General features: G+C 70.7%; 57 protein-coding genes and 3 tRNA genes (1 of these 60 running past the window's edge). 30 read left to right on the top strand and 30 right to left on the bottom strand.

Features of this window, described 5'->3' with window-relative positions; genetic code table 11:
• Positions 1-731, top strand: the 3' portion of a protein-coding gene (locus DJ75_RS17270; RefSeq protein WP_094525745.1) for a right-handed parallel beta-helix repeat-containing protein. Its footprint begins 511 nt before the window's first position; the window shows 731 of its 1,242 coding nt (coding positions 512-1,242); its start codon lies off the left edge, out of view; it ends in the stop codon at positions 729-731.
• 51 nt (positions 732-782) lie between these two features.
• Here DJ75_RS17270 and DJ75_RS17265 read toward each other — a convergent pair whose 3' ends face one another.
• Positions 783-1,784 (bottom strand): cytochrome d ubiquinol oxidase subunit II, encoded by a 1,002-nt coding sequence (locus tag DJ75_RS17265; protein ID WP_094525744.1) that lies wholly within the window; start codon positions 1,782-1,784, stop codon positions 783-785.
• On the bottom strand, positions 1,777-3,225 hold the full coding sequence (locus DJ75_RS17260; RefSeq protein WP_094525743.1) for a cytochrome ubiquinol oxidase subunit I: 1,449 nt from the start codon (positions 3,223-3,225) through the stop codon (positions 1,777-1,779). The genes DJ75_RS17265 and DJ75_RS17260 overlap by 8 nt, the downstream gene beginning before the upstream one ends.
• Positions 3,226-4,058: 833 nt before the next feature.
• Here DJ75_RS17260 and DJ75_RS17255 point away from each other — a divergent pair.
• On the top strand, positions 4,059-4,484 hold the full coding sequence (locus DJ75_RS17255) for a universal stress protein (RefSeq protein WP_094525742.1): 426 nt from the start codon (positions 4,059-4,061) through the stop codon (positions 4,482-4,484).
• Positions 4,485-4,540: 56 nt separating this feature from the next.
• Here DJ75_RS17255 and DJ75_RS17250 read toward each other — a convergent pair whose 3' ends face one another.
• Positions 4,541-5,944 carry an NAD(P)/FAD-dependent oxidoreductase gene (locus DJ75_RS17250; RefSeq protein ID WP_094525741.1) on the bottom strand — a complete coding sequence of 468 codons (1,404 nt, stop codon included), beginning with the start codon at positions 5,942-5,944 and terminating at the stop codon, positions 4,541-4,543.
• A 301-nt stretch (positions 5,945-6,245) separates the two neighbouring features.
• Here DJ75_RS17250 and DJ75_RS17245 point away from each other — a divergent pair, with 301 nt between their 5' ends.
• Both DJ75_RS17245 and moaA read left to right on the top strand, forming a co-directional pair.
• Entirely contained in the window at positions 6,246-7,013 is a 768-nt protein-coding gene (locus tag DJ75_RS17245) for an MBL fold metallo-hydrolase (protein ID WP_094525785.1), read from the top strand.
• A gap of 123 nt (positions 7,014-7,136) precedes the next feature.
• Positions 7,137-8,141, top strand: a complete 1,005-nt coding sequence (gene moaA, locus DJ75_RS17240) for a GTP 3',8-cyclase MoaA (protein ID WP_094525740.1) — start codon at positions 7,137-7,139, stop codon at positions 8,139-8,141.
• A gap of 57 nt (positions 8,142-8,198) precedes the next feature.
• Here the strand turns inward: moaA and DJ75_RS17235 are convergent, their stop codons facing one another.
• The 3 genes from DJ75_RS17235 to DJ75_RS17225 all read right to left on the bottom strand — a co-directional run bounded on the left by DJ75_RS17235 (position 8,199) and on the right by DJ75_RS17225 (position 11,836).
• Positions 8,199-10,169 carry a prolyl oligopeptidase family serine peptidase gene (locus tag DJ75_RS17235; RefSeq protein ID WP_094525739.1) on the bottom strand — a complete coding sequence of 657 codons (1,971 nt, stop codon included), beginning with the start codon at positions 10,167-10,169 and terminating at the stop codon, positions 8,199-8,201.
• Between the two features lie 154 nt (positions 10,170-10,323).
• Positions 10,324-11,238, bottom strand: coding sequence for a substrate-binding domain-containing protein (locus tag DJ75_RS17230; protein ID WP_094525738.1), 915 nt, complete (start codon positions 11,236-11,238; stop codon positions 10,324-10,326).
• 523 nt (positions 11,239-11,761) lie between these two features.
• Positions 11,762-11,836 (bottom strand) — tRNA-Arg (locus DJ75_RS17225).
• A gap of 102 nt (positions 11,837-11,938) precedes the next feature.
• Between DJ75_RS17225 and DJ75_RS17220 the strand changes: the two genes are divergently transcribed.
• Both DJ75_RS17220 and DJ75_RS17215 read left to right on the top strand, forming a co-directional pair.
• On the top strand, positions 11,939-12,553 hold the full coding sequence (locus DJ75_RS17220; protein WP_094525737.1) for an AAA family ATPase: 615 nt from the start codon (positions 11,939-11,941) through the stop codon (positions 12,551-12,553).
• Positions 12,550-13,002: an RNA-binding domain-containing protein gene (locus tag DJ75_RS17215; protein WP_094525736.1), complete on the top strand. Its 453-nt coding sequence runs from the start codon at positions 12,550-12,552 to the stop codon at positions 13,000-13,002. The genes DJ75_RS17220 and DJ75_RS17215 overlap by 4 nt, the downstream gene beginning before the upstream one ends.
• A 36-nt stretch (positions 13,003-13,038) precedes the next feature.
• On the opposite strand, the gene DJ75_RS17210 is transcribed toward DJ75_RS17215, so the two are convergent.
• The 4 genes from DJ75_RS17210 to DJ75_RS17195 all read right to left on the bottom strand — a co-directional run bounded on the left by DJ75_RS17210 (position 13,039) and on the right by DJ75_RS17195 (position 16,047).
• Positions 13,039-13,617, bottom strand: coding sequence for a transporter (locus DJ75_RS17210; RefSeq protein ID WP_094525735.1), 579 nt, complete (start codon positions 13,615-13,617; stop codon positions 13,039-13,041).
• A 93-nt stretch (positions 13,618-13,710) separates the two neighbouring features.
• A complete protein-coding gene (locus tag DJ75_RS17205) occupies positions 13,711-14,304 on the bottom strand; it encodes a GNAT family N-acetyltransferase (RefSeq protein ID WP_094525734.1) in 594 nt (197 codons plus the stop codon).
• Between the two features lie 72 nt (positions 14,305-14,376).
• Positions 14,377-15,297 (bottom strand): DMT family transporter, encoded by a 921-nt coding sequence (locus DJ75_RS17200; RefSeq protein ID WP_094525733.1) that lies wholly within the window; start codon positions 15,295-15,297, stop codon positions 14,377-14,379.
• A gap of 78 nt (positions 15,298-15,375) precedes the next feature.
• Complete coding sequence (locus DJ75_RS17195) at positions 15,376-16,047, bottom strand: ArsR family transcriptional regulator (RefSeq protein ID WP_094525732.1); 672 nt, start codon at positions 16,045-16,047, stop codon at positions 15,376-15,378.
• Between the two features lie 211 nt (positions 16,048-16,258).
• On the opposite strand from DJ75_RS17195, the gene gpmI reads away from it, so the two are divergent.
• Entirely contained in the window at positions 16,259-17,830 is a 1,572-nt protein-coding gene (gene gpmI / locus DJ75_RS17190) for a 2,3-bisphosphoglycerate-independent phosphoglycerate mutase (RefSeq protein WP_094525731.1), read from the top strand.
• Positions 17,831-17,851: 21 nt separating this feature from the next.
• On the opposite strand, the gene DJ75_RS17185 is transcribed toward gpmI, so the two are convergent.
• A complete protein-coding gene (locus DJ75_RS17185) occupies positions 17,852-19,324 on the bottom strand; it encodes an amidohydrolase (RefSeq protein ID WP_094525730.1) in 1,473 nt (490 codons plus the stop codon).
• 175 nt (positions 19,325-19,499) lie between these two features.
• Between DJ75_RS17185 and DJ75_RS17180 the strand changes: the two genes are divergently transcribed.
• From DJ75_RS17180 to DJ75_RS17160, 5 genes are read left to right on the top strand one after another with little or no spacing between them, the layout of a single operon-like run.
• Positions 19,500-20,642, top strand: coding sequence for a thiolase family protein (locus DJ75_RS17180; RefSeq protein ID WP_094525729.1), 1,143 nt, complete (start codon positions 19,500-19,502; stop codon positions 20,640-20,642).
• Between the two features lie 47 nt (positions 20,643-20,689).
• Complete coding sequence (locus tag DJ75_RS17175) at positions 20,690-21,277, top strand: DUF655 domain-containing protein (protein ID WP_094525728.1); 588 nt, start codon at positions 20,690-20,692, stop codon at positions 21,275-21,277.
• A 45-nt stretch (positions 21,278-21,322) separates the two neighbouring features.
• Positions 21,323-22,261 (top strand): 16S ribosomal RNA methyltransferase A, encoded by a 939-nt coding sequence (locus DJ75_RS17170; protein ID WP_094525727.1) that lies wholly within the window; start codon positions 21,323-21,325, stop codon positions 22,259-22,261.
• Between the two features lie 8 nt (positions 22,262-22,269).
• Positions 22,270-23,586 carry a mechanosensitive ion channel family protein gene (locus DJ75_RS17165; protein ID WP_094525726.1) on the top strand — a complete coding sequence of 439 codons (1,317 nt, stop codon included), beginning with the start codon at positions 22,270-22,272 and terminating at the stop codon, positions 23,584-23,586.
• A complete protein-coding gene (locus DJ75_RS17160) occupies positions 23,583-24,200 on the top strand; it encodes a HemK2/MTQ2 family protein methyltransferase (protein WP_094525725.1) in 618 nt (205 codons plus the stop codon). The genes DJ75_RS17165 and DJ75_RS17160 overlap by 4 nt, the downstream gene beginning before the upstream one ends.
• Positions 24,201-24,206: 6 nt before the next feature.
• Here DJ75_RS17160 and DJ75_RS17155 read toward each other — a convergent pair whose 3' ends face one another.
• Positions 24,207-25,157: an ABC transporter substrate-binding protein gene (locus tag DJ75_RS17155; protein WP_094525724.1), complete on the bottom strand. Its 951-nt coding sequence runs from the start codon at positions 25,155-25,157 to the stop codon at positions 24,207-24,209.
• A 111-nt stretch (positions 25,158-25,268) separates the two neighbouring features.
• On the opposite strand from DJ75_RS17155, the gene DJ75_RS17150 reads away from it, so the two are divergent.
• The 3 genes from DJ75_RS17150 (at position 25,269) to DJ75_RS17140 (ending at position 28,216) form a co-directional block, all read left to right on the top strand.
• The gene (locus tag DJ75_RS17150; RefSeq protein WP_094525723.1) at positions 25,269-26,270 is read left to right on the top strand and encodes a 5-methyltetrahydropteroyltriglutamate--homocysteine methyltransferase; all 1,002 of its coding nucleotides are present in this window, start codon (positions 25,269-25,271) and stop codon (positions 26,268-26,270) included.
• On the top strand, positions 26,270-27,340 hold the full coding sequence (locus DJ75_RS17145) for a methionine synthase (RefSeq protein WP_094525722.1): 1,071 nt from the start codon (positions 26,270-26,272) through the stop codon (positions 27,338-27,340). The genes DJ75_RS17150 and DJ75_RS17145 overlap by 1 nt, the downstream gene beginning before the upstream one ends.
• Before the next feature lie 126 nt (positions 27,341-27,466).
• Entirely contained in the window at positions 27,467-28,216 is a 750-nt protein-coding gene (locus tag DJ75_RS17140; protein WP_094525721.1) for a sugar phosphate isomerase/epimerase, read from the top strand.
• Positions 28,217-28,252: 36 nt separating this feature from the next.
• Here DJ75_RS17140 and DJ75_RS17135 read toward each other — a convergent pair whose 3' ends face one another.
• From DJ75_RS17135 to DJ75_RS17125, 3 genes are all read right to left on the bottom strand, one after another.
• Positions 28,253-29,143: a hypothetical protein gene (locus DJ75_RS17135; protein WP_094525719.1), complete on the bottom strand. Its 891-nt coding sequence runs from the start codon at positions 29,141-29,143 to the stop codon at positions 28,253-28,255.
• Between the two features lie 85 nt (positions 29,144-29,228).
• Positions 29,229-30,467 carry an enhanced intracellular survival protein Eis gene (eis, locus tag DJ75_RS17130; RefSeq protein ID WP_094525717.1) on the bottom strand — a complete coding sequence of 413 codons (1,239 nt, stop codon included), beginning with the start codon at positions 30,465-30,467 and terminating at the stop codon, positions 29,229-29,231.
• 104 nt (positions 30,468-30,571) lie between these two features.
• Complete coding sequence (locus DJ75_RS17125; protein WP_094525715.1) at positions 30,572-31,675, bottom strand: NADH:flavin oxidoreductase/NADH oxidase; 1,104 nt, start codon at positions 31,673-31,675, stop codon at positions 30,572-30,574.
• Positions 31,676-31,823: 148 nt separating this feature from the next.
• Between DJ75_RS17125 and DJ75_RS17120 the strand changes: the two genes are divergently transcribed.
• Positions 31,824-32,009 (top strand): hypothetical protein, encoded by a 186-nt coding sequence (locus DJ75_RS17120; RefSeq protein WP_094525714.1) that lies wholly within the window; start codon positions 31,824-31,826, stop codon positions 32,007-32,009.
• 168 nt (positions 32,010-32,177) lie between these two features.
• Here the strand turns inward: DJ75_RS17120 and DJ75_RS17115 are convergent, their stop codons facing one another.
• From DJ75_RS17115 to DJ75_RS17100, 4 genes are all read right to left on the bottom strand, one after another.
• Positions 32,178-32,723, bottom strand: coding sequence for a DUF1684 domain-containing protein (locus DJ75_RS17115; RefSeq protein WP_094525712.1), 546 nt, complete (start codon positions 32,721-32,723; stop codon positions 32,178-32,180).
• A gap of 85 nt (positions 32,724-32,808) precedes the next feature.
• Positions 32,809-33,510 (bottom strand): helix-turn-helix domain-containing protein, encoded by a 702-nt coding sequence (locus DJ75_RS17110; RefSeq protein WP_094525710.1) that lies wholly within the window; start codon positions 33,508-33,510, stop codon positions 32,809-32,811.
• Between the two features lie 157 nt (positions 33,511-33,667).
• Entirely contained in the window at positions 33,668-33,946 is a 279-nt protein-coding gene (locus DJ75_RS17105; RefSeq protein ID WP_094525708.1) for a hypothetical protein, read from the bottom strand.
• Entirely contained in the window at positions 33,943-34,341 is a 399-nt protein-coding gene (locus DJ75_RS17100) for a helix-turn-helix domain-containing protein (protein WP_094525706.1), read from the bottom strand. The genes DJ75_RS17105 and DJ75_RS17100 overlap by 4 nt, the downstream gene beginning before the upstream one ends.
• Before the next feature lie 130 nt (positions 34,342-34,471).
• Here DJ75_RS17100 and DJ75_RS17095 point away from each other — a divergent pair, with 130 nt between their 5' ends.
• The 3 genes from DJ75_RS17095 to DJ75_RS17085 all read left to right on the top strand — a co-directional run bounded on the left by DJ75_RS17095 (position 34,472) and on the right by DJ75_RS17085 (position 37,523).
• Positions 34,472-36,106, top strand: a complete 1,635-nt coding sequence (locus tag DJ75_RS17095) for a TrkA family potassium uptake protein (RefSeq protein ID WP_094525704.1) — start codon at positions 34,472-34,474, stop codon at positions 36,104-36,106.
• A gap of 212 nt (positions 36,107-36,318) precedes the next feature.
• Positions 36,319-36,690, top strand: a complete 372-nt coding sequence (locus DJ75_RS17090) for a 30S ribosomal protein S8e (protein WP_094525702.1) — start codon at positions 36,319-36,321, stop codon at positions 36,688-36,690.
• Between the two features lie 50 nt (positions 36,691-36,740).
• Positions 36,741-37,523, top strand: a complete 783-nt coding sequence (locus DJ75_RS17085; RefSeq protein WP_094525700.1) for a ribonuclease HII — start codon at positions 36,741-36,743, stop codon at positions 37,521-37,523.
• Here the strand turns inward: DJ75_RS17085 and DJ75_RS17080 are convergent.
• The 4 genes from DJ75_RS17080 to secF all read right to left on the bottom strand — a co-directional run bounded on the left by DJ75_RS17080 (position 37,520) and on the right by secF (position 40,996).
• Positions 37,520-38,272, bottom strand: coding sequence for a TMEM165/GDT1 family protein (locus DJ75_RS17080; RefSeq protein WP_094525784.1), 753 nt, complete (start codon positions 38,270-38,272; stop codon positions 37,520-37,522). The two genes, DJ75_RS17085 and DJ75_RS17080, sit on opposite strands and share 4 nt — an antisense overlap.
• The gene (locus DJ75_RS18800; protein ID WP_176451477.1) at positions 38,269-38,412 is read right to left on the bottom strand and encodes a hypothetical protein; all 144 of its coding nucleotides are present in this window, start codon (positions 38,410-38,412) and stop codon (positions 38,269-38,271) included. Before DJ75_RS18800 ends, DJ75_RS17080 begins: the two co-directional genes overlap by 4 nt.
• Positions 38,413-38,513: 101 nt before the next feature.
• Positions 38,514-40,115, bottom strand: coding sequence for a preprotein translocase subunit SecD (locus DJ75_RS17075; protein WP_094525698.1), 1,602 nt, complete (start codon positions 40,113-40,115; stop codon positions 38,514-38,516).
• Positions 40,115-40,996: a protein translocase subunit SecF gene (secF, locus tag DJ75_RS17070; protein WP_094525696.1), complete on the bottom strand. Its 882-nt coding sequence runs from the start codon at positions 40,994-40,996 to the stop codon at positions 40,115-40,117. Before secF ends, DJ75_RS17075 begins: the two co-directional genes overlap by 1 nt.
• A gap of 135 nt (positions 40,997-41,131) precedes the next feature.
• Here secF and DJ75_RS17065 point away from each other — a divergent pair, with 135 nt between their 5' ends.
• Positions 41,132-41,482 carry a hypothetical protein gene (locus DJ75_RS17065; RefSeq protein WP_094525694.1) on the top strand — a complete coding sequence of 117 codons (351 nt, stop codon included), beginning with the start codon at positions 41,132-41,134 and terminating at the stop codon, positions 41,480-41,482.
• A 1-nt stretch (position 41,483) separates the two neighbouring features.
• On the opposite strand, the gene DJ75_RS17060 is transcribed toward DJ75_RS17065, so the two are convergent.
• Positions 41,484-42,014, bottom strand: coding sequence for a DUF5812 family protein (locus DJ75_RS17060; protein WP_254922011.1), 531 nt, complete (start codon positions 42,012-42,014; stop codon positions 41,484-41,486).
• A gap of 45 nt (positions 42,015-42,059) precedes the next feature.
• Positions 42,060-42,644 (bottom strand): hypothetical protein, encoded by a 585-nt coding sequence (locus DJ75_RS17055; RefSeq protein ID WP_241881530.1) that lies wholly within the window; start codon positions 42,642-42,644, stop codon positions 42,060-42,062.
• 82 nt (positions 42,645-42,726) lie between these two features.
• On the opposite strand from DJ75_RS17055, the gene DJ75_RS17050 reads away from it, so the two are divergent.
• Positions 42,727-43,416 (top strand): undecaprenyl diphosphate synthase family protein, encoded by a 690-nt coding sequence (locus DJ75_RS17050; RefSeq protein WP_094525692.1) that lies wholly within the window; start codon positions 42,727-42,729, stop codon positions 43,414-43,416.
• A 30-nt stretch (positions 43,417-43,446) separates the two neighbouring features.
• Here the strand turns inward: DJ75_RS17050 and DJ75_RS17045 are convergent, their stop codons facing one another.
• The 3 genes from DJ75_RS17045 to DJ75_RS17035 form a co-directional block, all read right to left on the bottom strand.
• Complete coding sequence (locus tag DJ75_RS17045; RefSeq protein ID WP_094525690.1) at positions 43,447-44,613, bottom strand: inorganic phosphate transporter; 1,167 nt, start codon at positions 44,611-44,613, stop codon at positions 43,447-43,449.
• Positions 44,614-44,807: 194 nt separating this feature from the next.
• Positions 44,808-44,878: transfer RNA gene (locus DJ75_RS17040), tRNA-Gly, on the bottom strand.
• Positions 44,879-44,966: 88 nt separating this feature from the next.
• Positions 44,967-45,677, bottom strand: a complete 711-nt coding sequence (locus DJ75_RS17035) for an enoyl-CoA hydratase/isomerase family protein (protein ID WP_094525688.1) — start codon at positions 45,675-45,677, stop codon at positions 44,967-44,969.
• A gap of 59 nt (positions 45,678-45,736) precedes the next feature.
• On the opposite strand from DJ75_RS17035, the gene DJ75_RS17030 reads away from it, so the two are divergent.
• The 9 genes from DJ75_RS17030 (at position 45,737) to DJ75_RS16990 (ending at position 52,516) form a co-directional block, all read left to right on the top strand.
• Positions 45,737-46,402: a hypothetical protein gene (locus tag DJ75_RS17030; protein WP_094525686.1), complete on the top strand. Its 666-nt coding sequence runs from the start codon at positions 45,737-45,739 to the stop codon at positions 46,400-46,402.
• A gap of 161 nt (positions 46,403-46,563) precedes the next feature.
• A tRNA-Thr gene (locus DJ75_RS17025) sits at positions 46,564-46,635 on the top strand.
• A gap of 136 nt (positions 46,636-46,771) precedes the next feature.
• Complete coding sequence (locus DJ75_RS17020; RefSeq protein WP_094525684.1) at positions 46,772-47,470, top strand: haloacid dehalogenase type II; 699 nt, start codon at positions 46,772-46,774, stop codon at positions 47,468-47,470.
• 112 nt (positions 47,471-47,582) lie between these two features.
• Positions 47,583-48,242, top strand: coding sequence for a hypothetical protein (locus tag DJ75_RS17015; protein WP_094525682.1), 660 nt, complete (start codon positions 47,583-47,585; stop codon positions 48,240-48,242).
• Between the two features lie 25 nt (positions 48,243-48,267).
• Positions 48,268-49,236, top strand: coding sequence for an A/G-specific adenine glycosylase (locus tag DJ75_RS17010; protein ID WP_094525680.1), 969 nt, complete (start codon positions 48,268-48,270; stop codon positions 49,234-49,236).
• Between the two features lie 86 nt (positions 49,237-49,322).
• Positions 49,323-49,721 (top strand): DUF5778 family protein, encoded by a 399-nt coding sequence (locus tag DJ75_RS17005; RefSeq protein WP_094525678.1) that lies wholly within the window; start codon positions 49,323-49,325, stop codon positions 49,719-49,721.
• Between the two features lie 33 nt (positions 49,722-49,754).
• Entirely contained in the window at positions 49,755-50,384 is a 630-nt protein-coding gene (locus DJ75_RS17000; protein ID WP_094525676.1) for an alpha/beta hydrolase, read from the top strand.
• A 78-nt stretch (positions 50,385-50,462) separates the two neighbouring features.
• Positions 50,463-51,701, top strand: a complete 1,239-nt coding sequence (locus tag DJ75_RS16995; protein ID WP_094525674.1) for a cytochrome P450 — start codon at positions 50,463-50,465, stop codon at positions 51,699-51,701.
• A gap of 104 nt (positions 51,702-51,805) precedes the next feature.
• Positions 51,806-52,516, top strand: a complete 711-nt coding sequence (locus DJ75_RS16990) for a class I SAM-dependent methyltransferase (RefSeq protein WP_094525672.1) — start codon at positions 51,806-51,808, stop codon at positions 52,514-52,516.
• A gap of 45 nt (positions 52,517-52,561) precedes the next feature.
• On the opposite strand, the gene DJ75_RS16985 is transcribed toward DJ75_RS16990, so the two are convergent.
• Together DJ75_RS16985 and DJ75_RS16975 are read right to left on the bottom strand one after the other, a co-directional pair.
• Positions 52,562-52,891: a transcription factor S gene (locus DJ75_RS16985; protein WP_094525670.1), complete on the bottom strand. Its 330-nt coding sequence runs from the start codon at positions 52,889-52,891 to the stop codon at positions 52,562-52,564.
• A gap of 480 nt (positions 52,892-53,371) precedes the next feature.
• The coding region (locus tag DJ75_RS16975) for a putative sulfate/molybdate transporter (RefSeq protein ID WP_141212072.1) at positions 53,372-54,230 on the bottom strand (859 nt) is incomplete at its 5' end.

Here is a 54,230-nt window from a genome sequence, read left to right as displayed (position 1 = left end):
GTCACCCGGACTCCGGCACCTTCGGCACGAACTGGTACAACGTGCAAGCGTGGAACTGCGGCGGCGACGGGATCAGGACCGACCGCTCGGCGGCGCCGCACGGGACGACCCTCTGGGGGTGCCGGTTCACCGCGAACCGCGGGGCGGGGGTCCGGTTCCGCGGCGCCGCCTGTAAGATGGTCGGCGGCACGAGCCAGCTCAACTACGATTACGGCGTCGAGACGCGGGGCGGGAACGCGACCCTCGTCTCCGGCGCGTACGTCGAGGGGAACGCCCGCGGCAACGACTTCCCCGTCGAGGTGTACGCCAAGCGGGCCGACGGCCTCACGGTCGAGAACACGTACTTCCACGGGATCAACCCCCGCGGGGCCGAGCACGGTCACGACCGCGTCCAGCGCGCCGTCAACGTCCACGACTCGGAGAAGCTGACGGTCCGGGACTGCGTCGCGCGGCGCTACGGCGACGGCTTCGTCGCGACGTTCGGGTGCGTCGACGCCGACGTGTACGCCGCCTCGCACCATCTCGAGGAGACCGAGCTCTTCGCCCGCGACCCGACGCGAAACGGCAACGCCCGAGCGCGGTCTCACGGCGTCATCCTGCCGACGGACCTCACCGCCGTCGACGGCGCCTGCGAGTACGACCGGGGGTACCACGTCGGCGGCGACGGCGTCGAGGGCCACGCTATCTGGCGGAACGGCGGGTGGAAGGTGTCTGAGACGGTCTCGCTCTGAGGCGTTCCGCGCGCCGAAGCGAGCGGGATCCCGCGGTCGACGATTGACGGGTCAGCTCCCGTACCCCTCGGCGTCGACGGGGCCGCTGAACACGCCGTAGAGGAATTTGAAGTACCATAACACCAGTAGCAACACGGGGAACCCGAGGACGGTCACGAGGTTCAGCGCCAGCGGCGAGACGACCGCTCCCCTGACGCTCAGCCCGGTCGACGGGTAGAGCGTCGGGTACAGCAGGAGCGCGAGCAGCACGCTCAACAGCGCGGGAAGCGTCAGCGCGCTCGCCAGCCAGGCGCGGTACGCGCCGCGTCTGGCCAGAACGGTCCCGGCCAGCCCCGCGGCGATCGAAAGGGCGACGACCGCCACCGCGAGCGGCGAGCGGATCGCCTCGGCGGCGCCGCCCGCGTCGGTCGCGACGACGGAAGCCAGCAGCGCGACCGTCCCGCCGAGGTACGCCAGCGTCGCGGCGGTTCCGTACCCCCGCAGTTCCGACGCCACGTCCGGGTCGCTTTTCGCCGCGAGGAACGCCGCTCCCGTGACGATCGAGACCGCGACGAGGTCGACGCCGGTGAGCAGTGCCGGAAGCGACAGCGTCGCGACGTCGAACGCCCAACGACCCGCGAGCATCCCGAACAGCAGCGGTGCGGTGGCGCTGCCGCCGACGAACGCGTAGTCGCAGTACCGCTCCCACCGCTCGTCGTCGCGCTGTTCGCGTAGCTCCGGACCGAGTCCCCGGAACAGCAGCGCGAAGACGAGCCCGATCGCGAGCAGATTGTGGTCGGCCAACAGCGCGGAGTACACGCGCGGGAACGCCGCCAGCAGCATCGTCGCGAAGGCGATCAGCCACACCTCGTTGGCGTCCCAGACCGGACCGAACGCCGCCAGGAACGTCTCTCGCTCGTGTTCGGTCGTCCGCGTCGCGTACAGCATCCCGATGCCGAAGTCGAACCCGTCGAGGACGACGTACATCCCCAGCGCGAACATGACGGCGGCGAACCAGATCTCCGGCAGCGACGCGACGAGATAGGCGTCGACCGGCAGCAGCGACTCAGTCATCGTCGCTCACCTCCGGGAGCGGACCGCGCCAGCGGTCGCCGCTCGGCTCGTTCACGCCGAGCGCTCGGAGTTCGTCTTGGATCAGCCACTTCAGGACGTACAGCGCCGTCGTCACCAGCCCGACGTAGACGACGACGAACGCGGCCAGCGTGAGGGTCGCCTCCGCCCCGGTCAGCGTCGAGGAGACCGCCTCACCGGTTCTGAGTTCGCCCTGAATGACCCACGGCTGGCGGCCGATCTCGGTGACGTACCAGCCCGTGAGCAGGGCGGCGTATCCGAGCGGCGACGCCGCGACCATCGCCTTCAGGTAGCGGTCGCTGTCGAAGAGCCGCCCGCCGTACGTGAGGTAGCCGCCCCACAGCGCCAGCGCGATGAACAGGAAGCCGAGTCCGACCATCGCGCGGAACGACCAGAACACGAGCGCGACGGGCGGGTTCTCCTCGTACTCGTTCAACCCGGTCACCTCGGCGTCGAAGTCGCCCCCGCTGGCGAGGAACGAGCCGACTCTGGGCAGGCTCACCGTGACGAGGTTCTCGGCGCGGGGGTCGGTGAGCGCGTCGACCTCGCTCGGGAACGCCAGCAGGTGCAAGTCGGCCTCGTCCGTCTCGTAGTGGGCCTCCATGGCCGCGAACTTCTGCGGCTGCGTGTCCTCGACGTGACGGGCGTAGGCGTCGCCGTGGACGGCCTGCACCGGCGCAGTGACGAGCAGGATCACCACGGCGAGCTTCAGCGCGGTGTTCCACGCCGCCGACTCGCGGGTCTTCCAGACGATGTACGCCGAGACGCCCGCGACCAGTAGCGCGACCGCGATCAGCGACGCGTTGATCATGTGAACGTACATCCAAGGCATGCGCGGGGTGAGGAACGCGGCGCTCGGGTCCGTGAGCCTGGCGACCTCCATCCCGTTCCGGGAGACCATTTCGTATCCCCTCGGCGTCTGCATCCACGCGTTGACGATCAGGATCCAGAACCCCGACAGCCACGCGCCGACGCCGACGAGCACCGACGAGAGGACGTACGTCCCGTCCCGGACGCGCTCGCGGCCGTACAGCAGCACGCCGAGGAACACGGCCTCGAGGAAGAAGGCCATCTTCGCCTCGAAGGCCAGCGGACCGCCGATGAGCTCTCCGGCCACCGCCGAGAACTGCGGGAAGTTCGTCCCGAACTGAAAGCTCATCGGGATCCCGGTGACCGTCCCCATAACGAAGCCGACGGCGAACACCTTCACCCAGAACGAGCGCAGTCGCGCGAACCGCTCGTCGTCCGTCCGCACGTCCTTCCAAGTGAAATAGATCATAAACGGCGCGAGACCGATCGAGAGAGACGCGAAAATGATGTGAACGGAGATGGTCCAGCCGAACTGTGCGCGGCTCGCGAGCTCCGGGGAGAGGAGCGCCACCCACCCCGGATCGATGCCACTGAATAACGTGCTCGGCAGCATGCGGCCCGTCTTTGGCTCGAAGGCGTAAAGAAGATTGACCCGGCTCCCCGTTCGGAGTACCGTACTCCAACAACTTATCCGTGTCAGGCCGTAGCTCTGGACCGGCACCGTTCCGAGTGGGCGCGAGGAACGAAGCGGTACGGCTCCGTGTACGCGGACCCGGAACCGGCCGCCTCGCCGGAGATAGCGACCGGGTCGAACGAGACGTCGCTGAGCGAGAGGGTCCGTGCGCGCTGTCGGGGTCGGGAATCGCCGCTACACGACATCGTATCAGACTTATATACTATCATTACTTTTTATATTTCGTCGATCGGCCAGTCGGTCACCCGTTCGCGGTCGGCTCCGGAGCGCCGACCGGCAGCCCGCGGACCGAACGCGTCGAGAGCGTGTCGCGGCCGGTAGAAGCCAGAATCGCATCGACGGGCCGCTGGATCGGTCGGACGCCGCCGTCGATTCGAAGTCGGCGATGTATCGGTCCAATCGCGCGTTATGCGTCAATTACTCGAGTGACTGCCGAAACGGTCCGTTCCGAACTCCGCGGGAAACGTCGGGTGGAAGCCGCGGTCCGCCCCGGCGACTGGGTTCCGTGACCCCGCGTTGCACGTCGCCGTCACGGGCGCCGACTCCGACGCGAAGCGGGGCGGTCGGAACAGCGCTATATGTATTATATAATATCTAACTGATAAATTAACAGTCTGCTTAATTATTTCGGTGGCCCCGCTATCGGTGACGCGCGGCTCCGGACCGCGGCCACCGTCGAGGCCCGGTCGATATGACCGCCGCTCCGGATCCGAAACCCCATCGTTATTGTGGCGCCCGTCGAACCGTCGCGTATGTACGACGATATCCTGGTGCCGACCGACGGCAGCGAGGCGGTCGACCGCGCGCTCGATCACGCCCTGCGGCTGGCGAGCGACCACGACGCGACGGTCCACGCGTTGTACGTCGTCGACCGGCGGATCGCGACCGCGAACTCCGGCGACCTCCACGACGAGATCGTCGAGGACCTGGAAGCGCAGGGCGAGGACGCGGTCGCCGCGGTCGCCGAGCGCGCCGAGGGAGATGGACTCGCCGTCGAGACGAGCGTCCTCCGGGGAACGCCCGACACGGAGATCGTCTCCTACGCCGACGAGAACGGGATCGACGTGATCGTGATGAGCCCGGAGGGGAAGTCGCCGCGCGAGCGGATCCGGTCGCTCGGCAGCGTCTCCGACCGCGTCGCCGACGACGCGAGCGTCCCGGTGTTCCTGATCAAGTAGGCGGCGCGGGAGTCCGGCGGCGGCCGACGGCGCGGGACCGGGGAGCCTGGCGGCCGCTACTCCGCGAGCGTCGCCGCCGCCTCCCGGAGGAGGCCGTCGAGGATCTCCGGCGTGGTGGGGTGGTACGCGCGGTCGGGCACGTCTCGGACGTCCGTCCCGGTCTCGATTATCACCTGCATCGTCTTCGCCATCGCGTCGGCGTGGTAGTGCAGCCCCTGGTACCCGAGGACCGCCCCGTCGGCGCCGACGACGAGCCGGGCGAGGCCCTCCGGGACGTTCTTCGTCTTGAACACGCCGTCGTCCGCCGCCTCGCGGGTGACGACGCGGTGGTCGAGGCCGGCCGCCTCGGCCGACGCCGCCGAGTGCCCGACGCGGGCGAACGGGAGCACGCCGAGCCCGGAGAACACGACGTGGTGGTGGACGTTCTCGTAGTCGACGAGCGGGTCGCCGTCGCGGTGCCGCAGGACGTTCTCTGCCGCCGTCGCCCCCTGTTCCTTGGCGACGTGGAGGATCTGCTCTTTCCCGTTGGCGTCGCCGACGACGAAGACGCGGTCGTCGTCGCGGACCCGCATCGCGTCGTCGACCCACCCCCGCCCCGGGTCGAGGCGCGTCTCCTCCAGACCGAGCCGGTCGAGCGCCGGGCGGCGACCCGTGAACGCGAACAGCTGGTCGGCCTCGACCGCGGTCTCCTCGCCGTCGCGATCGACGCGGAGCCTGACGCCGCCGGAGTCGGTCGGCTCGACGCGCCGCTCCCTCGCGCGGGTGAGCACGTCGACGTCGAACGCGTCCCGGTAGTAGTCGAGCAGCGCGTCGCCGAATGGTGCGTCGGCCTCGTCGAGCGGGCGGGCGTCGTGCTCGATCACCGTGAGGTCCATCCCCGCCGCCTCGCTGAGGTATGGCACCAGCTCCATGCCGACGTAGCCGAACCCCATGACGACGCCGGAGTCGCCGAAGGCCGCCGCGTCGAGCACGTCCGCGCTCGTCGTCACCTCGACGTCGTCGATCCCGGGCAGCGACGGGAGGTTCACCGTCGAGCCGGTCGCGATCACGACGTAGTCGGGATCGATGGTCCGGTCGCCGACTGCGAGGCGGCGGTCGCCGACGAACCGCGCGGCCTCGCGATGGAACGCGACCTCGTCCCGCTCCGCGAGCTCCTCGACGGCGGCGCGGCGGTGAGCGGCGAAGCTCGACGTGTGCTCGTTCTTCCGCGCCACGACCGCTTCGAGATCGACGTCCGGGAGCGGGCCGGAGAGGCGGTCGTCGTGTCGCGCCGCGAACCGGTGTTCGGCCGCCGACAGCACCTCCTTCGAGGGCATACAGCCGCGGAGGATACAGAGCCCCCCGCCGGGGTCGCCGTCGTCGATCAGCGTCAGCTCGACGTCCGGGGCGTCCGCGAGCCGCTCGGCGGCGGCGACACCGGCGCTCCCGTACGCGCCGACGACCGCAACGTGCGTTGGCATACCCCGACCCTTTCGGTCGGCCCACATAACGGTTCCGCGGAATGGTGGCCGATCGACAGACGCGGTCGCCGTCCGGTCGGTGCCGAGCCGACCCGGAGTCGGTCGGAGACCGACGTCGCAACACAGTTAACCGTGCCTGTCACCGTCGGTTAGCCACGATGTGCCGCGAGAGACGCCGACACCGAACCGGGAGGCGACCGGCGCGCGGCTCCGAAACCGGGAGCGAATCGCCGCGCGGCTCCGGAACCGGGGGGCGACCGCCGCACGAACGCGGGGCCGACGGAGCGGGGGCGCTCGGGTGATGGAGCTCACCGTCCTCGGCTCCGGCAGCGCGATGCCGGTCCCCGACCGCGCGCAGGCGGGCTACCTCCTCGACGACGGCGACCGCTCCCTCCTCGTCGACTGCGGCAGCGGCGTCCTCCAGCGGCTCGCAGGCACCGAGACCGGCTACGAGGGGGTCTCGACCGTCCTCCTCACGCATCACCACCTCGACCACGTCTCCGCCCTCCTCCCCCTGCTGAAGGCCCGGTGGCTGGCGGGCGCCGAACACCTCGAAGTGGTCGGCCCGACAGGGACGAAGTCGCTCGTCGACGGACTCCTCGACGTCCACGACTACCTCGACGGACGGGTCGACCTCGCGGTCCAGGAGGTGTCGGCGGCGCGCCCGTTCGCGGCGGCCGGGTTCGACGTCGCCGCCCGCGAGACGCGCCACTCGATGGACGGGCTGGCCTATCGGTTCTCGCCGCCGAGTTCCGACACGGATCCCGCCGCCGGCCCGCTCGCGCTCTCCGGCGACACGGAGGCGTTCGCGGGGATGGCGGCGTTCGCCGACGGGAGCGACCTCCTCGTCCACGACTGCTCGTTCCCCGACGGCACCGACGTGTCGAACCACCCGAACCCCGCGGAGCTGGGCGCGTCGCTCGCGGGCGTCGACGTCGACACCCTGCTCCTGTCGCACCTCTACCCGCACACGGGCGGTCGAGAGCGCGAGATGGCTCGGAGCGTCCGCGAGGCGGGGTTCGACGGCGAGGTCGACGTCGCGAGCGACGGGCTGCGCGTCGAACTCTGATCGGCCCTCGGCCCGGATCCGGTCCCGATCGTCGGCGGTTCCGCCGAAAACGTAACCGTTGGTGATTACCTGAACCCGTGAACGACCCTGATATTTAAGCGATCATAGCCGCACGGTTCGGACATGACCGAGCCGCTCGCGGACGACTTCGGACGGGAGGTGACGGGGGTCCGGGTCTCGCTCACCGACCGGTGTAACTTCGACTGCGTCTACTGTCACAACGAGGGGTTGGGCGATACGCGGGGGCCGATGGAGCCGAGCGACGACGAGATGAGCACCGACGACGTGGTCCGCTTCCTGGAGGTCGCGGAGGGGTACGGCGTCGACTCCGTGAAGTTCACCGGCGGCGAGCCGATGCTCCGCCAGGACCTCGAGGAGATCGTCGAGCGCACGCCCGACTCGATGGAGGTGTCGATGACGACGAACGGCACCTTCCTGCCGGGCCGCGCCGAGGACCTGAAGGCGGCCGGGCTCAGCCGCGTGAACGTCTCGCAGGACGCGCTCGACCCCGACGACTTCGCGGAGGTGACGAAGTCCGGCGCCTACGAGCGGGTGCTGGAGGGCGTCAAGGCCGCCGTCGACGCGGGGCTCGACCCCGTGAAGCTGAACATGGTCGTGTTCACGCACACCGCGGGCTACGTCGAGGAGATGGTCGACCACGTCGCCGACAACGAGGGGCTCCAGCTCCAGCTCATCGAGTACATGCCGGAGCTCACCGGGAAGCCGGAGTGGAACATCGACATCGGGCGCGTCCACGACTGGCTCGCCGAGGAGGCGGACCGGATCGAGCACCGCGAGATGCACGACCGCAAGCGCTACTTCGTCGGCGAGGACGCGGACGGCGAGGGCGGCGGGATGGTCGAGATCGTCGACCCCGTGGAGAACGAGGAGTTCTGCGCCAACTGCGGCCGCGTCCGCGTCACCCACGAGGGGTATCTGAAGGGGTGTCTCAACCGCAACGACGACCTCCGGTCGATGGGCGAGATGACGCGCGAGGAGATCGCGGAGACGTTCGAAGCCGTCGTCGCCAACCGCGTCCCCTACTACGGCGAGTACTTGGTCGAGAACGAGGAGGGCGAGTACGAGATCAACGAGGAGTACCTCGGGACGCCGAGCATCGCGGACTGAGGCCGCGTCGCAGACTGAGGGACCGCGTCGCGAGCGGTAGCGGAGCCGCGCCGCGAGCTACTCCGGCGGCTCGTACGGCCGACTGCTCCCGTCGTCCGGGAGTTCTCGCAAGTACTTCGCGAACAGGTCCGCGACCCGCGTGTACGCGTCGAGGACGTGCGCTCGCTCTCCGAAGCCGTGCGGTTCGCCCTCGTACCGGCGGAGCTCGTGGCGGACGTCGTGCCGCTCCAGTTCCTCGACCAGCTGCTCCGACTGGCTGATCGGGACGCGGGCGTCTTCCTCGCCGTGGAGCACCATGAGCGGGTCGTCGATGTCGGGCACGGTCCGGATCGGGCTCGCGTCGCGGTAGGCGTCGAGGTCGGAGACGAAGTCGCCGAGCTCCCGCTTGAGGAGCTGCCAGCCCACGTCGTCGGTGTCGTCGACGAACGTCTCGTAGTCGTACACGCCGTAGAAGGCGGCGCCGGCGCGGAACCGGTCGCTGTTACCCAGCGCGTTCACGGTCATCAGCCCGCCGCCGGAGCCGCCGAAGATCCCGACGCGGTCGCCGTCGACGGCGTCGTACCGCGTCGCCGTCGCGTCCGCGGCCCGGACGACGTCGTCGAGGTCGCCGCCGCCCCAGTCGCCGTCGTTCGCCATCCGGAACGCCCGGCCGAAGCCGTCGGAGCCGCGGTAGTTCGGGCGGACGACCGCGTAGCCGAGCGCCGCGAAGTAGGCCGCGCGGTGGTCGAACCCGAAGCCGTCGAAGGCGGTGGGGCCGCCGTGCGGCTTCACGAGGAGCGGGACCGTGTCAGGCTCGGCGTCTGACCCGCTCTCGGCGTCTGACCCGCTCTCGGCGCCCGACTCCGGCGGGTGGACCACCGCGTGGACCTCGGTCCCGGCCGAGTCGTATGTGAACGCCTCCGGCTCGGGGAGCCGCGCCCCGAACCCCGCCGTCGCCGCCGGCGTGAGCCGCTTCCCGGTCGCCGCGTCGACGACGGCCGGGGGGTCGGTCGGCGTCTCTCGAACCGAGATCACCCGGTCGCCGTCCCACCGAGGCGCGCCGTGGATCGCGTCGCCCGTCGCGAGCGCGATCGCGTCCTCGGCGTCCGCGGGATCGACCTCGGTTCCGAGGCCGGCGTCCGCGAGCGGTCCGTCGACGTCGACCGCGTGCACGTGGGTTCGACCGCCGCTCGTGGCGGTCGCGGCGAGCCGGTCGCCCGCGTCGTTCCACTCGGGCGCCGCGACTTCCGTCTCCGAGACGCCGTAGATCGGGATCGGCGAGCCGCCCTCGGCGTCACCGCCGCCGTGGTCGCCTCCGGCGACGCCGTCGATTCCGTACACCGCGTCGTACCCGCTCCCGTCGTGGACGAACGCGACCGCCCCGTCGTCGCCGGGGCGCGGGCGCGGGCAGGCCGCCCGGACGCCCGGCTCGGCGAACAGCTCCGTGACCCCCTCCTCGTCGCCCTCACTCTCGCCGGCGGGGGAGAGGGGGACGCGGACGAGCGCGGCCTCGTAGTCGAACAGGTCGGCGTGTCGCGATCGGGTCGCGACGACGGTGTCGCCCTGCCAGTGGGGGTCGGCGTAGAGGTACTCGTCGTTCGCGATCGCCTCGACGCGGTCGCCGTCCGGCGAGACGACCGCGAGGCTCGCCCGCGAGAAGCCGTCCGTGACGACGGCGATGCCGGGCTCGCCCCACGCGAGGCCTGAAATGCCGCCCGACAGGTCCGTGAGCACGTCGACCGCGCCGGTGTCGGCGTCGACGGTCGCCAGTTCGGCGTCCGCGGTGACGAAGGCGATCCGGTCGCCGTCGGGGCTCCAGTCGAGCCACCGCGCGTCGGTCCGGCCATAGCGCATGGCGGAGACGCCCTCGCTGGTGAGTCGGACGTCGCCGCCGTCGGTCGCCAGCCAGAGGTCGGTGGTCAGTTCGCGGTTCTTCGCGTAGGCGATCCGGCCGTCCGGGCCGACAGCGGCCTGCACGACGCGGTCCGCGACGGCCATGTCGGCGAGGAGGCCGTCGTGGTCGGCGTCTCTGAGGTCTCGTCGGTACACGCGTGAGTCTCGGGCGAGCGGGTACTTGGGCGTGTGGCTCGCGGAACCGTCGGCCGGGGCCGCGCCGCGGCCAGTCGAGGGACGAGAGAGCCGAGAGACGAGGGAGGAGACAGACGAGAGAGCCGAGAGACGAGGGAGGAGACAGACGAGGGAGTCAGTCCGCTTCCATGTTCGACCAGTCGCTCGGCACGTACTGGTCGAACCGCGGCTCCCGCGACCGGGCGAGCGGTCTGAACGCCCGCTCGCCACCCACGCGGAATTCGTCTATCCGGGTCTGCCCGGGCCCGGTGACGTAGCCGAGGAAGGCCATCGCCAGCGGATACGCCGCGTCGTGCCGGGCCGGATTGACCGGGATGGCGGCGTACTCGTTCCGGAGCAGCGGCGGCGGGTCCTCGACGCCGCGCGCGACGTGAGCCGCCAGCCCGCCCGCGTCGACGTTGAGGAACGTCCCGCGGTCCGTGAGGGTGTACGAGCCGGACTGCGCGGCCATCACCAGCGTGTTCCCCATCCCCTGGCCGGACTCGCGGTACCAGGAGCCGGCGGGGTCGATCCCCGCCTCCCGCCACAGGCGGCGCTCTCGGAGGTGCGTCCCCGAGCGGTCGCCCCGCGACAGGAACGACGCCTCGCTCCCGGCGATCGCCGCGACAGCTTCGGCCGGGCCGGCGCCGGCGACGCCGGCGGGGTCGTCCGGGGGACCGACCAGCAGGAAGTCGTTCACCATGACCGCGCGCCGGTTGATCCCGTGTCCCGCGCGGACGAACTCGTCCTCCAGCGGCCGAGCGTGGACGAGAACCACGTCGCAGTCGCCGTTGCGGGCGGTCCGGAGCGCCCCGCCGGTGCCGCGGGCGATCGCGTCCACCGTCACGCCGAACGACTCCTCGAACCCGGGGACCAGTTCCGTGAGGAGCCCGCTGTCCCGGGTCGTCGTCGCCGTCGCGACCGTCAGCGTCTCCCCGTTCGTTCCGCAATCGGCCGTTTCGGAGGCCGACGCCGGCGTCCCGCCGAGACAACCCGAGAGCGAGAGGGCGCCGCCGACACCGACCAGTTCCACGTAGCGCCGCCGGTCCATTGTCGGAGTAAACGTCACCGGCCACAAAACTGTTTTTAGATACCGGTAGCGGTTACGTTACGACCGCGGAGCGGCGCGCGGTCGGCGACGGTGCGAGCGTCGATATCGACGTCCTACGCGTCTGCGTCGCCGGTCCGACCGCCTTCCGGCGGAGTACGCGTGAGCGCGACTCGAACGGGACCGCGGTCGCGCGCAGCGACACGCTTGATCGGAAACGCCGTTTTGGAGGCCCTCAGCGTGTCTCTCGTGGGGAGTAACGGCTGGCAGTTTCGCAGAACCGAGGAGCAGCGGTTCCGCTCCACGCTGTACGGGCACAGTGGGACTCCCGCGAGCGATCGACGGGAGCGAGGGGGCACAGTGGGATTCGAACCAGAATCAGACGTGCTCGCTCGCTGCTCGCGGCTCCGCCGCTCGCTTACCGAGGTGCTCACTCCGTTCGCACCTCGCATCGCTCGCTGCGCGCGACTCCCAGGGTTCGAATCCCCTGCGTGCCGGTTCGCTCGTCGCTCTGCTTCTCGCTGTACGGGCACAGTGGGATTCGAACCCACGACCGTCGGATTAGAAGTCCGACGCTCTATCCGAGCTGAGCTATGTGCCCTCACATCTTCCTCTACCGCCCGATATAAAAAACGCCGACGGTTCGCGCCGGCGGGCGGCGCCAACAGCAGACCTAAGTCCGGCACGAGACTACTCCGCGTCAATGAACGTTATCGGAACCGTCGGGCTCCCCGGGAGCGGGAAGGGGGAGGCGGCGAACGTGGCCGAGGCGGCCGGGATCCCGGTCGTCGTCATGGGCGACGTGATCCGGGCGGAGTGCCGCCGCCGCGGGCTTGACCCCGCCGAGCACCACGGCCGGATCGCGCGGGCGCTCCGCGAGGAGGAGGGCGACGACGCCATCGCCGCCCGCACGCTCCCGCTGATCCGCGAGGCCGCCGCCGAGAGCGACCGCGACGCCGTCCTCGTCGACGGGCTGCGCTCCACCGTCGAGCTGGAGCGCTTCCGCGAGGCGTTCGGCGACGACTTCACGCTCGTGGCGGTCCGGGCCCCCTTCGAGGTGCGCGCCGAGCGCCTCGACGACCGGGGACGAGACGACTCCGACTCCGACCTCGAGGCCCTCCGCGAGCGCGACGCGCGAGAGATCGAACTCGGCCTCGGCGAGACGCTCGACCGCGCCGACGTCGAGATCGACAACACGGGGACGCTCGACGAGTTCCGGAGTCGCGTCCGCGAGGCGCTCGGCGTCGCCGGCGAGTCGGGCGAGGAAGCGAGCGCGGAGTCGACGGCGACCGCGAACGCCGGAGGTGACGGCGCGTGATCTACAGCGTCGACGTGCGGATCGAGGTCCCGGTCCGCGACACGGAGGTGACCGACCGGGTCTTCGACGCGGTCCGGAACGTGTTCCCGGACGCGGAGCCGGTCCACGAGGACGGCAGTCTCGTCGCCGAGGCGCACACCCTCGACGCCTTCTCCGACGTGCTCCACGAGCAGGAGATCCTCGACACGGCCCGCCGGGTGTTCCTGCGCAACAGCACCGACGAGGGGTTCGCCTTCTCGCTGAAGAAGCAGGCCGCGTTCGAGGGGGTCGTCAACTTCGCCGTCGGCGAGCCGGACGAGCTCGGCGAGATCGACGTCGACGTCCGCGTCCGCGAGCCCGACGTCGAGTCGTTCATCGACTACGTCGCGCCGGAGACCGACGAGGGCCGGCCGGTCGATCCCGTCCGGGAGTACGGCGACCGCGTCGAGCCCGACGAGGGCGACTACTGAACTCCGAGAAAACGACCGACCGCTCTTTCGACTCTCTCAGTCGCTCAGCAGCGTCGCGCCCGCGCCGCCGATCGCGCCGAACGCCGCCGGGTACACCGCGCCCGCGAGCAGCACGGCCGTGACGAGGTCGGGGGCGATCGTCGCCTCTCGGACCGCATGCCGGAAGAGGAACGCGCCGATCACGGCCAGCGGGAGGTACCCGACGAGGACGGACGCGCCGGCCTGCGCGCCGTCGACCGGCTCCGTCGCCCCAGCGATCCGGCTCGCGACGAGTCCGGCGACGACCAGCAGGACGGGCGGAACGACGAACAGCAGCGTCAGCGAGCCGCCGTCGGCCTGCGAGATGATGTTCGTCATCTGCGAGCCGCCGACCAGCGACGGTACTCGGGTGTCGGCGAAGTGGCCGTTGTAGAACACCCACCCGACCGCCTTCCACGTCGGAATGGGATCGCCGCCGAACAGGTCGGCGAAGACGTTGAACCCCGCCAGCTGGTCCTCTATCGCGCTCCCCTGCGTGACGTACGCGAACAGGTAGCCGAGGACGTAGGCGGCGGCGCCCGCGGCCGCCCCGCCGACGATTCCGCTCGTCCCGCTCGTTCGGTCGGTGACTGACATGCACCCGCAGTCGTTTCGGCCGTGGTAAGTGTTTGTTGGCTCGCGATGAGCAAGTAAAAAACTCGTTTCAGGCGCCGAAACACCCGATGCGCGTCAGCTCGTCGCCTCGCGCCACTCCGCCTGTGAGATCGTGTAACGGACTTCGTCGTGGACGCTCCCGTCGAGGAAGGTGAGGGTGTTCCGCAGGCGGCCCTCGCGGCGGCCGCCGAGGCGCTCGATGTACTTTTCGATCGCCCGCCGCGAGTTGTCGTTGTCGGGGTGGTGGCCCACGGCGACGACCTCCAGGTCGAGGTCGTCGAAGGCGACCTCGACGAGCGCCGCGGCGCGCTCGCCCGAGTAGCCGCGCCCCCAGAACCGCTTGCGGAGCCACGTCCCGAGCTCGGCGGTTCGCCGCTCCCAGTCGACGGAGAAGCCGCCAAAGCCGGCGATATCGCCGGCGCCCTCCTCGCCCTCGCGGGGGCGGATGACGTAGCTCGCGGCCTCGTGGTCTTCCCAGCGCTCGCGGCCGCGTTCGAGGAACTCGCGGGTCTCCTTCTTCGTCTCGTGGGGGTCCCACGTGACGTGTTCGGTCACCTCGTCGATCGCGGGGTCAGACGAGCAGATCCGGTAACAGGCGTCGAGGTCGACGTTCTCGGGCCGTCGGGGCTCCAGTCGCAACCGGTCCGTTTCGATCGTCTCGGGGAACATGGCGGCCCGTCACGCGGACGGGTATAAAATCCTCGCGGGGTGTGGCGAGCGGTCACAACCGCGAGCGCGACCTCACGCGGCGATCCCGTACTCGCGGAGCGCCGACCGCAGCGCCGCCCGCTTCACGAGGGCGAACCCGACGCAGATGATCAGGAAGCCGGCGACCGTGTTGACCGTGATCCCCTCGCTCAGGAACACCCACCCGGCGAGCGCGGCGAAGATCGGGGCGACGTAGGAGACGAGGTTGATCTCGATCGGTCCGAGTCGGTCGAGCAGGTCGAAGTAGATGAGGAAGCCGAGCCCGCTGGCGGCGATCGACAGGTACGCCAGCGCCAGTACGCCCTCCCTCGTCCACGCGACGTCGGCGACCGACTCGCCGAGCCCGACCGACAGCAGGTGCATCAACAGCGCGCCCGCGAGCATCGACCACGCCTCCATCGTCTCGATCGGGAGGTCGGCGTCCGACGCCCGGGTGAGCACCGATCCGAGTGCGAACGAGGCCGCCGCGAGCAACACGAGGAACTTCGCGACCGTGCCGCCGCCGGTCAGGTTCGCGGGGTCGGGCGCGGCTAGCACGACCGCGCCGACGAGGCCGACGAGGAGGCCGATCACCCCGACGACGGTCAGCCGCTCGGACGGGAGGAAGGCGCGGGCGAAGACGGTCGTCAGCACGGGCGAGAGGCTGACGATCACGGCCGCGACGGCGCTCGTCACGGCGGGGTCGCTCTCGCCGACGAAGAGGAACGCGTGGTAGCCGGCGATGATCAGCGTCGCGCCGACAGCGACGACGGCCCACTCGTCTCGCCCGCGAGGGACCGGGTCGTCGACGGCGTACGCGGCGTACGCGAGCATGACGACGCCGGCGATGTCGTACCTGAGCGCGGCGAACAGCACCGGCGGGAAGTACGCCAATCCGGCCTTGATCGCCATGAACGCGGACCCCCAGACGGCGGCGAGGACGAGGAACAGCGCGAGGTCCCGTGCTCGGCTCACACGCCCCCTCCTCCGGGCGCGGTTCAAAAGGTTCCGGAAGCGGCCGGACGTGCAGGGAGAGCCCGAAACGCCGACCCGCTACCGGACTCGGTACCGGTCGTCGTCGCCGGCGGCCTCGCGGGCGAGGACCCCGACGTCGGCGAGGCGCCCGAGCGCGTCGTCGACGGTCTCCTCGCGGGCGCCGACCTCCTCGGCCACGGCCGCGGGCGTGCCGTCCGTCTCGATCACCGCGGCGAGGATCGCGGCGTAGAACCGGCTGTCGGCCTCGGTTCCGAGCCGCTCGTCGATCTTCGCGAGCGTGTCCTCGACCCGCCCCTGCACCCACCGCTGGGCCAGCGAGAGCTCGCGGTCGAGGTCCTGAAGGCGGGCGTACTCCCCCGCGAGGTCGCCGATGTCGTTCGACGCGCCAGACCCGTCGGGCGCCTCGATGGTGAGGTGGGGACACCGGCCGGACATGTCGAGGCTGTTCTTGGCGGGGTACGCGCTCTTCGCGCCGAACCCGTACGGGGAGACGCTCACCTCCAGTCTGAGGCTGCGGGTGATCCGGAAGTACTTCCGGCGTTGGTCGTCCGTCGTCGACTCGATCAGGCCCGCCTCCTCCAGCTTCCGCAGGTGGTCGATGACGGCCTTCGGGCTCACGTCGAGGTACTCCGAGATCTCCGTGACGTAGCAGGGCTTGGTCGCGAGCAGCCGGAGGATGCGCCGCCGGTTCTCGTTCCCGAGGAGATCGAGCAGTACCGCGGAGTCCATTAACGTATAGTTAGCGTCGAGAGCGTAAAAGGCTGACTTACGGAGGGCGACCCGACCGGGTCGCCTCCCGGGGGTCGTTCCCCGCGGCCACGTTGTCGCCGACGGGCGATCGCCACGGAACAGTCGCCGCCGAACCGTCGCCGCCGGCCGGTCGTCGCCGGGAGTTCGCCCGGAGCGAAGGGTAGTTACCCCGCGGAGCGGAACGGGGGGTATGGAGACGGCACTCATCGTCCTCGACGGCTGGGGACTCGGGAGCGGCGCGGGAGGCGGCGACGGCGAGGACGGCGAGACGGTCGATCCCTCGGGGCGACCGGCCGGCCGAGACGCGGTCGCGGCCGCCGACACCCCGGCGTTCGACGACGCGAGCGAGCGGGGCGCGGACGGGCGACTCGTCGTCCACGGGCGGCGCGTGGGGCTCCCCGAGGGGCAGATGGGGAACTCGGAGGTCGGCCACTTGAACATCGGCGCGGGGCGGGTCGTCAAGCAGGCGTACACCCGGATCACGGACGCGCTCGCCGAGGGGTCGCTCTCGGACAACGACGCCGTCGCGGGGGCGCTGGACCACGCGAAGTCGACCGGCGGGCGGGTGCATCTCATGGGCCTCGTCTCCGACGGCGGCGTCCACTCGGACGTCGAGCACCTGCTCGCGCTGATCGACGCGGCGGCCGACGCGGGAGTGCCGGCGACGACCCACGCGTTCACCGACGGCCGCGACACGGCCCCGGAGATCGCCGACCGCTTCCTCGCCGAGGTGGAGGCGAAGGCCGAGGAGCGGGGGACCGGCCGCGTCGCGACCGTCACGGGCCGGTACCACGCGATGGACCGCGACGAGAACTGGGAGCGGACGAAGAAGGCGTACGACGCGATCGTCGAGCGCGAGGCGCCCCACCGGGCCGAGACGGCGGTCGAGGCCGCGACCGAGGCGCACGCGCGCGGCGAGACCGACGAGTTCATCGAGCCGACGCTCGTCGACGAGGAGCCCGCGCTCGCCGACGGCGACGCCGTGATCTTCTTCAACTTCCGGGCGGACCGCGCCCGCCAGCTCGTCCGGCTGCTCACGGACACCCGGCCCGAGTGGGGGTTCGAGGTCGACCAGCCCGACGTCCGGATGACGACGGCGACCGAGTACGACGAGACGTTCGAGTTCCCGGTCGCGTTCCCGCCGGAGATCCCCGAGAACACGATCGGCGAGGTCGTCGCCGACGCGGGGCGCACGCAGCTCCGGATCGCCGAGTCGGAGAAGTACCCGCACGTCACCTACTTCCTCAACGGCGGGCGCGAGGTGGCGTTCGAGGGCGAACTCCGAGAGATCGTCGAGAGCCCGGACGTTCCAACGTACGACCTGCAGCCGGAGATGTCGGCGCCGGAGCTCACCGACGAGGCGATCGCGATCATCGACGAGGAAGACCCCGACCTGATGGTCCTCAACTACGCGAACCCGGACATGGTGGGCCACACCGGCGACTTCGACGCCGCCGTCGAGGCGGTCGAGGCGGTCGACGCGGGGCTCGACCGGCTCCTCGACGCGGTCGCCGACGCGGGCGGGCACGCAGTCGTGACGGCCGACCACGGCAACGCCGACGACATGGGGACGCCCGAAGACCCCCACACCGCCCACACGTTCAACCCGGTCCCGTTCGTCTACCTGACTCCCGACGGCGACGACGGCGGGCGCGCGGTCCGCGAGGGCGGGTCGCTGTGCGACATCGCCCCGACGCTCGTGGACCTGATCGGGCTCGACCGCCCCGCGGAGATGACCGGCGAGCCGCTCCTCTCGGAGTAACTCGGGGCCGCTGAACGCGGCTCAGTCGTCGTCGGCAGCCTCCGCGCCCGAGGAGTCGCCGGCGGAGCCGTCGCTCGGATCGAACGTCGGTCGATCGACGCCGAGCAGTTCGTACGGATCCGCGTCGTCCGGCATCGGCGACTCGTACTCGTCGGCGCCGCCCTGCCGCTCGAACTCGTCGACGACGTCGGCGAGGAGCTCGGGGTCCGTGAGCAGTCGGCCCAGCGTTCCGCCGATCGACTTCGCGGCGTACAGCATGCCGTCCACGCCGGTCGAGCCGCTGGCGGCGACCGCCTGCCACGAGTGCGCCGGCGTGCCGACCGGCCACGTCGCGGTGCGCATCCGACCGAGCGGCACGACTTGGCTCACGTCGCCGGAGTCCGTCGAGTAGGCCCCGACCTCCCCGGCGTCGGGCGCCTCGATCGGCTCGGTGAAGTACGACCGGTCCGCCGCGCGGTCCCGGACCTCCGGCGGGAGCTCCTCGAGCGCGTCGGAGACGTCCCCGAGCGAGTCGCGCAGGTCCGACGCGAGCGCCTCGTCCGAGACCGAGAAGGAGCCGATGTCGGCCATCGTCTCGTAGATGGCGTCGCCGAGCGTCTCGTTCGCTCGCACGCCGTACACCCCGCTCGTCTTCGTTATCTCGACGTCGACGTCGGCCATCAGGGCGGCGCCCTCGGCGGCGCGGCGGAACCGCTCGGTCACCGACTCGACGAGGTCGCGGCTCGGCGCGCGGACGAGGTACTCCGCGGTCGCGTCCGGCGGAACGACGTTGGGGGCGTCGCCGCCGTTGGTGATCACGTAGTGGAGCCGGACGGGGTCGGGGACGTGTTCGCGCATGTACTCGACGCCGGTGTTGAGCAGTTGGATCCCGTCGAGCGCGCTTCGCCCGGCCTCTGGCGCGGCGGCGGCGTGCGAGGAGGTCCCCTCCATGGTCACCTCGAAGGCGTCGACCGCGAGACACGACGCCTTCGTGGGCGCGTTGAACCACCCCGGGTGCCACGAGACGACCGCGTCGACGTCGTCGAACGCGCCCGCGCGGGTCAGGTACGTCTTTCCGGCGCCGGCCTCCTCCGCGGGGGTTCCGACGTACACCACGGTTCCGTCGACCCCCTCGTCGATCAGGTCGGCGACCCCGACGGCGGCCCCGAGCGATCCGACGCCGAAGAGGTTGTGTCCGCAGCCGTGGCCGTTCCCGCCCCGTTCGACCGGCTCGCGGGTCGCGCTCACGCGCTGGGAGAGCCCCGGGAGCGCGTCGTACTCGCCCATCGTTCCGACGACCGGGTCGCCGTCGCCGTACCGGGCGACGAAGGCGGTCTCGATGCCGCCGACGCCGACGTCGACGTCGAACCCTCGCTCTTCCAGCGCTTCGACGAGTCGACCGGCGGCGTACGTCTCCTCGAAGGCGGTTTGCGGGTGATCCCAGATGTCCAGCGCGAGGTCGGTGAGCCGGTCCCGGCGGCTTTCGACCGACTCGACGATCGCGTCAGTTACCATGGTAACTACTTGCGAACGTAAGTAAAAAAGGCTCTGTCGAGTTCGGTCGGCGGCGTTCGGTTATCGGTCGTGCTGAATGTGTTAAAATATCAACAGATGCGATAAACCGTAAACTTCGGGTATATTTCCGCCGGTTCCATGACCATTTAAGAGCGTTACCGGTCTGTGATCGTTCATGACAGACGAGACCACGCCGGTGATCGCCGCCGCATATCGGACGCCGCAGGGGAGAGACGGAGGCGTCTACGAAGACGTCCGGAGCGAGGACCTCTCGACGGCGCTCATCGACCACACGCTCGACGAGACGGGGTTAACGAGCGACCACGTCGACGACCTGATGTGGGGCGTCGCCCAGCAGCGCACCGAGCAGGACAACAACGTCGCCCGCGTCATCGCGCTCCTCTCGGAGCTCGGCGAGTCGGTGCCCGCCACCTCGATCAACCGCTGGTGCGCCTCCTCGATGCAGGCGATCATCTCGGCGTCGGACGCGATCGCCGCCGGGAATCGCGACTGCGTCGTCGCCGGCGGCGTCGAGAACATGAGCCGCGTCCCGATGGACGGCGACTCCTACCAGCACCTGCACCCCGAGCTGTCGGAGCAGTACAACGTCTTTCAGCTCCAGATGGGGATGACCGCCGAGAAGGTGGCCGAGGAGTACGGTGTGAGCCGCGAGGCGCAAGACGAGTACGCCGCCCGGAGCCACCAGCGGGCGGCCGAGGCGACCGACTCGGGCCGGTTCGACGACGAGATCGTTCCGGTCGAGACGGACGACGGACTCGTCGAGGCGGACGAGGGGATCCGCCCGGACACGACGGCCGAGAAGCTCGCCGACCTCTCGCCCGCGTTCACCGGCGACGGGACGGTGACCGCGGGGAACTCCTCGCAGATCTCCGACGGCGCGTCGCTGACGCTGGTGACGAGCAAGGCGTTCGCCGAGGACCACGGGCTCGACGTGCTCGCGGAGGTCGGCACGAACAACGTCGCCGGCGTCGACCCGACCGTGATGGGGATCGGTCCGGTGCCCGCGACGCGGGGCCTGCTCGACCGCGCCGGGACGACCATCGACGACTACGACCTGGTCGAGCTCAACGAGGCGTTCGCCTCGCAGTGCGAGTACTCCCGGCGCGAGCTCGGCGTCGACGAGGAGCGGTACAACGTCAACGGCGGCGCCATCGCCATCGGGCACCCGCTCGGCGCCTCCGGCGCACGGCTCCCCGTCACGCTGCTCCACGAGATGGAGAAGCGCGACGCCGACCGCGGACTCGCGACCCTCTGCGTCGGCTTCGGGCAGGGCGCCGCGATCGAGTTCTCGCGATAGCCCGACGCGGCAGCGGTTTTTTCACCGTTCGGCGCCGTAAAACGTGTATGAGCGATCCCGACGCCGACGCGCCCGACGCGGCGGACGCCGACGACGGTCCCGCCGCCGTCCTGCTGGACGTGTTGCCGAACGGGCGGCCGGACGACGACCGGCCCCCGTCGCGGAAGTCCCCTATCGCGTACGGCCTCGGGACCGACTCGTTCCGCCTGTACGAGCTCTCGGTCGACGACGACACCGACGTCTCCGTGAGCGACCGGGTCGCGCTCGACGGCCCGGCAGTCGGCCGGTACCGCGAGGTGTCGTACGACGACCTCACCAGGAACGCGGCCGCGGAGGTGGAGTACGCCGTCGAGGCGATCGTCGAGTCCGACGAGGAGCGCTTCGTCGACTTCTACAACGAGGCCGGACCGATCACGCTCCGGCTCCACCAGCTCAACCTCCTTCCGGGGGTGGGCAAGCAGCTCCGGAACAACGTCCTCGACGAGCGCAAGCGCGGTCCCTTCGAGAGCTTCGACGAGGTGTCCGAGCGCGTCTCGGGGCTCCACCGCCCGCGGGAGGTGATCGTCGAACGCGTCGTCGAGGAGGTCCGCGAGGACGACCTGAAGTACCGGACGTTCGCCGGCCGCGAGGAGTGAGCCTCGAAACGGGACTTTTACCCGGAGCGCCGGCCTATCGCGGCCATGACCGACCTATCGACGGGTGAGGGCGCGGCGTACGGGGACCGCGACCCCGACGCCCTCGCGCGGCGCGCCGGGGAGCGCGCGAACCCCGACCGCGACCAGCATTTCCTCGTCGACGACCGCGTCCTCGACCGGATCCCGGGGTACCTTCCGGACGACGCGGACGCGAGCCACCTGCTGGAGATCGGCGGAGGCGCCGGCGCGCTCACCGACCGACTGCTGGCGGCGGCGGTCGCGGCTGACGGTGACCGTGTCGGCGACGGCGACCGCGCCGACCGCGACGGCAACGCTCCCGGCCGCCTCTCCGTCGTCGAGCGCGACGGGACCTTCGCCGACTTCCTCCGCGAGGAGTTCGCGACCGCGGTCGACGAGGGCCGCCTCGACGTGATCGAGGGAGACGCGCTCGATGTCGATCTCCCGCCGTTCACCGCCTGCGTCGCCAACCTCCCGTACGGCGTCTCCTCCGAGATCGCCTTCCGACTGCTCCCCGAGGGGAAGCCGCTCGTGTTGATGTTCCAGGCCGAGTTTGCCGACCGGATGGTGGCGTCCGCGGGCGAGTCCGAGTACGGCCGGCTCTCCGTCTCGGCGCAGCACTACGCCGCCGTCGAGATCGTCGAGCGCGTCCCGAAGGAGGCGTTCGACCCGCAGCCCGCGGTCGAGAGCGCCGTGGTCCGGTGTACGCCCCGAGACCCCGACTACGCGGTCGGCGACGAGGCGTTCTTCCTCCGGTTCGTGAAGGCGCTGTTCACCCAGCGGCGCAAGACAGTGCGGAACGCGATCCGGAACACCGGCCACATCTCCGGGCTGGACGACCCGGACGCGGTCGTCGAGGCCGCAGACGAGGAGCTGCTCCGCCGGCGCCCCGGGACGCTGGAACCGAGCGCGTTCGCCGCGCTGGCGGAGCTGGCCCGCGAGCACGGCGCGCCGACCGAGGTGTGATCGCGGGGATGGCGCTCGTAGACGCCGTCCTGGCGGTCGGCTCGCTTCCCGTTGACCCGCTCTCCGTCAGCCCGCTCTCCGCCGCGACCCTCCCGGAACTGCTGACCGCCGGCGGCGACGCCGCCGGTCCGGCGGGGGGCGTGTACGACGCCCTGACCGAGAACGTCAAGCGCACTCTCGCCTCCGTCCTCATCATCGCGGCCGTCTTCGGCGTGCGGCTGCTCACCGCGTGGGCGAAGCGGCGCGACGGCGAGCTCACCTCGACCCAGCGCCTGCTGCTCTCGGCGTCGGTCGGCGCCGCCACCGCCGTCGGCGCGATCTCGCTGCTCGCGGTGTGGGACCGCAGCGGCGCGCTCCTCGACGCGTTCGAGGCGGCCGCGATCACGGACCAGCTGTCGAACGTCGTGATCGCGGTGGTGCTGCTGGCGAGCGCCTACGCCGTCACCGACTTCCTCGGCGGCGTCATCCGCGAGATCTCCGCCGACAGCACCGTCCTCACCGACCACCAAGAGGAGGTGGTCCGGCGGCTCACGCAGCTGACGGTGTACACCCTCGCGCTGCTCGTCGTGGTCGGCCTGTTCACGGACAACGTCGGCGGGCTCCTCGTCGGCGCGGGGTTTCTGGGGATCGTGGTCGGGATGGCCGCCCGCCAGACGCTCGGCGCGGTGCTCGCCGGGTTCGTGCTCATGTTCTCCCGCCCCTTCGAGGTCGGCGACTGGGTCGAGGTCGGGGACCACGAGGGGACGGTCACCGAGATCTCGATCATGAGCACGCGCCTCCGGTCCTTCGACGGCGAGATGGTCACGCTGCCGAACGACGACGTGCGGTCGGGCTCGATAATCGACCGGTCGCGCCGGAACCGCCTGCGGATCGAGGTCGAGGTCGGCGTCGACTACGCGACCGACCTCGAGCGCGCGGCGGCGGTGATCGAGGAGGCGATCGCCGGCGTCGACGACATCGCCGCGATGCCCGAGCCGGATGCCGTGACGAAGCGGTTCGACGACTCGGCGGTCGTCTTCGGCGCCCGGTACTGGATCCGGAACCCGAGCATGCGGAAGCGCTGGCGCACCCAGACGGCCGCGATGGGCGCGATCAAGTCCGCGCTGGAGGCCGAGGGGATCGTCATCCCGTTCCCGCAGCAGACGCTCTCCGCCCGGGAAGAGAGCGCGTCCGGCCCGCAGCTCGACGCGTCGGTCGAGGGGCGGGCGGCGACCCGAGGTGGCGGCAACCGAAGCGACGGCAGCGAGCCGGCCGACGGGTCGAGTGACGGAGGCGACGACGCGAGTGCCGGGTCCGGCAACGCCGCCGAGGGGGCAGACGAGTGAGCGACGGGAGCGTGCCGGACGGGGACTCCGATCCCGGGCCCGACCTCGCCGCGCGGCGCGGCGTCGACGACGCCGTCGTCTACCAGCCCGCCGAGGACTCCGGCCTCCTCGCCGAGGCCGCGGTCGAGGCCGCTCGCGGCCGCGTGCTGGAGGTCGGCACCGGCTCCGGCTGGGTCGCGGCGCGGATCGCCGCGGAGCGCGACCTGGACGTGGTCGGCACCGACCTCAACCCGCACGCGGCGCGTGAGGCCCGCAAACGCGGCGTCGAGGCCGTCGTCGCCGATCTCTGTGCCCCGTTCCGCGCGGACGGCTTCGACACCGTCTGTTTCAATCCCCCGTACCTCCCGACCGACCCCGACAACGAGTGGGGCGACTGGATGGAGCACGCGCTCTCCGGGGGCGAGTCGGGGCGGGAGCTGATCGAGCCGTTCCTCGACGACGTGGGGCGCGTCCTCGCGCCCGGCGGCGTCGTCCTGCTGCTCGTCTCCTCGCTGACCGGCTACGAGGAGGTGCTCGGGCTGATCGACGACGCCGGCTTCGACCACGAGGTCGCCGTCGAGGAGTCGTTCCCGTTCGAGACGCTCTCCGTGCTGCGGCTCGACCGACGGGAATAAGCCGCGCTAGCCGCTCGTCGAGTTCCCGACGGCACCCGAGCCGACGCGCCGCACCTTCTCGCCGTACTCCCCGAATCGGTCCGGGTGGATCACGGCCGCCAGCGCCTCCAGCGTGTCGACGACGCGGTGGCTGTGGCGGTTCAGGTAGGCGGTGCCGTCCATCGCGTACACCCGCCCGTCGCGCACCGCCGTCACGTCGCCGATCGACTCGCGCTCCAGCAGGTCGGCGGCCGCGCGCTGGGCCTCGCCGACGTCGGCGCTACAGGGACCGATCACGACGACCTCCGGGTCGAAGGCGCGCAGTTCGTCGAGCCCGATCTTCCGCGACCGTTCTCCGGCCGCGACGAGCCCGGCCTCCCCGCCGGCGATCCGTATCAGGTCGGGGACCCAGAGCCCGGCGTGGCGCAGCGGGTCGGTCCAGTCGAGGACGGCGACGCGGGGGCGGGAGGTGGTCGACGGGGTCGTGCTGGCCGAGGCGGTCGCGTCGGCCCGGGGGACCGCGCCGGCGACGGCGTCGATCCGGGCGTCGAGGTCGTCGCGGAGCGCGGCCGCGGCCGCCGGACGGCCGACGGCCTCGCCGACCCGCTCGACGTTCGCGAGGACGTCGGCGAGGTCGTCGGCGTGGACGTCGAGCACCGCCGCGTCGAGGTCGAGCCGCTCCACCGCGCGGCGCGCGAGCCCGGCGTCGAGCGCGCACACCGCGCAGACGCCCTGCGTGAGGACCGCGTCCGGGTCGGCCGCGGCGAGTCGGTCGCCGTCGAGGTAGTAGGTGTCGTCGTGGGCGGCGACTCGGTCGAGGTCGGCGGGGTCGGCGTCGAGGTCGCGGACGAGCCCGGTGAGCGTCGGCCGGTCCTCGACCGCGGGCGGGCGGTCGCACTGATGCGAGACCGCGGCGGGCGTCGCGCCGAGCGCGGCCGCCAGCTCGGTCGCGGAGGGGAACAGGGAGACGACGGTCATGGGTACCGATCCCCGACCGTCGGCTTAACCGTTCGGCCGACCGCCGCTAATAACTATCGGGCATAATACGTATTAGCAAATATTATACGGCGGCATATCGAACCACTGGTGATGACTGAACGTGTCGCGGCCACGCCGGGACTGTACCCGCTCCCGGACTGGGCGAAAGAGACGCTCTCGGACCTCAAGGGTCACCAGAAGGGCGACCTACTGAGCGGCGACGAGAGCGAGGCGATCGTCGAGCAGTACGACGAGGTCCGCGCGGAGTTCGTCGACGACCAGCTGGACGCCGGCCTCGACCGGGTCGGCGAGGGGCAGGGCCGCTGGGACGACATGATCGCGCACCCGCTGACGGTGCACGACGGCGTCGAGACCGGCGGTATCGTGCGGTACTACGACAACAACAACTTCTACCGCGACCCCCGCGTGGTCGCCGACCTCGACTTCTCCGGCGACGTGGCGCGCGAGCTGGAGTCCGCGGCCGACCTGATCGACGGCGAGGCGCCCCTCGCCGCGACGCTGCCGGGTCCGTACTCGCTGGCCGACCTCGCGAGCGACGAGCACTACGGCGACGAGGCGGCGTTCCAGGCCGCGATCGCCGAGTTCCTCGCGGGCGAGGTTGAGGCGTTCCCCGCCCACGAGACGCTGTTCCTCCTCGAACCGTCGCTGGTGACGAACCCGCCCGCCGAGGGAGCGGAGTCGACCGCGACGGACGCCATCGCGACGGTCGCCGACGCGACCGACGCGGACGTCGTGGTACAGACCTCGTACGGCGCGCTCGGCGAGAAGCTGTACGCGCACCTCGTCGACGAGGCCGGCGCCGACGCGCTCGGGCTCGACCTCGTCGCCGGCGACCGCGACGACACGGTGTACAACGTCCAGGAGTTCGGCTCCACCGACTCGCTCGCGCTCGGGCTCGTCGACGGGCAGAACACGCTCGTCGAGGAGCCGGAGACGGTCGCGGAGCGGGTCGAGTGGTTCGAGTCGCAGATCCCCGCCGAGGGGTTCGACCGGACCTACCTCACCCCTAATACGGAGCTGTTCTACCTGCCCGCCAACAAGTACCGCGCGAAGCTGAACGCGCTCGCCGCCGCCGCGGAGGTGCTCGACTAATGGTCCGAAACCCAGACGCCAACCGCGAACAGTTCCGCCCGAACGACCACCCGAACGACGCGTTCCTGCTGACGACCGTCGTCGGCTCGTACCCGAAGCCGAAGTGGCTGAACCGGGCGGACGAGCTCGTCGACGACCCGGACTCGAAGTTCGACGCCGCGGACCTCGAGGAGGCCCACGACGACGCCTGTCGGCTCATCACGCACGAGCACGAGCGCGCCGGGCTCGACACGGTCGTCGACGGCGAGATGCGCCGCAACGAGATGGTGGAGTTCTTCGCCGACCGCATCGACGGCTACGAGTTCAACGGCCCTGTGAAGGTGTGGGGTCACAACTACTTCGACAAGCCGTCGGTCGTCGAGGAGGTCACGTACGACGAGCCGTGGCTCGTCGACGAGTTCGACTTCACCTCGAACGTCGCCGAGCGCCCCGTCAAGGTCCCCATCACGGGGCCGTACACGCTCGGCTTCTGGGCGTTCAACGAGGCGTACCCCTCCACCGAGGAGCTCGTCTACGACCTCGCCGACCTCGTCAACGAAGAGGTCGAGAAGCTGGTCGAGGCGGGCGCGCGCTACATCCAGATCGACGAGCCCGCGCTGGCGACGACGCCGGAGGACCACGCCATCGTCGGCGAGGCCTTAGAGCGGATCGTCTCGGGTATCGACGAGGAGGTCCGCATCGGGCTCCACGTCTGTTACGGCGACTACTCGCGGATCTACCCCGAGATCAACGACTACCCGATCGACGAGTTCGACGTCGAGCTGTGTAACGGCGACTTCGAGCAGATCCCGACGTTCACTGACCCCGAGTTCGAGCCCGACCTCGCGCTCGGCGTCGTCGACGCGCACACGGCCGAGATCGAGTCCGTCGAGGAGATCAAGGAGAACGTCCGGCAGGGGCTCCGCGTCGTCCCGCCGGAGAAGCTCACGATCTCGCCCGACTGCGGGCTGAAGCTCCTGCCCCGGGAGATCGCGTACGGCAAGATGGAGAACATGGTGACCGCGGTTCGCGAGGTCGAGGCCGAGATCGATTCCGGCGAGATCGACGTCGACAACCCGCTCGACGACTGAGGCGAGGATCGATCCGCGACCGCCTCGACGACTGAGGCGGGGATCGATCCGCGACCGCCCCGGCGACACCGCCGGCCGCACCGCCAGCGCCACTACTTATAAATCTCCGCCGCACCCACCGCCGACATGGATATCGGTCTCACCGTCGGCGACGACCTCGACCGGCTCGCGGCGTCGCCGTCGCGGTTCGACTTCTGCGAGCTCGGGGTCGGCGAGCCGACGCTCGTCCCGGGAGAGATCGACCGGGGGCGGCTGACCGACGCGCTCGCCGGCCGCGACCTGCTCGTTCATCTGCCGTACAGCCAGCGACTGGCCAGCTACGTCCCCGAGGTCAACGACGCCATCGTCGACTACCAGCGGCGCCTCCTGGAGGCGGCCGGCGACCTCGGCGCGGAGAAGGCGGTGCTCCACGCGACGTCGGCCGACCGCGACGACATCGAGTTCCGGCAGACGGCCGCCGACCAGCTCCGACGGGTCGCCGACGCCGGCCGCGAGGCGGGCGTCGAGGTCGTCGTCGAGAACGTCGGCCACCAGCACGCGGGGCTCCAGCTCTCCGTCCTCGGCGACATCGCCCGGGAGACTGACACCCCGATCTGCTTCGACGTGGGACACGCGTACATGGAGGGCGACAACAGGGCGATAACGCGGTTCCTCCGCGCCCACGGCGACCGGGTCTCGCACCTCCACTGTCACGACGTGCGCCGCCGCGGCGACACCCACCTCCCGGTCGGCGCCGGCGAGGTGGACTACGGGGCCGTCGCGGCCGAACTCGACGAGTTCGACGGCACCGTCGCGCTGGAGGTGTTCACCGACGACGACGCCCTGCTCGTCGACTCCGCGGAGCGCGTCGCCGACCGGCTCGGCGTGGACTTTTAAAAACGAACGGCGAGAGCGGCGCGGGAGGCGAGCGGGTCAGTTCGCGTCGCGGCCGTCTCCGTCGCCCTCCTCGGCCGCGTCGTCCCGGTCGTCATCAGTGGAGCCGTCGGCGTCGGTCGGGTCGCCGGCGTCCGAACCGGCACCCGCGTCATCGCTCGCGTCCGCCTCGTCAACGGCGTCGGCGTCGTCCGCCTCGTCGCCGTCGATCTGTCGCTTGATCGACTCAAGCTCGGACTCGACGTCGACCTCGGGCGCCGGGTCGTCCTCCGTCTCCTCGTCGGCCCCGCTCGCTTCGGGCTCCGCGTCGGGGTCGGTCACGTCGATCCGAACGCCGCGGTCCCGGCCGGGGGAGTCGTCGTCGCGGGCGCGGCCCCCGTCTCGGGCGTCGGACTCGGGGCCGCCCGCCCCGCGGTCCTTCCGGCGGTCGTCGTCCCGCCCGGGTCGCCGCGCGGCGTCGGCCTCCCGACGGCCCTCCTCGATCCGCGACTCGATCTCGGCGGTGAGGTCGCGGGCGTCGGTGATGATCGAGCGCGAGGCGGCCTCCTCCGGGAGGTCGGCCTCCGAAAGCGCGGTCCGGAGCTCCGAGAGCGACCGAGCGAGGCCGGCGCTCGCGCCGTCGCGGACGTCGGCGAGGCGGTCGGCAGTCGCGCCGGACTCGTCGGCGAGGCTCCGGCCGGGGTCGGCGAGCCGGAGCGTCCCCCGGAGCAGTTCGAGCGACTTGATCGTCGTCTCCAGGAGCGCGATGACCGTCGGGATCGTGTACTGCTCGGTGAACCGGAGTAGCTCGGAGAGGCGGGGCGGTCGCGGCGGCCCCCGTCGGTCCCGCTCGCTCTCCCCGAGGTCGCGCCGCAGCTCGGTCAGGACGTCTTCGAGCTCGTCGAGCCGCTCCTCGAGCTCGTCGTCGCGTCGGTCGTCGCGGGAACTCATACCACCGAGTACGCGGCGCGCGGATAAAAAGCCCGGCCGGCGCTGACGGTCGCGTCCCGGCGCGTGACGTCGCCGACGCGGCGACTCAGAACCCCTCGCGGAGGTGCGTCGTCCGCGGCGGGAACAGGCCGCGGAGCGCGGCGGCGACGCCGTCGTCGAAGTCGGCCCCGTCGCCGGCCGCGAGTCTCCCGGCACGGACCGCCTCGTCGACGGAGCGGTAGCCGACGTACAGCTGCGAGAGGGCGCCGACGTCGACGGTCGCGTCCGGGCTCGCGGGCTCGGCGTCGAACGGCTCGACCGCGACGTCTCCGTCGACGACCACGACCCGGAACGTCGCGTCGTTCCACGCCGCGAGCGGGTCGACGACCGCGAGCGAGAGCGTCGCCTCGACGGCGGGGTCCGGGTCAAGCGCCTCCACGGCGCCGGCGACATCGACGAGCCGGACCATCGGCCCGGTCCGGACCTCGCAGTCGACGGCGCGGGGGTCTTCGACGAGATCGAGCAGCGGGGCGTCCGGCGGCGCTCGGACCCGGACCTCGGCGACCTGCGAGTCGTGGTTGCGGCAGAACCGCAGCAGCTGGAACCACGCCTCGTCGTCGACGGCGGCGGCGTCGGAGACGCGCATGACGGTCTCCTCGGCGTCGTCGGGGTCGTCGTCGAACTCGTACCGACAGAGCCCGCGGAGGTCCCCGTCGCGCTCCCAGCCGTAGACGAACGGGTCGGTCGTCCAGCCCGAGAGGGTCCGCTCGCGCCACCACTCCTCGGTCCATTCCATGGTGAGGTCGTAGCGGTCCGCCGTCGCCGCGAGCACCGGCTCGACCGCCGCGAAGTCGCCCTCGTCGAGCGGGCGGAAGGCCCCGGCCGCGTCGCCCGTCGTCGCGACGAGGTCGTCGACGAAGCCGAGCTGTTCGGGGGGCGCGGTGAGATAGCGGTAGCGGCTCGCGGTCGCCCAGCCGTAGTTCGCGTAGAACGCGTACTCGAAGGGCCACAGCACCGAGACGTCGACGCCGCGGTCGCGGTACTCCGCGAGCGACTCGCGGAGCAGCCGGGCGACGTGTCCCCGGCGGCGGTGCTCGGGCGAGGAGGCGACCGCGGAGAGCCCGGCGACCTCGCGGTCGGCGCCGCGGATCCGCAGCGCGAAAAGGTGGTGCGCGCAGACCGCGACGGTGTCGTCGGCCGCGTCGAAGAGACCGCGCCGCTCGGCGATCGTGTCGTGGTCGTCGGCCTCGTCGGGGTCGTAGGGGCCGTCCGCGGGAGCGAAGGCGTACCGCATGAACGCGCCGAACTCGTCGGCGCGCTCCTCGGGAAACGGTCGGTACTCCATACGCGGTCGGCTCGCGGGAGCGGAATAAGTCTTCCCGGAGCGTGAGAGGGGGCCTCAGTCGAATCGGCCGCGACCGATCGCAGTCGACCCGGTCGAACCCGACCTCAGTCGAACCGGCCGCGGCGGTACTGCACCGGCCACTCGACGTCCGCGCCGAGCTCGTGGGCGGCCTCCAGCGGCCAGTACGGGTGCCGGAGCAGCTCGCGGCCGAGCGCGACGAGGTCGGCCCGACCGTTCCGGACGAGGGCGTCGGCGTGGGTCGGGCCCGTGATCCCGCCGACGGCGGCGACGGGCACGTCGGTCCCCTCGCGGATCGCCTCGGCGTACGGCACCTGGTACCCCGGTCCGGTCCCCGGAATCCGCTGGTCGGGGTGGATCCCGCCGCCGGAGACGTCGATCAGGTCGGCGCCGGCCTCGGCGAGCAGCGGCGCCAGCCGCACGGAGTCGTCGACGTCCCACGAGTCGCGGTCGGGGAGCCAGTCCGTCGCGGAGATCCGGACGAAGACGGGCTTCTCCTCGGGCCAGACGTCTCGGACGGTCGCGACGACCTCCCGGAGGAGTCGGGTCCGGTCCTCGAAGCTCCCGCCGTACTCGTCGTCGCGGTCGTTGGTGACCGGCGAGCAGAACTGGTGGAGCAGGTAGCCGTGGGCCGCGTGGACCTCGGCGATCTCGAAGCCGGCGTCGAGCGCGCGCGCCGCGGCGTCGGCGAACGACTCGGTCACGTCGGCGATGTCGTCACCGTCCATCCGGCGGGTCGCCGCGGATTCGCCGGTCTCAGAGCGGTCGCCGTCCGGGTACGGCTCGTCGGTCGCGGATATCGTCTCCCAGCCCGCGGGGTCGTCCGCGGGGATCGGATCGCCGCCCTCGGCCGGCGGGCGGTGGGAGGCCTTGCGGCCGGCGTGGGCCAGCTGGATACCGGGCGTCGCGCCCTGCGACCGGACGAAGTCGACGATCGGCTCGATCGCGTCGGCGTGTTCGTCGGACCAGATCCCGAGACAGCCCGGGGTGATCCGACCGCGCTCCTCGACCGCGGTCGCCTCGGTCATCACGGCGCCGGCGCCGCCGACCGCGCGGGAGCCGAGGTGGATCCGATGCCAGTCGTTCGCGAACCCGTCGTCCGCGGAGTACTGGCACATCGGCGACAGCATGACGCGGTTCCGGAGCTCGGTGTCGCGTAGCGTGAGCGGCGCGAAGAGCGAATCCGTCATCGAGACACCGGAGTGCCGCCGGCTGGTAATGCGCTCCGATTCCCCGCGCGGATCGCCGCGATCGCACCGGTGCGGGGATCGCCCCGATCGCGGCGAGGGTTTAGGCCGACCGAAACCTATAACCACCCGTGCCTCTGACAGACTGGTAATGAGCACTGGGGACCGAATCGGGCGCAGCGCCGAAGACCGGATCGAAGACGGCACAGAGGAGTCGACGGACGCACGGCCGATCGTCGCGGCGAGCCGCTGCTCGCCCGATCGAACCGTCTTCACGGAGCAGGGGAACACGGACGCGTGGATCGCGACCGACCTGACGGTCGAGTTAGAGCGGTAGCGCGGCGCGAACGACCCTCTCTCGTCTTCTCTACTCCGCATCGAGCGTCGAGTCTCCCCTTCGAAACCGGTCGGCTCCGAGCGCGGTTCCAGCGCACCGAACGCCGCGCGGCGACGTGCGGTGGGCCGCGTCGCCGCCGACGGCGACGCGGCGGTGACGAGCCCCCGACTACTCGATATCCGGTGCGCGCTCCCCGGCCGGGACGACGATCTCCAGCCAGTTCTCCTCGGGCGGGAGCGGGCAGGCGAACGTCTCGCTGTACGCGCAGAAGGGGTTGTACGCGAGGTTAAAATCGAGGACGACGACGTCGCCGTCGGCGAGCTCTCCCTCCGGTTCGAGCTCCATGTACCTGCCTTGGTAGTACGTCTGCTGGCCGGTCGTCTTGTCGCGGAACGGGACGAATATCTCGCCGTCCTCGCCCTCCTGTCGGTAGCCGGCGAGCGCGTGCTCCTCGCCGTCGACCTCGAACGCGAAGGTGACGACTCTGAGGTATCGGACCGGGTTGCTCGCGGTGGTCTCCATCTCGACGGGCTCGGGGTCGCCGTGGACCGTCACGGTCGCCTCGACGCGGTAGTCCTCGTCCGGCGGGAAGTAGTCGAGCCCGTCGAACCCGTCGCGGTGCTCGGGCGGGATCGGCGACTGCGGGTGCTCGGCGAAGAACTCGTCCTTCTCGCGGCGGTTGGCGCGGAGCCGCTCGGCGTACTCGTCGGTCATACGCGGTCGAAGGAGCGCCGGCGGTTTCAGGCCCGCGGTTCGGGCGGGTCAGGTCCCGAGGCTGGGAGACAGCTCGCCGGGGCGCTCAGAGCGCCTGCAGGTCGGCCAGGCAGTCGTCGAGGTCGCGCGTCGACGTCGCCAGCGAGAAGCGGTCGACGCGGGCGAGGTCGGCCGCGTGCTCCCAGAGGTCCTCGGACTCGATGCCGTGGAGGACGACCGCGTTCGGCGTCGGGCTCACGACCCGGAGGGCGACCAGCGGCGACTCGCCGCGGGTCACGCCCGTGAACACGAGCGCGCGGTTCGTCGACTGACCGTACAGCCGGTAGAACTCCTCGCTGGAGAGCCGCGTGATCGCCTCGATAGAGTTGATGACGGTGTGACCGTTGACGTGGTCCTGGTCGCCGCGAACGACTTCCGTGGCGTCCATCGCCTCGTAGAACTCCTCGACCGGCACCGCGGTCGAGTACTCGCGGAGGGCGTGGACGATGTCGCTCTCGAAGCCCGCCGAGAGCACGCGGGCGTACTGTCGGAGGCGCCCGCCTCCGCGCCGCTCGTCGATATCGAGGAGGCCGTCGACGATCCGGCGGACGATGCCGATCCCCGGGCTCTCCCGACGCCCGCTCTCGTAGTCGGAGATCACCGACGAGGAGACGTCGAGCTGCTCGGCGAGCTCGGTCTGTGAGACGTCGAAGTCGGTCCGCCACTTCCGAAGCGTCGCTCCGGGGTCGTCGCTGAGCGTTATTTCGCCGGCGATCCGGCGAGAGAGCTCCTCGCGTGCGTCGCTCATTAGGCGGTCCGAGGGCGGAGCGCCGCAAAAGGCTACCGAAAGCGGGGTTCGTCGGACGTCGACACTTCTCCCGAGATCGACGTCCATCTGGCTCGACGTCCACCGGCCCCACTTCTCCCGGCTCGACGTCGAATCCGGAGCGGCCCCGCGAGCGGGGTCACTCCACGTACAGCGAGTAGACGATGACGCCGAAGCCGACCGCGGTCAGCAGGCTGTTGATCGCGATCCCCGCCGCCAGAGACGCGCCGATGATCTGGTGAGAGACGCCGCCGATCAGCGCGCCGATCGTCACGATCCCGAAGCCGAGCCCCAGCGCGCGCAGCGAGGGGTCGCCGGTCCGGCCGTACGCGCGGAGCGCGTAGTAGGTGATGCTGCCACCGAGCACGAGGATGGCGGTCTTTGCCACGATGATGGCGAGGTCAATATGCGTTGTCATGTTTCCTCTCGCAGTTCCGACCACAGGTCGGCCAGCCGTTCGTCCCGCGTGCGCTCCGGACGGGAGAACTCGACGGTGAGATCGCGCGACTCGTCCGCCTCGTCGTCCGCGTGGTCGATCGAGACCGTCACGGAGTCGAACGAGACGGAGTAGCGCGTCGTGTGTTGCCCGTCGCGGCGGATGTCCGTCGACTCCCGGAGCAGGGAGGCGTCGGTGAGCTTCTCCAGCTTCCGATACGTCGTCGACAGGGGGATGTCGCACTCCTCGGAGAGGTCGCTCGCCGTCTTCGGCTCGGTGAGTGCCGTCACGATCCGGCGCGCGGCGTCGTCGGCCAGTGCGTCCAGCACGTCGTCGACCGACGGCGGATCCTCCTCGCGCGACGGGTCCCGCACCATGTTCCCCAGTTGGGCCCCCCCGTGTCTTAAACCATCGAACTTCGGCCCGGCCGCGGTCGCGACCGCAACCGCATCCGTCACGCGGCCGGACGCGGCCCGTTTTTGTGGGTGGGCGGCGTACAACGGACCGATGGACTCGTGGAAGCGCCGCGTCGTCGGGTACTTCGCCTTCGTCCTCTTCGTGCTGATCTTCACCGCGATCGCCTACCGATACGGGATGCGGGTGTACGAGGGCGACCCGCGCACGATGATCGAGGCGCTGCGCTTCTCGATCGAGATGTTCACCACCACCGGATTCGGCGGCGACGCGCCCTGGGAGAGCCAGCAGTTGAACGCGTTCATCGCGGTGATGGACCTCGTCGGGATGGTCCTCCTGATCGGCGCGCTGCCGGTCGTGGTGACGCCGCTGTTGGAAGAGGCGTTCTCGACGAGCGCCCCCACGTCGGTGGACGGAGCGCTGTCGGGTCACGTCGTCGTCTGTTCGGACACCTCCCGGTCGATGGCGCTCATCGAGGAGTTCGACTCCAGGGACATACCGTACGCGATCGTCGAGCCGGACAACGACCGAGCGGTACGGCTACACGAAGCGGGGCAGACCGCGATCCGTGCCGACCCGGAGTCGACGGACGGGTTGGCGGCCGCGAACCTGCCCGACGCGCGGGCGCTGATAACGGACGTCTCCGACAAGGTCGACGCGAGCATCGTGCTCGCCGCGAAGGAGCTGTCGCCGGAGGTGCGGGTCATCAGCATCGTCGAAGACCCGGAGCGCGAGCGGTACCACCGCCTCGCCGGCGCGGACGAGGTGCTCTCGCCGCGGTCGCTGCTCGGCGAGAGCCTCGCCGCGAAGGTGACGACCGCGCTGCAGACCGATCTCGGCGAGGCGGTCGCCATCGGCGACTCGCTGCAGCTCGCGGAGGTGTCGGTCCCGCACGGGAGTCCGCTGGCCGGGTCGGCCCTCGGCGATAGCGGGATCCGCGAACGCGCCGGCGTCAACGTCATCGGCGTGTGGTTCAACGGCGAGTTCGACGCGGCGCCCCCGCCGGACGCGACGCTGTCGGCCGGGACGGTCCTGCTCGTCTCCGGGCGGCCGGATCAGCTGGAGCGGCTCGTCGAGCTGACGAACTCCGCCACGCGGCGATTCGGCGCGGGCGAGACCGTGGTGATCGGGTACGGGCAGGTCGGCCGGACCGTCGCCGAGACGCTCGAAGACGCCGACCTCCCGGTCACGGTCGTGGACCGGGCGGACGCCGAGGGCGTCGACGTGGTCGGCGACGCGACCGATCCGGAGACGCTGCGGGCCGCGGGCGTCGAGTCGGCGCGGACCGTCGTGCTCGCGCTGCCCGAAGACACCACGACGGAGTTCACGACGCTCGTGATCCGCGATTTAGCGCCGAACACGCAGATCCTCGCACGGGTCGAGGAGGCCGCGAGCGTCCGGAAGATGCACCGCGCGGGCGCCGACTACGTGCTCTCGCTCGCGACCGTCACCGGCCGGATGTCCGCCTCGACCGTCATCGAGGGACGCGACGTGCTCTCCCTGGACCAGCAGGTAGAGGTCGTCAAGAGCCGCGTGCCGCGGCTCGTCGGGCGGACGGTCGGCAGGGCGAACGTGCGCGAGGCGACCGGCTGCACCGTCATCGCGGTCGAGCGCGACGGAGAGACCCTGACCGAGATCGGTCCCGACACGCGGATCGGCGACGGCGACGAGCTCGTCGTCGTCGGCACCGACGAGGGGATCCGGGAGTTCGAGCGCCGGTTCGCGTGACCCCGCTCGCCGGTTCGCGTGACCCCGCTCGCCGGTTCGCGCGACCCCGCTCGCCGGTTCGCGCTGACTCGCGTGCCGGTCCCCGCGGCCGCGTTCGGCGCTCCCGGCGAATCCGTGCGCGGGGCCGTCGCGTCCCGTCCGACCCGTCACGCGCCGCCTCGGGACCGAGTCGAGTCGAACGGTTCAAGTATTCGCTGGCTGTTCGTACCTGTATGAAAGACCAGGGACGCTCCACGCGCAAGCGGACGGGCGGCCGACTCAAGCACGCCTCGAACAAGAAGCGCCACCAGCTCGGCCGAGAGCCCGCCGAGACCACCGTCGGCGAGACGCGGGTCCAGTACATCGACTCCCGCGGCACGGAGCGGAAGATCCGCGCGCTCTCGACGAACGTCGCGCAGGTCGCCGACGGCGGCGAGGTCAGCGAGGCCGATATCGAGAACGTCGTCGACAACCCCTCGAACGTCAACTACGCCCGACGGAACATCGTCACCAAGGGCGCCGTCATCGACACGTCCGCCGGCCGCGCCCGCGTCACCTCGCGTCCCGGCCAGACCGGGCAGGTCAACGCGGTCCTCATCGACTGAGCCCGTTCGCTTTCTGAACGTATTTACCGTTCGACGACGACGAGCGACGCGTGTACCTCGGCGTCGACGAGGCCGGCAAGGGGCCCGTGCTCGGACCGATGGTCTCGGCGGCCGTGTTCGCCGACCCGGCGAGCCTCCCGGCCGACGTCGACGACTCGAAGCGGCTCTCCCCCGAGCGACGCGAGGCGATGGCCGAGACGATGCGCGGAAGCGACCGCGTCGCGGTCGGGGTCGCGTTCGTGGAGCCCGCGGAGATCGACCGGCCCGACACCGACATGAACACGCTCACGGTCCGCGGGCAGGCGCGGGCGGTGCGAGCCGCGCTCGGCGAGATAGCGGGCGTCACCGGCGTGGAACGTCCGGCGGAACCGGTCCGCGTCGTCGCCGACGCTGGAGACACCAGCGAGGCGCGGTTCGCGCGTCGGCTCGGTGCGTTCGCCGAGGGCGGTGACGACCTCGGCGGTAACGATACCGGCGGCGGTGACCCCGAGGACGGCGGAAGAGTGGTCGTCGACTCCGAGGGCGACGAGTCCGCCGCCCTCCCTCCGGTCGACGTCGAGGCCTTCCACGGCGCCGACGAGGCCGACCCGGTCGTCGGCGCGGCGAGCGTGGTCGCGAAGGTCGCGCGCGACGACCGGATGGCGGCGATCGACGACGGGTATCCGGGATACGAGGCCGTCGGGAGCGGCTACCCGAGCGACCCGACGACGCGGTCGTTCCTGCGGGCGTACGTCGCCGACAACGGCGACGTCCCGGAGTGCGCGCGCCGGACGTGGTCGACTTGCGACGACGTGTTGGCGGCCGCCGAGCAGTCGGGGCTCGACGACTTCTAGACGAGCGCCGAGACGGCCTCGCTCACGGCGCCGATGAACGTCTCCCAGACCGAGAAGCCGGCGACGATCGAGAGGACGGTGTCCGCCCCGAAGAAGGCGAACAGCACCGCGGACGCGATGTGTGCGCGCCGCACGTCGAAGCGGTGGGCGAACGTGTGGAAGAAGTACGCGTTGGCGAGGCTGATCGGAACGATCGCGAGCATCTCGCCGACCCATATCGCGGAGGTCGCCCCGTACTGCACCGCCAGCCCGATCGTGACCAACTGCGTCTTGTCGCCGAACTCGCCGGTGGCCATGAGCACGAATATCGGGAGGAAGCCGCCGAACGACCCCTCGTACCGGTCGAGCGGACCGGGGAGCGAAACCGAGTCGAGGTCGGCGTAGTCGGCGTCGGCCGCCGAGGAGTCCGGCGTCTCGGCGCCGGCGGCCGGTGGCTCCGTGCCGCCGTCGCTGGACGCGACCCGTCCGGGGTCGCGATCCGGCATCGACCGGTACAGCAGGTACGCGAACGCGAAGAACAGGGCCGCGGTCACGACGTCGAGGACCACCCCCGGCAGCGCCGACTGCAGCGCCTGCCCGAAGACGATCTCGATCGCGGTCCACCCGGCGAACGCCGACGCGGCGGCCGCGACGACGACCTTCGGGTCGTAGCGCGTCGACAGCGCGGCGATCATGAACTGAACTTTCTCGCCGGGGAGCACGGCGAGCTGGGCCACGAACGCGACGATCAGTATCTCCGAGTAGCTCATGCGCCCCCCGATCCCCCGCACTCGCCGGTCGCGGCGGTCCGATCGCGAGCGCCCGCCTGTCCGGCGTCCGTCGTTCCGGTCCGCGGATCGGTCCGCGGATCCGTCCGGTCGATCGGTTCGGGGCGGTCGTCGGTCGTCACGTGGCGGTTAGATCGGTCTAAAACAATAGTTTGTCGGCTCTCGATTCGCGCCGGCGATCCGCACGCGACGCGGAGCGGCACCGCGTCGCTCCCGCGTCCCCTCACCGGATCGTCAGCAGGCGGCGGAGGATGTCCCCGTAGGCGGGCCGGGTGATCAGGACCCCGATCAGGACGCCGAGGATGGTGAAGATCGCGAACCCGGAGAGGTCCCCGAGCGAGAGCACCATCAGCGGCGACATCGCGACGATCGTCGTCGCGGCGGCGGCGCCGATGACCCAGAAGGCCCGGCGGAACCGGGAGTTGAACACCTTTCGTGAGTTCACCTCGCCCTCGCTCATCACCTCGTCGGCGATGATCACCAAGTCGTCGACGCCTGTCCCGACGACCGCGATGAAGCCGGCGATGACCGCCAGCTCTATCGGATAGCTCACGAGCGCGGCGAAGCCGAGCAGGGCGTACACCTCCGCGAGCGCCGTGACGATCATCGGCAGCGCCACCGCGGGCTCGCGGTAGCGCAGGAACACCATGCCCGCGACCGCGAACACCGCGAGGATCCCCGTCACCAGCGAGTAGTTCTTGTAGTTCTCCCCCTGCGCGGCCGAGATGGTGCTGGAGGTCCCCTCCCCGCTGATGTCGAGCTCGGCCGGCAGCGCGCCGGCGCGCAGGTTGACCGATATCTCCTGCGCCGTCGTGAATTCGGGCGTGGTCAGCTCGAAGTTCGGGGTGTCGGCCCACGAGCCGCTCGCCATGCTGTCGGCGAGCCCCGGGTCCATCCCGAAGGAGTTGACGACTTCGCCGTCGACCGTGAGCAGGAGGCAGGGGTTGGAGTTCCCCAGTTCGCCCGTCTCGGGGTTGTACTCGCAGCGGTCCGCCTGGGACTGGTACGCCGAGGCGAAGCCGCGGTCGGCGACGGCCTGCTGGAACTGCTCCGCGGGCGACGGCTGGCCGTCGGAGGCGGTGTTCCTGACCGTCACGGGGACGTACGATCCCGTGCCGCGGTCCCGCTGCGACGCCGTCCCGATGTTCTCGAAGTCCTCCTGCGTGAGCACCGCTTCATCGACGGCGGTGCCGTTATCGCTCGGATACGCGATGTCGATCTGGACCGTCCCCCGCTCCTGCAGCAGCGAGACGACGTCGCTCCGGCCTTCGCCAGGCACCTCGACGAGCATGAAGTACTCGCCGGTGAGCGACTGGACCTGCTGGACGCTCCCGCCCGAGAGCCCCGCCTCGTTGATCTTGCCCTCGATGATGCTCTGGGTGAGGTCGCGGGTCTCTGCGGTTACGCCGGGGCGGATGCTCTCGTAGGAGTAGCCCGAGGCGTCCATCGCCGCGCGGAACTCCTCCTCGCTCACGGACGGGTCGGTGACCTCGACGGCCTGCTCGTCCTCGCCGAAGCTCGATCCGACGTCGCGGAGCTGCACCCCGTCGAGCTCGTCGGCGACGGCCCGTTCGACCGCCGGGGGATTGTCGCCGGCGAAGTCGACGCCGGTGGCGGTGTACCCCTTCAGGGGGGCCCGGACGCGGGTGCCGCCCTCCAGGTCCAGCCCGTACTGGAGGTTCGTGATTCCCTGGCTCGCCTCGCTCTGGTTCTCGCCCGGCGCGGTCTCCGGGGCGAACTGCGGGGCGAACAGCGCGACCGACGCGCCGACCACGACGACGACGAGCAGCAGGATGCGCCAGTTGTTCTTGATCGGTTCCAACATCAGCGCTTCACCCCCTCGAACTTGTACCAGCGGAGCAGCGAGACGTTCAGCAGGTACGTGTTCATCAGGTCGGCACAGAGGCCGACCGCGAGGATGATCCCGATGTTCCGGAGCAGGTCGACGCCGAAGAGGGTCGCGACGATCGCCATCACGATCATCGCGGCCATCGACGTGAGCGTCATCGTGACACCGGTCCGCATCGCGCGGCTCACCGACTCGTAGAAGTCGCCCGTCCGGCGTAACACGGAGTTGTTCAACAGGATGTCGGAGTCGACGCTGTACCCGATGATCATCAGGAGCGCCGCGATCGTCCCGAGCGTCATCTGGATCCCGAGCAGGTTCATCACCGCGACCGGGATGACCAGGTCGGAGAACGCCGAGGCGACCACCGCGAGCGAGGGGATGAACGTCCGGAACAGTGCGAACACGAGCACGCTCATCCCGAGGAACGCCAGCGCGACCCCGAACACCGCGGTCCGGGCCGTGTCGCTGGCGAAGCTCGGCGACACCTGGTCGACCGCGGTCGTGGCGAGCCCCGCGTCGTCCGCCTGTTGCGCGAGCTCGTCTGCCAGTCCCTCGGGGTCCTCGTCGGCCGCGCGGAAGGTGACGACGTACACGTCGTCGGCGGGGATCGACCGGATCGAGTCGGGCCGTCTGTCGAACTCTGTTTCGATGCGTTCCTCGACGTTACCACCGTCGTCGGCGATCCGGAGCTCGACGCCGCCCGTGAACGCCAGTCCCAGGTTCGCCGGCGCTCCCGTGACGAGATACCATCCCAAGATGATCGCGAGCGCGAGAACGAGGACGGCGAGCGGGATCGCCACAAGCTGCCGGTTCGAGTACTCGGTGTAGTTGACCTCCGGTGCCTCGATCGCTACCATAAATACCGGTTCCTGCGCGGGCGCGAATAAGCCTTCTCACTCGGCCGCGAGCCGGCGCGTTCGGTCGGTCGCGCTCGGGCGAGCGCGGCGCGGATCGCCGAAACGAACTAACCGAACGGCGTGTTACCATCACCCATGAGTACACCCGAAGCGGCCCGCGTCGTCCTCTCGTATCCCGAGGGGCTCAGCGACTGGGGCCGCGACCAGATCGAGACGGACCGCTACCGGTCGTACTTCGCGCGGGTCATGGACGATGTCGCGGTCGGCGACGTCCGCGAGGAGTTCGTCGACGTCGGGTGCTGCGGAGACAGCCTCGACGTGCCGTTCCGCGTGGAGCGGATCGAGGTCGACGGCGACCCGGTCGACGCGGCGGCCGTGACGGCCGAGACGACCGTCGACTACGAGGTGCGTACCGGCGACGTCGACGGCGGCTGGCGGGTGCAGAGCGCCGCCGGTCCGTCGGACCCGGCCGCCGGCGTCGACTGAGTCAGGGCATGTAGCGGACGCTGACCACGCCCGGCTCCGATCGGATCTCGACGCGGTTCACGCCGAGCCGGGCGGCGCGGGAGAGCGTCGCCTCGCGGTCCTCGATCACGTCGGCGACCGCGCTCTCGGTGTCCGACTCGGGCGGCGTCAACACGTGGACCTCGCCCTCGCCCGCGCGCGGCTCGCGGGCGAGCTCTCCCGTCGGCGTCTCCGCCGCGAGCTCGCGCTCGTGGACGGTGGGCGGTTCCTCGCTCTCCTCGATCGAGAGCGGTCGGCGCTCCGCGACCTCGATCACCCGATACGTGACCTCCATCGGCGGATCGGGCGCGACGGTGGCCTCGACCGCGTCGTCGGCCTCGAGTCCCGGGTTCGAACTCAGCGTGTGTACCTGTCCGTCGTGGACGTCCTTCAGCACCGCCGAGCCGCTCTCGACGTGCGTGACGAGGAACGTGCTCTCCTTGCCGTCCGTCGGCTCCGTCCCGTCGGCGTCGTCCGGCCCATCCGCGTCGGTGCGCTCCGGCTCGTCGGTCATTGCTCCGTGGTAGGTGGCCGACCCTTTTCGGGGTTTCGAGCCGCGTCAGTCGTCGTCGACCGGTGGGTCGTCCGCCGAAGTCGGGGGTTCGCCCGCGCTGTCCGCGTTGTCGGCCGCGCCGTCGCCGGTGACACGGAGCCGGTAGTGGATCGCGAACACGGTGACCGCGGCGGCGGCCGGGGGGACGAAGCCGGCGAGCCGCGGGAGCGCGTAGAGGGCGTTCACGACCGCGGACTCGGTCGGGTCTCGCAGCGCCGCCGGCGCGGAGATCACCATGCCGACGTACAGCGACAGGAGGAACAGGAAGCCGCCGTACGCCATCTTCCGGTCGTATCCCGACCGCACGGGGTCGCCGCGGCGGTGGCGACGCGCGACGAACAGCAGCGGCGCCAGCAGCGGCGCGACCGCGGCGAAGCCGGCGATAACGTACAGCGACCGCGAGAACAGGAACGTTCCGCTCTGCACGTCGGCAGTCTCCGCCATCCAGACGACGAGCGCGAGGGTGACGACTGTCGCGATCAGCCCGGCTGTGAGCGCGCCGACCACCCCGTAGACGCGCATGGTCCACGACTCGGTGTGCCGGATCGCGTAGGGGATCGCGCCGAACACCCCGCGGTAGCTGTCTGCCATCGACGCAGATAGGGCCGACGCCGAATTAAACCCCTCGTCGGCGGACGTGGGATTTTAAATTCTCGCGACGGAAGCGTCTCACGTGGGCCTGTACGACGCGTATCTCGCCGTCCGCCACCGACTCCACGACGGGGACCCCCCCGAGCACGTCGCGATCGTCATCACGGAGCGGGACCTCCTCGCCGACGGCGCGTTCGACACCCTCTCCGAGGCGCTCGGGTGGGCGCTGGAGTACGGCGCCCGGCGCGTCACCGTCTCGGTCTCGGTGCTCGACGAGTCAGTGGTCCCGACGCTCGCGAGAGAGCTCCGGCGGCTCGACGCGCCCGCCCCGTTCGTCGTTCGCGGGCCGGACGACGCCGACGGGGAGCAGAGCGCAGACGGCGAGGCGGGTAGCGCGGACGGCGCGGCGGGTGGCGCGGACGGCGAGGCGGGTAGCGCAGACGGCGACGACGCCCCCATCAGAATCACCGTCGGACTCGGCGGAAAGGCCGAGTTCGCGGCCGCGGTCCGCGAACTCGCGAGCGACGTCGACGTCGGCGAGCTCGATCCGGCGTCGATCGACGCGGACGACGTCGCCGACCGGCTCGTGTTCCCGGAGGAGCCGGACCTCGTTATCAAGACGGGCGCGGAGCGGCTCTCCGACTTCGCTATCTGGCAGTCGGTGTACGCCGAGCTCTACTTCACGGACGTGAACTGGCGCGACTTCAGGCGCCGCGACTACCTGCGCGCGGTCCTCGACTTCCAGGACCGACAGCGGCGGTTCGGACGGTAGCCGGGTCGGCGCGGGAAGAGCGGTCGAGCCCTACCAGACGAAGCGGAACAGGATCGTGAACGTGACGAGCGCGCCGACGGTCGAGAGGATCGGAACGACGTTCTGCATCAGGACGACGCGCGCGCTCGTGCTCGGGTTGAACAGGTCCGACGCCGAGGGGATGTCGGTCGGGTCGCCCTCGCCGATCTTGCCCGTCCCGTCCGCCTTCAGCGCGCCGACGGACACCTTCGGCTCCTTCTCGCCGCTGATCCCCTGCCGCACCGTGACGGTCCGGGTCGCGCGCCCCCAGCCGAGCCCGACGATCGACATCGTCGCGATGATGACGAACGACGCCGGGATCCCGACCGCCGAGAGGCTGATGACGATCCCGGAGGAGACGCAGGCGACGACGATCGCCGCGGTCAGCGGGAGGTCGGTGATGTCGTTGCCGAGCGTGTCGAGCGTCCGCCGGGCGATCGTGAACGCGCCGACCGCGACGGCGGCGCTCCCGAGCAGGATCATCGGCGTCATCTCGACGTTGTCGAGCGCGACGAGGGGCGCGATCGCGTTCGCGATGTTCGAGGTGCCCGACGAGAACGCCATCAGACAGCCGATGGCGATGACGACGAATCCGCCGAAGAGCTCGCGCCGGGTCGTGTTCGGGCCCGCCACCGGCTTCGGGACCAGCCCGGAGCGGTCGAACTCGAACAGCGCCCCCTCGGTGCTGTCTATCGCCACCCAGTTGTCGATGGCCGGGTAGAAGTAGCGCCCCACGACGCCCGACACCCAGAAGCCGATGATGGGCGCGACGATCCACCAGATGGCGATCTCGCCCATCACCGCCCGGTCGAGGGTGCCCGTCGCGAGCCCGAGACCCGCGATCGCCCCGACGGCCGTCATCGACGTCGACGCGGGGACGCCGGCGAAGTTCCCGACGAACAGCGCGCCGCCGATGAAGAAGAGGACCACGATGCTCGTTTCCAGCGTGAACACGTTCCCGCCGGTGACGAGGTCCTCCCCGAGCGTCGTCACGACGCGCTGTCCGAGCGTCCCGGCGCCGATGAAGAAGAAGATCGACATCAGCGCCGCGGCGCCCGACTTCGAGAGCACTCCCGATCCGACGGCCGGCCCGAAGGCCGGACCGGTCGTGGCGCCGCCGATGTTGTACCCGACGAACGCCGCGACCACGAAACCGACGAGAAGTAAGACCTCAATCATATACTCGCTACAACGACACACGTCCGGTTAAGCGGACAGGTTCGCGCCGCCGGGAGCCCCGGGTGACCGCGGGGTCGATTCGCTCGCGTAGGAGACCGAACGCTAGCTGACTGAGTTGGTGATTTCTCTCACTTCGTTCGCGAGTTCGCTGAACGGAGTGAAGCGAACGCTAACTGACGGAGTCAGTTAGAAAATGCACCGGCCGAGATTTGAACTCGGGTTGCAACCATGGCAAGGTTGCGTGATACCACTACACTACCGGTGCGTGCTTCGCACCTGCAGATTGGTCGGAGGTTCACTTAAACCTGTCACATCGGGACGGCGCCGGGGTCGGACCGCTTCGCCCGCGCGGCTCACTCCGTCCGCGACGCCGCGATGTCCGCCCCGTGCGACCGGACGAGGGCGGCGAACGCCTTCGCCTCCGCGTCCGCCTGCATCGCGTCGTCCCGCCGGTCACGCACCCGTCGCTTGACCGTCCGCAGCGCGTCCGGCTTTCCGTCCGCGATGACGTCGGCGACCGCGCGCGGGTCGTCGACGACCCGGGAGACGAGCCCGGTCCGGAGCGCCTCGTCGGCGTCGAGGACGCGGCCCGAGAGCGCGAACTCGAGGGCGTCGCCCTCGCGCATCACCCGCGGGAGTCGGACCGTGCCGCCCCACGCCCCGAACAGGCCGAACTCGACGCCCGGCTCGGCGAACGTCGCCGCGGGCGTGGCGGCTCGGACGTCGGCCGCGAGCGCGAGTTCGACGCCGCCGCCGCGGGCCGCGCCGTCGATCCCGCAGACGACGACCGTGTCAGCCGCCGCGATCGCCGCGGCGGTGCGCTGTCCCCGCCGAGCGAACGACGTCGCGTCGGCCTCGTCGTCTCGGTCGAGGCCGGCGACGGCGTCGAGGTCGGCGCCGGCACAGAAGGCGTCGCCGGCGCCGCGAAGGTACGTGACGGGCGTTTCGGCGCGGTCGACGGCCCGCCGGAGCGCGTCTAGGTCCTCGGGACGGAGGGCGTTTCGCCGCTCCGGGCGGTCGATCGTGACGACGCGGACGCGGCCGTCGGTGCTGGTGCGGATCACGCCGTCGTATCCCGGCGGTTTCCAAAGGTCTTTGCCCTTCGCTCGACTACCTCGTGGCAATGGACGATGCCGCGCGAGCGCGTGAGGCCGCTCACGAGGCGCTCGCGGACGTCGAGCCCGAGCAACTGCGCGAGGCCCTCGAGAGCCGTATTCTGGACGCCGCCGTGACGCCCGGTGTTCTGGCGCTCGTCACGGCCCGGGCGGTCGACCCCGACGTGCGCTCCGACGAGCTCGTCGACCGGGCGGCGGGCGTGCAGCTTATCTACGAGGGACTGCGGCTCACCCGCACGGTGGCCCACGAGGAGCCGTGGCTGACCGCGCCCACCAGCGAGACCGACATCGACGCCGACATGGACGTGCTCACGGCCGACGTGCTCGTCTCGCGCGGCTTCTCGCTGCTGGCGTGTACCGACGCGGCCGGCGCCGCGGTCGAGGTCGTGCGCGCGTTCGGCCGAGACCAGACGCTCCGCGACCGCGATGGGACCGACCCCGCCGCGGCGGCCGCGCTCGACCGGAACCTGGAGGTCGACGCCCTCGAACTGGCGGTCGTCGCCGGCACCACGGCCGTCGGCGGCGACCCGCCGGAAGAGCTACTGACGTACGCCCGCGAGCTGGCGGCCGACTACGACGGCGAGTTCCCGCCGCCGGGGCGTGCGCTCCCGGACGCGACCGCCGACCGGATCGCCGACATCTCGGACCGCGCCGTGAGCGCGACGGACCGGTAAGACGGACCGGGAAGGCGGACCGGGAAGGCGGACCGAGAATGCGGACCGGGAAGGCGAATCCCGACCCCGCGACGGCGTCGCCGGCGTCCCCTCGGATCGGGCGACGACTCGGCGGCGGATCGAAACCCATAAAGTCGAATCCGGTCAACGACTGATTGCGTGCCTGGGTAGCTTAGCGGTAAAGCGCGTCCTTGGTAAGGACGAGACCCCGAGTTCAAATCTCGGCCTAGGCTCTTTCTCCGGTCCGTTCCCGCGCGAACACGGTCCCGTCCTCGACGCGGTCGGCCCCGCTCTGCCCCGCGGCGACCGTGCGACCGTCGTCGTGGCGGGATTCACTACGGTTATGATGTGGGCCGCAGTACCACGACCATGGACCTCGACTCCGTCTCGACCGTCACCGTCGACTCGTACAGCACGCTCGTGGACATCGGCTCGCAGGAGGCGGTGCTGGAAGCGCACGTCGAAGGCCTCGACGACGCCGAGAGCGTCTCGCAGCTGTGGCGCGCGCAGTACCTCCAGTACTCGATGATCGCGAACGACATCGACGCCTACCGGCCGTTCTGGGAGCTCATCGGACAGGGCCTCCGATACGCCCTCGAAGCGAACGGACACGACGTACCGGAGGCGACCCGCGACGAGATCCGGCGCACGGTGTACGAGGACGAGCTGTCGATCTTCGACGACGTTCGGGACGGGATCGGGCGGATCGCCGACCTGGGGTACGAGGTGTACATCGTCTCGAACGGCTCGCCCGAGATGCTGGAGCACCTGGTCGCGGCGGCGGACCTCGGCGACGTCGTGACGGACGCGATCAGCGCCGACGAGGTGGAGACGTACAAACCGGAGGCGGGGATCTACGAACACGCGGCGGAGCGGACCGACACGCCGATCGGGGAGATACTGCACGCCTCCGGCGGCGGGATGCGCGACGTCTGGGGCGCGAAACACGCCGGCATGTCGACCGCGTGGGTCTCCCGCCCCGGGGAGACGCTCCCGACGGAGGAGCTGGGTTCCGAGCCGGACCTCGTCATCGAGGGGTTCCACGACCTCGCGGACCGGCTCGAGTGAGCGGTCCGGTCCTGCCGATCAGGACGCTTTCGACGGACGCCGCGGGCGTCGCGGGCGACCGACGGCTCGCGCAGTCGCAACGCCGATACCCGTGGCGGACCACGGTCCGGCCATGACCTTCGCCGACCTGTTCGAGCGGGCCGCCGACCGCGACGCGACCGAGGACGCGGTGCGCGTCGCGCTCGCGGATCGCCGATCTGGCTCCGGGAGCGGGGGAAAGTCCGACGACGGCGACGCCGAGAGCGACGCCGACATCTCCCCCGCCGACCGCGAGCCGAGCCCCGCCCGCGTCGTCGCCGACGCGGACGTCCTCGCGACGGACCTCCTCGTCGGCGGCGCGGCCCGCGAGGCGCTCGACGCGCTTCGCGCGCACTCGTGGACGACGCTCGTCGCCAGCGACGCCCTGCTCGACGACGCCGAGGCGGTGATCGCCGAGATCTCCGACGCCGACCTCGCGGCCGACTGGCGCGACGCGGTCGAGGCGTGGCGCGAGCCGACGGCGCATCCCGCGGGCGACCACCCTGCGCTGGCGTCGGCGTACCGCGGCGCCGCGATGCAGGTCGTGAGCCTCGACCCGTCGCTCACGGGGGCGGAGGCCGCCGCCGGGCTCCGCGACCGCCTCCCCGTGAGCGTCCGGGAGCCGCGGGCGTTCGCGGCGGTGTTCTCGGCCGAGAACCTCTATCCCGAGGCGGTCGGCGGCGAGTATCCGGGGCCGGACCGCGACCCGCGCTCGATGGCTCCGGTCGGACGCGGCGAGGACCAGCACCGATAAACGACCGCCGCCCCGACTGACGGTAATGAGCGATTCGGACGCGACCGCGGGAGAGGGGGGCGGCACAGAGGGGCTCGCCGAGGGCGACGCCCCCGAACTGCCGGCCGACCTCGGCGCGGTCCGCGAGGCGCTCGTGGAGTGGTACGAGGCCGACCACCGCGACTTCCCGTGGCGGCGCACCGAGGACCCCTACGCGGTCCTCGTCAGCGAGGTGATGAGCCAGCAGACGCAGCTCGATCGGGTGGTCCCCGCGTGGGAGGACTTCCTCGACGAGTGGCCAACGACGGTCGACCTCGCCGCCGCCGACCGCGGCGACGTGGTCGCGTTCTGGTCCGACCACTCGCTCGGCTACAACAACCGCGCGAAGTACCTCCACGAGGCGGCCGGACAGGTGGAAGAAGAGTACGGAGGAGAGTTCCCACGGTCGCCCGGCGAACTGCAGGAGCTGATGGGCGTCGGCCCGTACACCGCGAACGCGGTGGCGTCGTTCGCGTTCAACGACGGCGACGCGGTCGTCGACACCAACGTGAAGCGCGTCCTCCACCGCGCGTTCGCGGTGCCGGACGACGACGCGGCGTTCGGTCGGGTCGCCTCGCAGGTCATGCCCGACGGCGAGTCCCGCGTCTGGAACAACGCGGTCATGGAGCTCGGCGGCGTCGCCTGCGGCACGACCCCGCGCTGCGACGAGGCGGGCTGCCCGTGGCGGGGGTGGTGTCACGCGTACGAGACCGGCGACTTCACCGCGCCCGACGTGCCCGAGCAGCCGAGCTTCGAGGGGAGCCGGCGGCAGTTCCGGGGGCGCGTGGTCCGGACGCTCGGCGAGTACGACGAGCTGCCGCTCGACGAGCTCGGACCCCGGATCCGGGTCGACTACGCGCCCGACGGCGAGCACGGGCGGGAGTGGCTCCGCGGGCTCGTCGACGACCTCGCCGACGACGGGCTGGTCGACGTGGACGAGGGAGACGACTGTGCGATCGTTCGCCTGCGGGACTGAGTCCTCGGCGTGCCCGCTCGCCGCCCGGAGAGGTGCCGAACGTGTGAACCGTCACCCGTTTATCACCGGAGCCGGAACGAACGGGTATGAGCGAAACCGTCGACTCCGACCTCTACACGCGGACGAAGGCCCTGCTGGAACCGGGCGACATCGAGCTTCTTGGCTGTATCGTCCACACGACGCTCGGCGGCCAGGAGGACTTGGAGATGCACGATCTCACGGTCGCCGCCAACGACGTCATCGCCGACCACGCCGACAAGGGCGAGGCGTACATCGAGGCCGGCAACGACGACACGAACTTCTCGTCGAACCAGTTCCAGGGGCTCACCCTCGACGGCGAGGAGTTCGTCTGGGAGTGCCAGCAGCTCCTCCGTGACGGCACCTTCGACCTGGTGTTCTACTACGAGGCCGGCGTCGATCAGGAGGCGCTCGCCGCGGACCTGACCGCGCTCGATAACGTCGACCGCGTGACGCAGGTTCCCTGACGCGGCGGTGCATCCGCCCCTACCCCTGCGCCCGTGAGCGAAACCGTCCTCATCCCCGGCGGCCGCGACGTTCGAGCCACGCTCGACACCGCCGCGAGCGACGGGAGTCGCGCCGACGCGGTCGCCGTCGCCTGTCCCCCGCACCCGCAGCAGCGCGGCCGCCGCGGCGACGAACGACTGACCGCCGTGAGCGACGCGCTGACCGGCCGCGGGATCGACTGCCTCCGGTTCGACTACGGCGACTGGGACGAGGGGTACGGCGAGAGCACGGACGCCGACAACGCGGTCGCGTGGGCGGCCGAGCGCTACGAGCGGGTAGGCTTGTTCGGCTTCTCATTCGGGGCGGCGGTCGCGCTCGTGACGGCCGCCTCGCGCCCCGGTCTCGCCGGCGTCTGCGCGCTCGCGCCGACCGCTCGGCTGAATCCCGACGTGGACGCGGTCGCGGCGCTCGACGACCTCGTCGACCTCAGCGTGCCGACGCAGGTCCTGTACGCGACCCGCGACTCGACGGCGGACTGGGAGCCGGTCGTCGAGCGGGCGAAGGAACTGGGAATCGAGACGAAAACGTTCGAATCGGACCACTTCTTCGTGGGGCGCTCGGGGGACGTGGGTGAGGCGGTAGCGGCGTTCTTCGAGCCGCGGCTGGTGGCTGACGGTGAATAGAGGTTAGTCGGAAACCGCCGCGGTGCGACGAGCCCCTCGCCCGAGATTTTTATCCCGTTCGTCCCCAAGGCCATGGGTATGAGTTCGGCAGGTCCCCAAGGACTCCAAGCCGTCCCCGAAGAACTACAGGACCGCGAGTCGTGGCTGGATCCCTTCGACTGGTACGAGCGGATGCGCGAACGGTCGCCAGTCCGGTACGATCCCGACCGTCGAACGTGGGACGTCTTCCGGTACGAGGACGTGAAGCGCGTGTTGGACGACGACGACGTGTTCTCGGCGGACCCTCGGGAGGCGGACGACTTCGTCGAACCCGAAGGACCGGGGGAGGGGTTGATCCTCGACACGATGTTGTTCGAGGACCCGCCCCGCCACGACGAACTCCGAGGTGTCGTCGACGAGTGGTTCCAACCGCGGACGCTCGCCGACCGCGAACCCCACTTCCGAGAGCTGGCGGGCGAGTTGCTCGACGATGCCGTCGGGACCCACGGGGAGATGGACGTCGTCGAGGACCTCGCGTACCCGTTCCCGGTGACGGTGATCGCCGAACTGCTCGGAGTCCCGCCGTCGGACCGCGACCGGTTCAAGACGTGGTCGGACACGATCGTGGAGGCCGCAAGCGACGATGAGGGCGCGGACGCCTTCGCCGAACGCCAGCAGCAGACCCAGATGGAGATGGCCCAGTACTTCCTGGAAATGATCGAAGATCGCCGCGAGAACCCGCAAGACGATCTGCTCTCCGTTATCGTCACTGCCGAGTCCGACGCGGGGGGACGGCTCTCCCGCGAGGAGGCGCTCGGGATGTGCATCCTGCTGCTCGTCGCGGGGAACATCACGACGACGAACCTCATCGCGAACGCGGTGCGGTGTTTCGCCGAGGCGGACCCGGATCTGGTCGACGAGTTGCGCGGGGACGACCGCGCGCTCACGAGCGCCGTCGAGGAAGTGCTGCGATACCGGTCGCCGGTGCAGGCCATGAGCCGGGTCGCTACAGAGGACGTGACCATGCGCGGCGAGACCATCGAAGCGGGCGACCGGGTCATCGCTTGGATCGGCTCCGCGAACCGCGACGAACGCCGGTTCGACGCAGCCGACACGTTCCGACCTGACCGCTCGCCCAACCAGCATATCGCGTTCGGCCACGGCACCCATTACTGTCTGGGGGCACCGCTCGCTCGGCTCGAGGCCAAAGTCGGGCTCTCGGAGCTACTCGACCGCGTCGATCGCGTGCGGCTCACGGAGACGCCCCTCGAGCCGACGCGAAGTTCGTTCATCTACGGCGTCGAATCGCTACCGATCCGATACGACGAGCGACGGTAGATCGCCCGCCCGAAGCGACGGTGCCCCGTGCGGGACCGACCGTCGGTGTCGCCCGGTGAACGAAGGGGCAATTATAAGCCCGCTACAGACGACGATCGTGACCCGTGAGAACACTTCTCGATGAACTGAAGGGGCGGGTCGCGGATCTCGTACCGGCGCGAGCCTATCCCTTACTGAAGGGCGCGTACGCCTCGATATATTACGAACCGGATCGGGTCAAGACCCCTCACGCGAGGGACTCCGTCCCCGAGACGCTCTCGGAGGAACACGTCCGAGACGCCGAGGTCGTCCCGGCTCGAGAGGACATGCTGGAAGCGTTCCCGCGGGGCGGACGAGTCGCGGAGTTGGGGACAGACGAGGGGGATCTCTCCGAGAGGATTCTCTCGATAACGGACCCCGACGAACTGTACCTGATCGACGTCTGGGGGTCGAAGGAGTTCAGTGACCGGAGCGTGGAGGAGGTGGAAAACAGATACGCGGACCGGATCGCGGACGGAACCGTGGAAGTCCTGCCGGAGCGGCCGGACGTCGCGCTCGACCGCTTCGAGGACGGCTTCTTCGACTGGGTGTACATCGACACCACCCACACGTACGAGCAGACACAGAGGGAACTGGAGATCGCCAGGGAGAAAGTGAAATCCGACGGCGTCATCGCCGGACACGATTACTGCCTCGGCGACGTCCCCGCGGGGCGGTGGTACGGCGTCATCGCCGCGGTTCACGAGTTCTGCGTCGAGTACGAGATGAAGCTGACGCACCTGTCGCTGGAAACGCACGGCCACAGCAGTTTCGCGATAGAGCGGATCGACCCGTAGACCGGTCCGGTCGGCGTCCGTCCGACGCCCGGTCGGCGTTCCGTCTCAGTTGTAGCCGCGCCAGCGACGCCCGCACTCCTTGCACTTGAAGAAGCGCGTCGGCGGTTCGTCGGCGGCGCCGGTCTGTTTGATCGTGTACCACGCCTCGCCGTGGCCGCACTCGTCGCAGACCACGTCGGTCGCGGTCGGCTTCCCCTCGAAGTTCGCGCCCTCCTCCGTCTCGATCACCTCGTCGCCGGTCTGTTCCGTGGTCGACTCGAAGTCGGCGGCGAGCGCCTCGTCGCGCTCGGCGGTGCCGCCGCAGTCGTCGCTCTGACACACCATCTCGCCGTCGACGGAGACCATCATCGAGCCGCAGTCGTCACAGAACTGCATATATGTATCTCAGTAGGGTATCGAGCGGTTTAGCTCTCCTGACTGCGCTCGGTACGCGTATGCTGTTCGCTTAAAAACAGTCGGTGTCGACAGCGCGGTGAACGCTTCCAAAGCCCCAGCCGCTCGGCGATACGTGAGTGTTTCCCACTCAACGGTGAACGCTTCCAAAGCCCCAGCCGCTCGGCGATACGTGAGTGTTTCCCACTCAACGGTGAACGCTTCCAAAGCCCCAGCCGCGAGGCGGACGCACGCTCGTTGCGCGCTTCAGTCGCTCGCGGTGCTCGCTCCTTCCAGTGCTTCCGTCGCCTGCGCCCGCCTCGCGACTGCCCCTTTGAGTCCCGCCCGACCGCACGGCACCGAACCTCACGCCTCCCCAGCCTCGTCGCTGGCGCGTTCCGCGCCAGCGACTCCCTCGCGCGTGCCCCTCGCGCCCTTATCAGGGCGCTCGGCGGCACGCGCCGCCGCACCGCCGTTCATTTATCAGTCGTCGCCGGTGTCTCCGACGCGCTCCCACGCGAGGTGGGCGACGATCCCGAGCAGGAACGCGACGCCGAGGTTCGTCGCCAACGCGACGAGACCGATCGCGACCGAGAGCGCGACGTTCTCGGAGTCGAGGGCGTTGCGCGCGAGCGAGACGGCGACGATCGCAAGGAGCGCGCCGAGCATCGCCACCGGGAACGCGCCGAGGAGGCCGGGCGTCGCGAACGGGACGGCGAGGAGGTAGCCGACGCCGAGGACGACGTTCGCGCCGCCGGTGCGCGCGCCGAACGCGTGCTTGCCGGCGACGCCGTCGCAGCCGTGACACATCGGGATCCCGCCGAGCGGCACCGCGAGCAGGTTCGTCGCGCCCATGCTCGCCGACAGCTCGTCCGGCGTCACCTCGGCGTCGAACAGGTCGGCGAAGAGGAGCGACGTCGCGAGCGCGGCGTTGCCGATCGTCATCGCGAGCTGCGCGACGACCCCGTCTGCGGTCGACCGGGTGACCGCCGCGGCGAGCCCCGACGGCGACGGGGTCGGCGGCGCCCCGGGCCACTGCGGCGCCGGCACGCCGACGGCCACGACCGCGATCGCGACGCCCGCGACCGCCACCGCGAGCGCGCTCGCCGTTCGGTGACCGGCGAGGGCCGCGAGCGCGGCGATCGCCACGCCGACGGCCGCGAGGAATGGGTCGCCGATCGCGAGGTCGACCCCGGTCTGTAGGAGGATCAGCCCGACCGCGAGCTGCACCCCGCGGATCACCGGCTCGCCGATCCAGCGCTCCACCCGCGCGAGCGTCCCCGTGAGCCCGATCGCAAGGAGGAGCCCTCCGAGGATCAGCCCGGCGAGCGCGAGCTCGGCG

It is taken from the genome of Halorubrum sp. Eb13, assembly GCF_002252895.1.
GTDB lineage: Archaea > Halobacteriota > Halobacteria > Halobacteriales > Haloferacaceae > Halorubrum.
Note: the sequence above shows the minus strand (reverse complement) of the source record. Positions and strands in the feature narration are given on the sequence as shown.

Excerpts from the sequence above, each read along its gene's own strand:
- DJ75_RS17265 (WP_094525744.1), bottom strand. The coding sequence starts at position 1,784 with ATGACTGAGTCGCTGCTGCCGGTCGACGCCTATCTCGTCGCGTCGCTG.
- DJ75_RS17260 (WP_094525743.1), bottom strand. The coding sequence starts at position 3,225 with ATGCTGCCGAGCACGTTATTCAGTGGCATCGATCCGGGGTGGGTGGCG.
- DJ75_RS17255 (WP_094525742.1), top strand. The coding sequence starts at position 4,059 with ATGTACGACGATATCCTGGTGCCGACCGACGGCAGCGAGGCGGTCGAC.
- DJ75_RS17250 (WP_094525741.1), bottom strand. The coding sequence starts at position 5,944 with ATGCCAACGCACGTTGCGGTCGTCGGCGCGTACGGGAGCGCCGGTGTC.
- DJ75_RS17245 (WP_094525785.1), top strand. The coding sequence starts at position 6,246 with ATGGAGCTCACCGTCCTCGGCTCCGGCAGCGCGATGCCGGTCCCCGAC.
- moaA (WP_094525740.1), top strand. The coding sequence starts at position 7,137 with ATGACCGAGCCGCTCGCGGACGACTTCGGACGGGAGGTGACGGGGGTC.
- DJ75_RS17230 (WP_094525738.1), bottom strand. The coding sequence starts at position 11,238 with ATGGACCGGCGGCGCTACGTGGAACTGGTCGGTGTCGGCGGCGCCCTC.
- DJ75_RS17220 (WP_094525737.1), top strand. The coding sequence starts at position 11,939 with ATGAACGTTATCGGAACCGTCGGGCTCCCCGGGAGCGGGAAGGGGGAG.
- DJ75_RS17210 (WP_094525735.1), bottom strand. The coding sequence starts at position 13,617 with ATGTCAGTCACCGACCGAACGAGCGGGACGAGCGGAATCGTCGGCGGG.
- DJ75_RS17205 (WP_094525734.1), bottom strand. The coding sequence starts at position 14,304 with ATGTTCCCCGAGACGATCGAAACGGACCGGTTGCGACTGGAGCCCCGA.
- DJ75_RS17195 (WP_094525732.1), bottom strand. The coding sequence starts at position 16,047 with ATGGACTCCGCGGTACTGCTCGATCTCCTCGGGAACGAGAACCGGCGG.
- gpmI (WP_094525731.1), top strand. The coding sequence starts at position 16,259 with ATGGAGACGGCACTCATCGTCCTCGACGGCTGGGGACTCGGGAGCGGC.
- DJ75_RS17185 (WP_094525730.1), bottom strand. The coding sequence starts at position 19,324 with ATGGTAACTGACGCGATCGTCGAGTCGGTCGAAAGCCGCCGGGACCGG.
- DJ75_RS17180 (WP_094525729.1), top strand. The coding sequence starts at position 19,500 with ATGACAGACGAGACCACGCCGGTGATCGCCGCCGCATATCGGACGCCG.
- DJ75_RS17175 (WP_094525728.1), top strand. The coding sequence starts at position 20,690 with ATGAGCGATCCCGACGCCGACGCGCCCGACGCGGCGGACGCCGACGAC.
- DJ75_RS17170 (WP_094525727.1), top strand. The coding sequence starts at position 21,323 with ATGACCGACCTATCGACGGGTGAGGGCGCGGCGTACGGGGACCGCGAC.
- DJ75_RS17165 (WP_094525726.1), top strand. The coding sequence starts at position 22,270 with ATGGCGCTCGTAGACGCCGTCCTGGCGGTCGGCTCGCTTCCCGTTGAC.
- DJ75_RS17155 (WP_094525724.1), bottom strand. The coding sequence starts at position 25,157 with ATGACCGTCGTCTCCCTGTTCCCCTCCGCGACCGAGCTGGCGGCCGCG.
- DJ75_RS17150 (WP_094525723.1), top strand. The coding sequence starts at position 25,269 with ATGACTGAACGTGTCGCGGCCACGCCGGGACTGTACCCGCTCCCGGAC.
- DJ75_RS17145 (WP_094525722.1), top strand. The coding sequence starts at position 26,270 with ATGGTCCGAAACCCAGACGCCAACCGCGAACAGTTCCGCCCGAACGAC.
- DJ75_RS17140 (WP_094525721.1), top strand. The coding sequence starts at position 27,467 with ATGGATATCGGTCTCACCGTCGGCGACGACCTCGACCGGCTCGCGGCG.
- DJ75_RS17135 (WP_094525719.1), bottom strand. The coding sequence starts at position 29,143 with ATGAGTTCCCGCGACGACCGACGCGACGACGAGCTCGAGGAGCGGCTC.
- eis (WP_094525717.1), bottom strand. The coding sequence starts at position 30,467 with ATGGAGTACCGACCGTTTCCCGAGGAGCGCGCCGACGAGTTCGGCGCG.
- DJ75_RS17125 (WP_094525715.1), bottom strand. The coding sequence starts at position 31,675 with ATGACGGATTCGCTCTTCGCGCCGCTCACGCTACGCGACACCGAGCTC.
- DJ75_RS17120 (WP_094525714.1), top strand. The coding sequence starts at position 31,824 with ATGAGCACTGGGGACCGAATCGGGCGCAGCGCCGAAGACCGGATCGAA.
- DJ75_RS17115 (WP_094525712.1), bottom strand. The coding sequence starts at position 32,723 with ATGACCGACGAGTACGCCGAGCGGCTCCGCGCCAACCGCCGCGAGAAG.
- DJ75_RS17110 (WP_094525710.1), bottom strand. The coding sequence starts at position 33,510 with ATGAGCGACGCACGCGAGGAGCTCTCTCGCCGGATCGCCGGCGAAATA.
- DJ75_RS17105 (WP_094525708.1), bottom strand. The coding sequence starts at position 33,946 with ATGACAACGCATATTGACCTCGCCATCATCGTGGCAAAGACCGCCATC.
- DJ75_RS17100 (WP_094525706.1), bottom strand. The coding sequence starts at position 34,341 with ATGGTGCGGGACCCGTCGCGCGAGGAGGATCCGCCGTCGGTCGACGAC.
- DJ75_RS17095 (WP_094525704.1), top strand. The coding sequence starts at position 34,472 with ATGGACTCGTGGAAGCGCCGCGTCGTCGGGTACTTCGCCTTCGTCCTC.
- DJ75_RS17090 (WP_094525702.1), top strand. The coding sequence starts at position 36,319 with ATGAAAGACCAGGGACGCTCCACGCGCAAGCGGACGGGCGGCCGACTC.
- DJ75_RS17080 (WP_094525784.1), bottom strand. The coding sequence starts at position 38,272 with ATGAGCTACTCGGAGATACTGATCGTCGCGTTCGTGGCCCAGCTCGCC.
- DJ75_RS17075 (WP_094525698.1), bottom strand. The coding sequence starts at position 40,115 with ATGTTGGAACCGATCAAGAACAACTGGCGCATCCTGCTGCTCGTCGTC.
- secF (WP_094525696.1), bottom strand. The coding sequence starts at position 40,996 with ATGGTAGCGATCGAGGCACCGGAGGTCAACTACACCGAGTACTCGAAC.
- DJ75_RS17065 (WP_094525694.1), top strand. The coding sequence starts at position 41,132 with ATGAGTACACCCGAAGCGGCCCGCGTCGTCCTCTCGTATCCCGAGGGG.
- DJ75_RS17060 (WP_254922011.1), bottom strand. The coding sequence starts at position 42,014 with ATGACCGACGAGCCGGAGCGCACCGACGCGGATGGGCCGGACGACGCC.
- DJ75_RS17055 (WP_241881530.1), bottom strand. The coding sequence starts at position 42,644 with ATGGCAGACAGCTACCGCGGGGTGTTCGGCGCGATCCCCTACGCGATC.
- DJ75_RS17045 (WP_094525690.1), bottom strand. The coding sequence starts at position 44,613 with ATGATTGAGGTCTTACTTCTCGTCGGTTTCGTGGTCGCGGCGTTCGTC.
- DJ75_RS17030 (WP_094525686.1), top strand. The coding sequence starts at position 45,737 with ATGGACGATGCCGCGCGAGCGCGTGAGGCCGCTCACGAGGCGCTCGCG.
- DJ75_RS17020 (WP_094525684.1), top strand. The coding sequence starts at position 46,772 with ATGGACCTCGACTCCGTCTCGACCGTCACCGTCGACTCGTACAGCACG.
- DJ75_RS17015 (WP_094525682.1), top strand. The coding sequence starts at position 47,583 with ATGACCTTCGCCGACCTGTTCGAGCGGGCCGCCGACCGCGACGCGACC.
- DJ75_RS17010 (WP_094525680.1), top strand. The coding sequence starts at position 48,268 with ATGAGCGATTCGGACGCGACCGCGGGAGAGGGGGGCGGCACAGAGGGG.
- DJ75_RS17005 (WP_094525678.1), top strand. The coding sequence starts at position 49,323 with ATGAGCGAAACCGTCGACTCCGACCTCTACACGCGGACGAAGGCCCTG.
- DJ75_RS16995 (WP_094525674.1), top strand. The coding sequence starts at position 50,463 with ATGAGTTCGGCAGGTCCCCAAGGACTCCAAGCCGTCCCCGAAGAACTA.
- DJ75_RS16985 (WP_094525670.1), bottom strand. The coding sequence starts at position 52,891 with ATGCAGTTCTGTGACGACTGCGGCTCGATGATGGTCTCCGTCGACGGC.